Source organism: Rhodococcus sp. 5G237 (genome assembly GCF_053764735.1).
Genome location: NZ_JBSNCD010000008.1, coordinates 115344 through 172317, shown reverse-complemented (window position 1 = coordinate 172317; position 56974 = coordinate 115344). Strand labels below are relative to the sequence as shown.

At 68.8% G+C, this 56974-nt stretch carries 55 protein-coding genes, 1 pseudogene and 1 riboswitch (2 of these 57 only partly in view); of the genes and pseudogenes, 29 read left to right on the top strand and 27 right to left on the bottom strand.

Features of this window, described 5'->3' with window-relative positions:
* Together ACWPOC_RS19925 and ACWPOC_RS19920 are read left to right on the top strand one after the other, a co-directional pair.
* A protein-coding gene (locus ACWPOC_RS19925; protein WP_120279892.1) for an ATP-dependent helicase crosses the window boundary here: on the top strand, positions 1-257 show its final stretch. Its footprint begins 4306 nt before the window's first position; only the last 257 of its 4563 coding nucleotides appear in the window; its start codon lies beyond the left edge, outside the window; its stop codon occupies positions 255-257.
* A gap of 1 nt (position 258) precedes the next feature.
* On the top strand, positions 259-1059 hold the full coding sequence (locus ACWPOC_RS19920) for a DNA-formamidopyrimidine glycosylase family protein (protein WP_120279893.1): 801 nt from the start codon (positions 259-261) through the stop codon (positions 1057-1059).
* Here ACWPOC_RS19920 and ACWPOC_RS19915 read toward each other — a convergent pair.
* On the bottom strand, positions 1029-1697 hold the full coding sequence (locus ACWPOC_RS19915; RefSeq protein WP_455409218.1) for a TetR/AcrR family transcriptional regulator: 669 nt from the start codon (positions 1695-1697) through the stop codon (positions 1029-1031). The genes ACWPOC_RS19920 and ACWPOC_RS19915 overlap by 31 nt on opposite strands.
* Positions 1698-1722: 25 nt before the next feature.
* Between ACWPOC_RS19915 and ACWPOC_RS19910 the strand changes: the two genes are divergently transcribed.
* Both ACWPOC_RS19910 and ACWPOC_RS19905 read left to right on the top strand, forming a co-directional pair.
* Complete coding sequence (locus tag ACWPOC_RS19910) at positions 1723-2748, top strand: oxygenase MpaB family protein (RefSeq protein ID WP_183070539.1); 1026 nt, start codon at positions 1723-1725, stop codon at positions 2746-2748.
* A 53-nt stretch (positions 2749-2801) separates the two neighbouring features.
* Positions 2802-3323 (top strand): hypothetical protein, encoded by a 522-nt coding sequence (locus ACWPOC_RS19905; protein ID WP_120279895.1) that lies wholly within the window; start codon positions 2802-2804, stop codon positions 3321-3323.
* Between the two features lie 49 nt (positions 3324-3372).
* On the opposite strand, the gene glpD is transcribed toward ACWPOC_RS19905, so the two are convergent.
* Positions 3373-5103, bottom strand: a complete 1731-nt coding sequence (gene glpD, locus ACWPOC_RS19900) for a glycerol-3-phosphate dehydrogenase (protein WP_039584835.1) — start codon at positions 5101-5103, stop codon at positions 3373-3375.
* Between the two features lie 116 nt (positions 5104-5219).
* Here glpD and glpK point away from each other — a divergent pair, with 116 nt between their 5' ends.
* Complete coding sequence (glpK, locus tag ACWPOC_RS19895) at positions 5220-6734, top strand: glycerol kinase GlpK (RefSeq protein WP_455409217.1); 1515 nt, start codon at positions 5220-5222, stop codon at positions 6732-6734.
* 39 nt (positions 6735-6773) lie between these two features.
* On the opposite strand, the gene ACWPOC_RS19890 is transcribed toward glpK, so the two are convergent.
* Positions 6774-8171, bottom strand: coding sequence for an NAD(P)H-quinone dehydrogenase (locus ACWPOC_RS19890; protein WP_120279897.1), 1398 nt, complete (start codon positions 8169-8171; stop codon positions 6774-6776).
* A gap of 212 nt (positions 8172-8383) precedes the next feature.
* Between ACWPOC_RS19890 and ACWPOC_RS19885 the strand changes: the two genes are divergently transcribed.
* Positions 8384-8854: a gamma-glutamylcyclotransferase gene (locus tag ACWPOC_RS19885; protein WP_120279898.1), complete on the top strand. Its 471-nt coding sequence runs from the start codon at positions 8384-8386 to the stop codon at positions 8852-8854.
* 37 nt (positions 8855-8891) lie between these two features.
* Here ACWPOC_RS19885 and ACWPOC_RS19880 read toward each other — a convergent pair whose 3' ends face one another.
* The 3 genes from ACWPOC_RS19880 to ACWPOC_RS19870 form a co-directional block, all read right to left on the bottom strand.
* Positions 8892-10049, bottom strand: coding sequence for a M20 family metallopeptidase (locus ACWPOC_RS19880; protein ID WP_258258595.1), 1158 nt, complete (start codon positions 10047-10049; stop codon positions 8892-8894).
* Complete coding sequence (locus ACWPOC_RS19875; RefSeq protein WP_258258597.1) at positions 10046-11206, bottom strand: M20 family metallopeptidase; 1161 nt, start codon at positions 11204-11206, stop codon at positions 10046-10048. The genes ACWPOC_RS19880 and ACWPOC_RS19875 overlap by 4 nt, the downstream gene beginning before the upstream one ends.
* 78 nt (positions 11207-11284) lie before the next feature.
* On the bottom strand, positions 11285-11983 hold the full coding sequence (locus ACWPOC_RS19870; protein ID WP_160874332.1) for an enoyl-CoA hydratase/isomerase family protein: 699 nt from the start codon (positions 11981-11983) through the stop codon (positions 11285-11287).
* A gap of 66 nt (positions 11984-12049) precedes the next feature.
* On the opposite strand from ACWPOC_RS19870, the gene ACWPOC_RS19865 reads away from it, so the two are divergent.
* Complete coding sequence (locus tag ACWPOC_RS19865; RefSeq protein WP_455409216.1) at positions 12050-12862, top strand: purine-nucleoside phosphorylase; 813 nt, start codon at positions 12050-12052, stop codon at positions 12860-12862.
* Positions 12859-14358 carry a phospho-sugar mutase gene (locus ACWPOC_RS19860; RefSeq protein ID WP_455409215.1) on the top strand — a complete coding sequence of 500 codons (1500 nt, stop codon included), beginning with the start codon at positions 12859-12861 and terminating at the stop codon, positions 14356-14358. Before ACWPOC_RS19865 ends, ACWPOC_RS19860 begins: the two co-directional genes overlap by 4 nt.
* Before the next feature lie 36 nt (positions 14359-14394).
* On the opposite strand, the gene ACWPOC_RS19855 is transcribed toward ACWPOC_RS19860, so the two are convergent.
* Complete coding sequence (locus ACWPOC_RS19855; protein ID WP_060651282.1) at positions 14395-15093, bottom strand: MspA family porin; 699 nt, start codon at positions 15091-15093, stop codon at positions 14395-14397.
* 165 nt (positions 15094-15258) lie between these two features.
* Entirely contained in the window at positions 15259-15882 is a 624-nt protein-coding gene (upp, locus tag ACWPOC_RS19850; protein ID WP_024101551.1) for a uracil phosphoribosyltransferase, read from the bottom strand.
* Between the two features lie 112 nt (positions 15883-15994).
* Between upp and ACWPOC_RS19845 the strand changes: the two genes are divergently transcribed.
* Genes ACWPOC_RS19845 through ACWPOC_RS19825 form a run of 5 tightly spaced genes read left to right on the top strand, consistent with a single transcriptional unit; the run spans position 15995 to position 19372 of the window.
* Positions 15995-16354, top strand: a complete 360-nt coding sequence (locus ACWPOC_RS19845) for a type VII secretion target (RefSeq protein ID WP_455409214.1) — start codon at positions 15995-15997, stop codon at positions 16352-16354.
* On the top strand, positions 16351-17346 hold the full coding sequence (locus ACWPOC_RS19840; protein ID WP_455409213.1) for a C40 family peptidase: 996 nt from the start codon (positions 16351-16353) through the stop codon (positions 17344-17346). The genes ACWPOC_RS19845 and ACWPOC_RS19840 overlap by 4 nt, the downstream gene beginning before the upstream one ends.
* Positions 17347-17405: 59 nt before the next feature.
* A complete protein-coding gene (locus ACWPOC_RS19835; RefSeq protein ID WP_088897663.1) occupies positions 17406-17720 on the top strand; it encodes a hypothetical protein in 315 nt (104 codons plus the stop codon).
* The gene (locus ACWPOC_RS19830) at positions 17717-18064 is read left to right on the top strand and encodes a YbaB/EbfC family nucleoid-associated protein (protein ID WP_455409212.1); all 348 of its coding nucleotides are present in this window, start codon (positions 17717-17719) and stop codon (positions 18062-18064) included. Before ACWPOC_RS19835 ends, ACWPOC_RS19830 begins: the two co-directional genes overlap by 4 nt.
* 60 nt (positions 18065-18124) lie before the next feature.
* Positions 18125-19372: a primosomal protein gene (locus tag ACWPOC_RS19825; protein WP_455409211.1), complete on the top strand. Its 1248-nt coding sequence runs from the start codon at positions 18125-18127 to the stop codon at positions 19370-19372.
* Positions 19373-19495: 123 nt separating this feature from the next.
* Here ACWPOC_RS19825 and ACWPOC_RS19820 read toward each other — a convergent pair whose 3' ends face one another.
* From ACWPOC_RS19820 to ACWPOC_RS19810, 3 genes are read right to left on the bottom strand one after another with little or no spacing between them, the layout of a single operon-like run.
* On the bottom strand, positions 19496-20581 hold the full coding sequence (locus tag ACWPOC_RS19820) for an adenosine deaminase (protein ID WP_059382320.1): 1086 nt from the start codon (positions 20579-20581) through the stop codon (positions 19496-19498).
* Positions 20582-20637: 56 nt separating this feature from the next.
* On the bottom strand, positions 20638-21921 hold the full coding sequence (locus ACWPOC_RS19815) for a thymidine phosphorylase (RefSeq protein ID WP_455409210.1): 1284 nt from the start codon (positions 21919-21921) through the stop codon (positions 20638-20640).
* Positions 21914-22333 carry a cytidine deaminase gene (locus ACWPOC_RS19810; protein WP_159417854.1) on the bottom strand — a complete coding sequence of 140 codons (420 nt, stop codon included), beginning with the start codon at positions 22331-22333 and terminating at the stop codon, positions 21914-21916. Before ACWPOC_RS19810 ends, ACWPOC_RS19815 begins: the two co-directional genes overlap by 8 nt.
* A gap of 254 nt (positions 22334-22587) precedes the next feature.
* On the opposite strand from ACWPOC_RS19810, the gene sdhC reads away from it, so the two are divergent.
* The 4 genes from sdhC to ACWPOC_RS19790 are packed head-to-tail and all read left to right on the top strand — an operon-like array spanning position 22588 to position 25980.
* On the top strand, positions 22588-22995 hold the full coding sequence (gene sdhC, locus ACWPOC_RS19805) for a succinate dehydrogenase, cytochrome b556 subunit (protein WP_159417853.1): 408 nt from the start codon (positions 22588-22590) through the stop codon (positions 22993-22995).
* A gap of 1 nt (position 22996) precedes the next feature.
* Positions 22997-23437: a succinate dehydrogenase hydrophobic membrane anchor subunit gene (locus ACWPOC_RS19800; RefSeq protein WP_159417852.1), complete on the top strand. Its 441-nt coding sequence runs from the start codon at positions 22997-22999 to the stop codon at positions 23435-23437.
* Positions 23438-23452: 15 nt separating this feature from the next.
* Entirely contained in the window at positions 23453-25204 is a 1752-nt protein-coding gene (gene sdhA / locus ACWPOC_RS19795; protein WP_006550126.1) for a succinate dehydrogenase flavoprotein subunit, read from the top strand.
* Positions 25204-25980: a succinate dehydrogenase iron-sulfur subunit gene (locus ACWPOC_RS19790; protein WP_006550125.1), complete on the top strand. Its 777-nt coding sequence runs from the start codon at positions 25204-25206 to the stop codon at positions 25978-25980. Before sdhA ends, ACWPOC_RS19790 begins: the two co-directional genes overlap by 1 nt.
* A gap of 100 nt (positions 25981-26080) precedes the next feature.
* Here the strand turns inward: ACWPOC_RS19790 and ACWPOC_RS19785 are convergent, their stop codons facing one another.
* The 4 genes from ACWPOC_RS19785 to ACWPOC_RS19770 form a co-directional block, all read right to left on the bottom strand.
* On the bottom strand, positions 26081-26311 hold the full coding sequence (locus tag ACWPOC_RS19785; RefSeq protein WP_238588590.1) for a LapA family protein: 231 nt from the start codon (positions 26309-26311) through the stop codon (positions 26081-26083).
* A 68-nt stretch (positions 26312-26379) separates the two neighbouring features.
* Positions 26380-27408: an inner membrane protein YhjD gene (yhjD, locus tag ACWPOC_RS19780; protein ID WP_120279911.1), complete on the bottom strand. Its 1029-nt coding sequence runs from the start codon at positions 27406-27408 to the stop codon at positions 26380-26382.
* A 16-nt stretch (positions 27409-27424) separates the two neighbouring features.
* Complete coding sequence (gene trpS / locus ACWPOC_RS19775; protein WP_120283541.1) at positions 27425-28465, bottom strand: tryptophan--tRNA ligase; 1041 nt, start codon at positions 28463-28465, stop codon at positions 27425-27427.
* 75 nt (positions 28466-28540) lie between these two features.
* Complete coding sequence (locus ACWPOC_RS19770; protein WP_455409209.1) at positions 28541-29344, bottom strand: exodeoxyribonuclease III; 804 nt, start codon at positions 29342-29344, stop codon at positions 28541-28543.
* Positions 29345-29561: 217 nt separating this feature from the next.
* On the opposite strand from ACWPOC_RS19770, the gene ACWPOC_RS19765 reads away from it, so the two are divergent.
* Genes ACWPOC_RS19765 through acnA form a run of 3 tightly spaced genes read left to right on the top strand, consistent with a single transcriptional unit; the run spans position 29562 to position 34164 of the window.
* Positions 29562-30338, top strand: a complete 777-nt coding sequence (locus ACWPOC_RS19765) for an IclR family transcriptional regulator (RefSeq protein ID WP_455409208.1) — start codon at positions 29562-29564, stop codon at positions 30336-30338.
* Positions 30335-31537 (top strand): CaiB/BaiF CoA transferase family protein, encoded by a 1203-nt coding sequence (locus tag ACWPOC_RS19760; RefSeq protein ID WP_120279914.1) that lies wholly within the window; start codon positions 30335-30337, stop codon positions 31535-31537. Before ACWPOC_RS19765 ends, ACWPOC_RS19760 begins: the two co-directional genes overlap by 4 nt.
* Positions 31534-34164 carry an aconitate hydratase gene (gene acnA, locus ACWPOC_RS19755; protein WP_230788694.1) on the top strand — a complete coding sequence of 877 codons (2631 nt, stop codon included), beginning with the start codon at positions 31534-31536 and terminating at the stop codon, positions 34162-34164. Before ACWPOC_RS19760 ends, acnA begins: the two co-directional genes overlap by 4 nt.
* 46 nt (positions 34165-34210) lie before the next feature.
* Here the strand turns inward: acnA and ACWPOC_RS19750 are convergent, their stop codons facing one another.
* A complete protein-coding gene (locus ACWPOC_RS19750; protein WP_230788690.1) occupies positions 34211-35425 on the bottom strand; it encodes a hypothetical protein in 1215 nt (404 codons plus the stop codon).
* 145 nt (positions 35426-35570) lie between these two features.
* Positions 35571-36788, bottom strand: coding sequence for an NADP-dependent isocitrate dehydrogenase (locus ACWPOC_RS19745; protein WP_120279916.1), 1218 nt, complete (start codon positions 36786-36788; stop codon positions 35571-35573).
* 269 nt (positions 36789-37057) lie between these two features.
* Positions 37058-37169, top strand: a riboswitch (SAM riboswitch).
* Between the two features lie 134 nt (positions 37170-37303).
* Between ACWPOC_RS19745 and metX the strand changes: the two genes are divergently transcribed.
* A complete protein-coding gene (metX, locus tag ACWPOC_RS19740) occupies positions 37304-38431 on the top strand; it encodes a homoserine O-acetyltransferase MetX (protein ID WP_455409207.1) in 1128 nt (375 codons plus the stop codon).
* Here metX and ACWPOC_RS19735 read toward each other — a convergent pair.
* From ACWPOC_RS19735 to ACWPOC_RS19725, 3 genes are read right to left on the bottom strand one after another with little or no spacing between them, the layout of a single operon-like run.
* Positions 38428-38712 carry a DUF3017 domain-containing protein gene (locus tag ACWPOC_RS19735; RefSeq protein ID WP_120279918.1) on the bottom strand — a complete coding sequence of 95 codons (285 nt, stop codon included), beginning with the start codon at positions 38710-38712 and terminating at the stop codon, positions 38428-38430. The genes metX and ACWPOC_RS19735 overlap by 4 nt on opposite strands.
* A 26-nt stretch (positions 38713-38738) precedes the next feature.
* Positions 38739-39593, bottom strand: a complete 855-nt coding sequence (locus ACWPOC_RS19730) for a bifunctional methylenetetrahydrofolate dehydrogenase/methenyltetrahydrofolate cyclohydrolase (RefSeq protein ID WP_186455312.1) — start codon at positions 39591-39593, stop codon at positions 38739-38741.
* A gap of 5 nt (positions 39594-39598) precedes the next feature.
* Positions 39599-41074 (bottom strand): wax ester/triacylglycerol synthase domain-containing protein, encoded by a 1476-nt coding sequence (locus ACWPOC_RS19725; protein WP_455409206.1) that lies wholly within the window; start codon positions 41072-41074, stop codon positions 39599-39601.
* A gap of 119 nt (positions 41075-41193) precedes the next feature.
* Between ACWPOC_RS19725 and ACWPOC_RS19720 the strand changes: the two genes are divergently transcribed.
* Positions 41194-42408, top strand: coding sequence for a glycosyltransferase (locus ACWPOC_RS19720; protein WP_455409205.1), 1215 nt, complete (start codon positions 41194-41196; stop codon positions 42406-42408).
* Positions 42409-42418: 10 nt separating this feature from the next.
* Here ACWPOC_RS19720 and ACWPOC_RS19715 read toward each other — a convergent pair whose 3' ends face one another.
* A complete protein-coding gene (locus tag ACWPOC_RS19715; RefSeq protein WP_455409204.1) occupies positions 42419-43033 on the bottom strand; it encodes a maleylpyruvate isomerase N-terminal domain-containing protein in 615 nt (204 codons plus the stop codon).
* A 176-nt stretch (positions 43034-43209) separates the two neighbouring features.
* Positions 43210-43770 (bottom strand): annotated as a pseudogene (locus tag ACWPOC_RS19710) (aldo/keto reductase); the annotation flags it as partial.
* Between the two features lie 99 nt (positions 43771-43869).
* On the opposite strand from ACWPOC_RS19710, the gene ACWPOC_RS19705 reads away from it, so the two are divergent.
* Entirely contained in the window at positions 43870-44334 is a 465-nt protein-coding gene (locus ACWPOC_RS19705) for a tRNA (cytidine(34)-2'-O)-methyltransferase (protein ID WP_271047059.1), read from the top strand.
* Here the strand turns inward: ACWPOC_RS19705 and ACWPOC_RS19700 are convergent.
* Genes ACWPOC_RS19700 through ACWPOC_RS19690 form a run of 3 tightly spaced genes read right to left on the bottom strand, consistent with a single transcriptional unit; the run spans position 44331 to position 48752 of the window.
* The gene (locus ACWPOC_RS19700) at positions 44331-44639 is read right to left on the bottom strand and encodes a rhodanese-like domain-containing protein (protein ID WP_016692855.1); all 309 of its coding nucleotides are present in this window, start codon (positions 44637-44639) and stop codon (positions 44331-44333) included. The genes ACWPOC_RS19705 and ACWPOC_RS19700 overlap by 4 nt on opposite strands.
* Entirely contained in the window at positions 44632-45489 is an 858-nt protein-coding gene (locus ACWPOC_RS19695) for a DUF4349 domain-containing protein (RefSeq protein WP_455409203.1), read from the bottom strand. The genes ACWPOC_RS19700 and ACWPOC_RS19695 overlap by 8 nt, the downstream gene beginning before the upstream one ends.
* Before the next feature lie 11 nt (positions 45490-45500).
* Positions 45501-48752: an error-prone DNA polymerase gene (locus tag ACWPOC_RS19690; protein WP_455409202.1), complete on the bottom strand. Its 3252-nt coding sequence runs from the start codon at positions 48750-48752 to the stop codon at positions 45501-45503.
* Between the two features lie 187 nt (positions 48753-48939).
* On the opposite strand from ACWPOC_RS19690, the gene ACWPOC_RS19685 reads away from it, so the two are divergent.
* Positions 48940-49398: an SRPBCC family protein gene (locus tag ACWPOC_RS19685; RefSeq protein ID WP_120279924.1), complete on the top strand. Its 459-nt coding sequence runs from the start codon at positions 48940-48942 to the stop codon at positions 49396-49398.
* Positions 49385-49717: an ArsR/SmtB family transcription factor gene (locus ACWPOC_RS19680; protein ID WP_006550100.1), complete on the top strand. Its 333-nt coding sequence runs from the start codon at positions 49385-49387 to the stop codon at positions 49715-49717. The genes ACWPOC_RS19685 and ACWPOC_RS19680 overlap by 14 nt, the downstream gene beginning before the upstream one ends.
* On the opposite strand, the gene ACWPOC_RS19675 is transcribed toward ACWPOC_RS19680, so the two are convergent.
* Positions 49711-50616, bottom strand: coding sequence for a D-isomer specific 2-hydroxyacid dehydrogenase family protein (locus tag ACWPOC_RS19675; protein ID WP_064063847.1), 906 nt, complete (start codon positions 50614-50616; stop codon positions 49711-49713). The genes ACWPOC_RS19680 and ACWPOC_RS19675 overlap by 7 nt on opposite strands.
* 112 nt (positions 50617-50728) lie before the next feature.
* Between ACWPOC_RS19675 and ACWPOC_RS19670 the strand changes: the two genes are divergently transcribed.
* The 4 genes from ACWPOC_RS19670 to ACWPOC_RS19655 all read left to right on the top strand — a co-directional run bounded on the left by ACWPOC_RS19670 (position 50729) and on the right by ACWPOC_RS19655 (position 56291).
* Positions 50729-51136, top strand: a complete 408-nt coding sequence (locus ACWPOC_RS19670) for a YciI family protein (protein ID WP_064063887.1) — start codon at positions 50729-50731, stop codon at positions 51134-51136.
* A gap of 2 nt (positions 51137-51138) precedes the next feature.
* On the top strand, positions 51139-52278 hold the full coding sequence (locus ACWPOC_RS19665) for an RNA polymerase sigma factor (protein WP_120279925.1): 1140 nt from the start codon (positions 51139-51141) through the stop codon (positions 52276-52278).
* 74 nt (positions 52279-52352) lie between these two features.
* Positions 52353-53882: a multicopper oxidase family protein gene (locus tag ACWPOC_RS19660; protein WP_455409201.1), complete on the top strand. Its 1530-nt coding sequence runs from the start codon at positions 52353-52355 to the stop codon at positions 53880-53882.
* Positions 53883-54167: 285 nt separating this feature from the next.
* On the top strand, positions 54168-56291 hold the full coding sequence (locus ACWPOC_RS19655) for an MMPL family transporter (RefSeq protein WP_120283548.1): 2124 nt from the start codon (positions 54168-54170) through the stop codon (positions 56289-56291).
* 52 nt (positions 56292-56343) lie between these two features.
* On the opposite strand, the gene ACWPOC_RS19650 is transcribed toward ACWPOC_RS19655, so the two are convergent.
* Positions 56344-56974 carry the 3' portion of a sucrase ferredoxin gene (locus tag ACWPOC_RS19650; RefSeq protein WP_120279927.1) on the bottom strand. The gene runs 248 nt beyond the window's last position, so the window shows 631 of its 879 coding nt (coding positions 249-879); the start codon falls outside the window, past its right edge — the gene reads right to left on this strand; the stop codon is at positions 56344-56346.

Sequence of the window (56974 nt, the reverse complement as noted above, 5' to 3'; positions counted from 1 at the left end):
GACTCGTGGTGCTCGTCGACGGGGCGCTCGTGCTGTTCGTCGAACGCGGCGGACGCACGCTGCTCACCTTCGACGACGATCCGGGCCGGTTGCGCAGTGCATGTGCGTCGCTCGCCGCGACCGTCAAACGGGGAGGTGTCGACAAGATCGTCGTCGAGAAGGTCGACGGTGAGACGATCCACGGGCACGAGTTCGCCGGATATCTTGCCGAAGCGGGATTCTCGGCGACGCCGCGCGGCTACCGGTTGAGGTTCTGACGTGCCCGAGGGAGACACCGTGTTCCGCGCCGCGCACCGCCTCCGAACGGCACTGGAAGGAAAGATGCTCACCGAGACGGACTTCCGCGTGCCGCGTTTCGCCACCGCCGATTTCACCGGGTGCACGGTCGACGAAGTGGTCTCGCGGGGCAAGCACCTGCTCGTCCGCGTGGCCGACGTCTCGATCCATTCGCACCTGAAGATGGAAGGCGAATGGCACGTCTACCCGCGCGGAACACGGTGGCGCAAGCCCGGATACAAGGCGCGTATCGTGCTCGGCACCGAGGACGTGCAGGCGGTGGGTTTCGAACTCGGCATCGTCGAGGTGCTCGCCCGCGATCGGGAGGACGACGCCGTGGGGCATCTCGGGCCGGATCTGCTCGGTCCCGATTGGGATCCCGAGCGTGCGGCGGCGAATCTCGTGCGCGACCCGGACCGCCCGATCGGGGTGGCCCTGCTCGATCAGCGCATCATGGCCGGCGTCGGGAACGTGTACCGCTCCGAACTGTGCTTCCTGAGGGGCGTCGATCCGTGGACGCCGGTCGCGCAGGCCGGGGATCCCGCGGCGTGGGTCGACCTCGCGCATCGGTTGCTGGTCGCGAACCGTGACAGGACGACCCGTATCACCACCGGCGACCGCCGTCCGGGCCGCAATCTGTGGGTGTACGGGCGTCGCGGGAAGCCGTGCAGACGCTGCCGGACTCGGATCCGGTTCGGCGAGATCGGCACCGCGACCGATCCCGAACGGGTGGTCTACCGGTGCCCGCGATGTCAGCCGCGCCCGGAAGGACCCCCGGCCTGATCGCCCTGCAGGCACGCCGCCCTGCCGGCGTCCTCGACGAGCGCGACGCAGTGCCGGACGAGGGTCTCTCGCGAGACCGCGAGGTCGCCTTCGAGATACCCCATGAACAGGCTGGTGAGGGCGCCGACGACACCCACGGCCACCATGTGGCGCTCCCCCTCGTCGCCGCGCGGCGGCAGTTGGTCGCGGACCAGCGCGACGAAGGCCGGCGCGAGTTCGATACCGCGCCGACTGATTGCGGGTTCGCGCAACGGAGCGAGGAGGAGCACGCGTCCCTTCGCAGGATCGTCGACCATGAGCTCGACGAACGCCCGCACCGCGGCCTCGGCCCGGCCGAGGGTGGGCGCGGACAGGACCGCCTTGGTCAGCGCGTCGCGGGCGCGGTCGGCGACGTGGGCGTAGACCTCGCGGACGAAGGTGTCGCGGTCGGTGAAGCTCTCGTAGAAGTACCGTTCGGTGAGTTCGGCGGCCCGGCACACGGCCCGGACGTTCGCCGCCGCGCCGTCGGGGGCTCCGAGCAGGTCGACGCCCACCGTGAGGAGGCGTTCCCTGCGCAGCCGACGGCGTTCGTCGATGCCGACGCCCGCCCAGCTGCGGCGCGTGGTGTCCACCCTGTCGCTTCCCGTCGTTGACTGCATGCCCGCCGAATCCTACTCTGACAACATGCGTAGTCAGGGTTCCGTCGGGCCGGACACCGCCGAGTCGTCGCACTTCGCGGCACCGCGCCCTGCACGGCCGGAACCACCGGAACCCCTGGGTCCCGATTCGCTGACCTGGCGGTATTTCGGCGGGTGGCGCGGCATGCTCTTCGGGCCGTGGGCCGGATCGATGCAGAACATGCATCCCGGCCTCGGCGCCGGGGTCGAGGAACACTCGCAGTTCTTCGACGAACGCTGGGAACGGCTCTACCGATCGCTGTACCCGATCTACGGCGTCGTCTTCGACGGACCCCGCGCCCCGGAGACCGCAGCGAAGGTGCGCGGCTACCACAACACCATCAAAGGCCTCGACAAGAAGGGCCGCAGGTACCACGCGCTCGATCCCGACACCTTCTACTGGGCGCACGCGACCTTCTTCTACAGCCTCGTCGTCTCCATCGAGTGGTTCGACGGCCCGCTCACCCTCGAACAGAAGCACCGCCTGTTCGACGAGCACGTGCAGTGGTACCGGCTGTACGGCATGCCGATGCACTCGGTCCCCGCATCCTGGGAGGACTTCCTCGAGTACTGGGACCACATGTGCCGCACCGTGCTCGAGGACAACAAGGCCACTCGCGACGTGCTCGACCTGTCGAATCTCGACCGCCCGCCCTTCCTGCGGTGGTTCCCCGAAGGGGTCTGGAAACTGATCCGCCCACCGGTGACGGCCGGTTTCCTGTGGCTCACCGTCGGGCTGTACGACCCACCGGTACGCGAGCTGCTCGGCTACCGGTGGAGCCGACCGGAGGCGGCACTGCACGCTCTCGTCGGTCGCGCGATCGGACTCGGCACGAAACTCGTGCCGTGGCGGTACCGCTACCACCCGCGGGCGCGGGCCGGCTGGGACCGCGCGTTCGGGCGGATCCCGGCCGATACCGGCCTGCTCGAGACACCGGCGCGCAATCTGCCGCCCCTCGACCGCCGCGATTCACCGATGCACTACAGCCCGAAGGTGACGGCTCGCCACCGCCCCACCACCGATTCATCCTGACGCGTCCTGCCGGTCGGCGCCTCGCCGAGGGTGTTCTGTGTCACGCTATCGAGGTGTCCACGCCCTCGTACCTGTTGTCTCGACGGCGCCGTCCCCTGCCGCCGAGTTCGGCGGCCTCCCGTATCAGCGCGTACGTCTACGGCAACATCCTGGTGCTGGCCGCGCTCGTCCCCATCACGACGTCCCCCGAGTACATCGGGATCGCGATCGTGGTCGGCACTGCGCTCTCGACGTTCATCGCCCATGTCTTTGCGGAGTCCGTCGCCCAATCCGTTCGTTCGGGTGAACAACTCTCGCGTAGCGAACGCATCGAGGAACTCCGCGACTCCGTTCCCATCCTGTCGTCGGCGGTGTTGCCCTGTCTCGTGCTCGCCACGGCCTGGATCGGCTGGCTCGAACCCCGTACGGCCCACATCCTCGCCGAGGTCGCCGTGCTGATCCGTATCGGCTCGACCGTGTTCGTCGTGCGCCGGTTGCAGAACCGCAGACCGAATCACCGGACCGTGATAGCCGCGGTGGGAGTGGCTCTGATCGCGACGATCGTGGTCGTCGTGAAGGTCGTGCTCACGCACTGACCGTGGAAGCGGTGCCCACGCACCGAGCCCCGTCAGGCGCCGCCCGCGGCTAGGTGATGGGCACCGGCTCGAGGATCTCCGGCCGGGCCTCGGGCGCCGCTGCCCTCAGTGCGTCCGCGGATTCGTCGTCGGGTCGGTTCTGCGACTCGATCTCGGCCTCGACCCGCGCCCGGTAGGTCGCGACCTCCCGGTCGATCATCGCGTCGTCCCAGCCGAGGACCGGAGCGACCAGCCGGGCCGTCTGCTCCGCGCAGTGCAGACCGCGGTGTGGGTATTCGATCGAGATGCGGGTCCGGCGCGCCAGCAGGTCCTCGAGATGCAGAGCGCCCTCGGCGGCCGCACCGTAGACCACCTCGACCTGCAGGTACTGCGGGGCATCGGTCAGCGGTTCGAGCAGTTCGGGCCGGCCCTTCGCGAGGCTCAGCACGTCCTCGACAAGGGAGCCGTAGCGGTCGAGCAGATGCTTGACGCGGTAGGGATGCAGGCCGTACTGCTCGGCGAGGTGCATGGTCTGGTTGACCAGCGCGAAGTACCCGTCGGCCCCGACGAGGGGCACCTTCTCGGTGATCGACGACGCGATCCGGGCCGGGATGTCCTCGGCCGCGAGATCGACGGCGTCCTCGGCCATGACGCGGTAGGTCGTGTACTTGCCCCCGGCGATCGCCACGAGCCCCGGCGCCACCCGCGCGACGGCGTGCTCGCGCGAGAGCTTCGACGTCTCGTCGCTCTCCCCCGCCAGCAACGGTCGCAGACCGGCGTAGACACCGTCGATGTCGTCGTGGGTGAGCGGGACGACGAGCACGCGGTTGACGTGGTCGAGGATGTAGTCGATGTCGGCCTTCGTCGCCGCCGGGTGCGCCAGGTCGAGATTCCAGTCGGTGTCGGTGGTGCCGATGATCCAGTGGTTGCCCCACGGGATGACGAACAGCACCGACTTCTCGGTGCGCAGGATGATCGCCGAGTCGCTGACGATCCGGTCGCGGGGCACGACGATGTGCACGCCCTTCGACGCGCGGACCCGGAATCGGCCGCGCTGCCGCGACAACGACTGGATCTCGTCGGTCCACACGCCGGTCGCGTTGATCACCGCGTGCGCTCGCACCTCGGTGACCGAACCGTCCTCGCTGTCGCGCACCCGTACACCCGACACGCGGTCGGCCTCGCGCAGGAAACCGACGACCTGCGTGGACGTACGCACGACCGCACCGTAGTGCGCGGCCGTCCGCGCGACGGTCATGGTGTGCCGGGCGTCGTCGACGACCGTGTCGTAGTAGCGGATTCCGCCGACGAGCGAATTGCGCTTGAGACCGGGAACCATCCGCAGGGCACCCGACCGGGTCAGGTGCTTCTGCGCCGGAACGGACTTCGCGCCGCCGAGACGGTCGTAGAGGAAGATCCCCGCCGCGACGTAGGGCCGCTCCCACACCCGATGGGTGAGCGGGAAGAGGAACTTCAGCGGCCTGACCAGGTGCGGAGCCAGGGTCGTCAACGCGAGTTCGCGCTCGCGCAAGGCTTCCCGCACCAGACCGAATTCGAGCTGTTCGAGATAGCGCAGCCCACCGTGGAACATCTTCGACGACCGGCTCGACGTGCCGGACGCGAAGTCGCGGGCCTCGACGAGCGCGACCCGCAGGCCCCGGGTCGCGGCGTCGAGCGCTGCTCCCGCCCCGACGACACCACCACCGATGACGACGACGTCGAACTGTTCGGTGGCGAGACGACGCCAGGCGTCGGCGCGCTGTTGCGGTCCGAGGAGTTGCACACCCGATTGGTTGGTCACCGCACCCGCTCCCGTGAGTCGCCGACGTATCCCGATCAAGGCTAGTAGCTTCGGACCCGCAGCGCGCAGCGGAAGCGTTGCCGAACCGAGCCGTCCCCTTCACCCGAGGACCACCTGTGAACCAGTTCATCGCGGCGATCGACCAGGGCACCACGTCCAGCCGGTGCATCATCTTCGACCACGACGGGCGCATCGTCTCGCTCGCGCAGAAGGAACACCGCCAGTTCTTCCCGCGGTCGGGATGGGTCGAACACGACCCGGAAGAGCTGTGGCTCAACACCCGTGAGGTGGGCGCCGCGGCACTCGCCAAGGCGGATCTGCGACGCAACGACATCGCGGCGATCGGCCTGACGAACCAGCGCGAGACCACGGTGGTGTGGGACCGCACCACCGGAAAACCGGTGTACAACGCGATCGTCTGGCAGGACACCCGCACCGACAGGCTCGTCGAGGAGCTCGCCGGCGACGCCGGGCCCGACCGCTACCGCGAGATCACCGGACTACCGCTGTCGACCTATTTCGCCGGACCGAAGGTGCGGTGGATCCTCGACAACGTCGACGGTGCCCGAGAGCGCGCCGAGGCCGGCGACCTCGCGTTCGGCACCATCGACAGCTGGATCCTGTGGAATCTCACCGGTGGTGTCGGCGAGGAGGGCCAGCCGCCCGGCCTGCACATCACCGATGTGACCAACGCCTCCCGGACGCTGCTGATGAATCTCGGGACGCAGCAGTGGGATCCGGCGATCTGCGCCGAATTCGGCATCCCGGAGTCGATGCTGCCGGAGATCCGCAGTTCGTCGGAGGTGTACGGGCACGCCCGCGAACGTGGACCGCTCGCCGGGGTCCCGATCGCCGGCATCCTCGGCGACCAGCAGGCCGCGACCTTCGGCCAGGGCTGCCTGTCCCCCGGCGAGGCGAAGAACACCTACGGCACCGGCAACTTCCTGCTGCTCAACACCGGCACGACCCCGGTGCACAGCGAGCACGGCCTGATCACCACCGTCTGTTATCGCATCGGTGACGCCCCCGCGGTCTACGCCCTCGAAGGTTCGGTGGCGGTGACCGGTTCGCTCGTGCAGTGGCTGCGCGACAATCTCGGGCTGATCCGGTCCGCCGACGAGATCGAAGCGCTCGCCGCGAGCGTCCCCGACAACGGCGGGGCCTATTTCGTGCCGGCCTTCTCGGGATTGTTCGCGCCTCGCTGGCGACCCGACGCCCGCGGCGTCATCGCCGGCCTGACGCGCTTCGTCGAGAAGGGCCACCTCGCGCGGGCGGCGCTCGAGGCGACGGCCTACCAGACGCGGGAGGTCATCGAGGCGATGAACGCCGACTCCGGGGTCGACCTGCGCACCCTCAAGGTCGACGGCGGCATGGTCGCCAACGATCTGCTCATGCAGTTCCAGTCCGACATCCTCGGTGTGCCGGTCGTGCGGCCCACCGTCTCCGAGACCACCGCGCTCGGTGCCGCCTACGCCGCCGGTCTCGCCGTCGGCTTCTGGGAGGACGAGGAGGACATCCGCCGCAACTGGACCGCGGACCGCACGTGGGAACCGGCGATGCCGGTCGACGAACGCGAGCGCCTGTTCGGCGAATGGAACAAGGCGGTCGAACGCACCTACGACTGGGCCTGAGCAGGGCGGGATCGCTGCCGATCCCGCCCCGTCCGGCGCCTAGTCCAGATCGTCGTGGCGCATCAGCTGGCGGGCGGCCTCGGTGACCGATCCGCTCAGCGACGGGTAGACCGAGAAGGTCTGCGCGAGGTCGTTGACCGACAGGTTGTTCTGCACCGCCAACGCGATGGGAAGGATGAGCTCGGAGGCGGTCGGGGCGACGACCACACCGCCGATGACCACACCGGTCGCGGGGCGGCAGAAGATCTTCACGAAACCGCGCCGTAGGCCGGACATCTTGGCGCGCGGGTTGGTGTTGAGCGGGAGCATGACGGTGCGGGCGGGCACCTCACCCTTGTCGATCGTCGCCTGACTGACACCGACGGCAGCGATCTCAGGACGCGTGAACACTGCGGCCGCAACGGTTTTCAGCTTGATAGGGCTCACGCCTTCGCCGAGCGCGTGATAGATCGCGATGCGGCCCTGCATGGCCGCGACCGACGCGAGCGGCAGCAGTCCGGTGCAGTCGCCCGCGGCGTAGATGCCGGGGACGGCAGTGCGGGAGACGCGGTCGACGGGAAGGTAACCGCCCCGGTCGAGTTCGAGCCCGACCTTGTCGAGACCGAGATCCCGGGTGTTGGGCACTGAGCCGACGGTCATCAGCACGTGGCTGCCCTCGACGATGCGGCCGTCGGCGAGGAGCACGCGGACGCCGTCCTTCGTGCGTTCGACCCGGTCGGCGCGGGCATGCTTGACGAGGGTCACACCGCGCTCGGTGAGGACGTCCTCGAGCACGAGAGCCGCGTCCTCGTCCTCGTGCGGCAGGATCCGGTCGCGGCTCGACACGACGGTGACCTGCACGCCGACCTCGGTGTAGGCGGAGACGAACTCGGCGCCGGTGACACCCGAACCCACGACGACGAGGTGCTCGGGCAGCTTCTCGAGGTCGTAGAGCTGACGCCAGGTGAGGATCCGCTCACCGTCCGGCTCCGCGCCCGGCAGGATGCGCGGACTCGCGCCGGTCGCGATCAGCACGACGTCGGCGTCGAGCACCTTCTCCTCACCGGTCAGCAGCTTGGCGCGCACCTGGTGGGCGGCCATACCGGGCTGCGTGTCGACGAGTTCGCCGTAACCGGAGTACAGCTTCACCCCGGCGGCCTCGAGCTTGGTGCGGATGTCGGCGGACTGTGCGCGGGCCAGGCTCTTCACACGGCTGTGGACCTGCGGCAGCGACACCTCGGCGCGTTCGAGCTCGATGCCCAGGTCGGCGGCGCGGCGCATGTCGGTGCGCACGCCGGTCGAGGCGATGAAGGTCTTGGAGGGGACGCAGTCGAAGAGCACGCAGGCGCCACCGATCCCGTCCGAATCGATCAGTGACACCGTCGCGCCGTACTGGGATGCCACCAGCGCCGCCTCGTATCCTGCGGGGCCGCCGCCGATGATGACGATCCGGGTCATTGTTCTCCTCTGTATCGATTCCGAAGGGTGCCGGGTCGGGCTGCACGTGAGCGCCTGGTGGGCACACACGTCGGTCTCAACGCTATGCCAATGCCCCCACCTCGCGCACAGGGACCGGTGGACCCGGCACGCAACAGCCCTCCGACACTCCTCGTCCGTCCCTGTGCCGCCCCTCCGACGACTCCGGTGGACGACGGGTTAGCCTTATCCTCGTGCCGATCTACGCCGCCTACGGGTCCAACATGCATCCGGAGCAGATGCTGACGCGCTGCCCGCATTCGCCGATGGCGGGAACCGGGTGGTTGCACGGTTGGCGACTGACCTTCGCCGGCGCCGACATCGGCTGGGAGGGTGCCCTCGCGACGGTCGTCGAGGATCCGGACGCGAAGGTGTTCGTGGTGCTCTACGACGTGCCGGAGGACGACGAGCGCAGCCTCGACCGCTGGGAGGGAGCCGAACTCGGTTTCCACCGCAAGATCCGCGTGCGTGTCGACACGGCCGACGGTCCGGTCCTGGCGTGGCTGTACGTCGTCGACGGATACGAGGGCGGCCTGCCGTCGGCACGCTATCTGGGTGTGATGGCCGACGCGGCCGAGATCGCCGGAGCACCCGCCGACTACGTGCGGGATCTGCGGACCCGCAACAGCCGCAACGTCGGACCGGGACGACCCGACAGTTTCTAGTCGGGCGCTCTCATCGAGCGCCGAGCGTGAAGCGCTCTCATCGAGCGCCGAGCGCCAGATTCGTCATCACCCGTACGCCCACGGCGAGCGCCCGCTCGTCGAGATCGAAGGTGGGCTGGTGGATGTCGAGTTCGGGCCCGACCCCCGGCCACACCCCGAGCCGCCCCATGGCGCCGGGGACGTGTTCGAGGTACCACGAGAAGTCTTCTCCCCCACCGGATTGCGGGGTGTCCGCGAGGGCGTCGGGGCCGGTCGCGCGGATCGCGTCCTCGAACATGCGCGCCGACACCTCGTCGTTGACCACCGGCGGCACGCCGCGGCGGTAGTTCAGTTCGTAGCTGACACCGGTGGGCGCGAGCAGACCGTGCACGATCTCGCGGACCATCGGTTCGAGCAGCTCCCAGGTGTCGTGGTCGCCGGTGCGGACCGTGCCCGCGAGCATGCCGGTGCGCGGGATCGCGTTCGGTGCCTTGCCGGCGCTGACCGCACCCCACACCATCACGGTGCCGGTGCGCGGATCGATGCGACGGCTGAGCATGCCGGGAAGACCCGTGATGACGGCACCGAGACCGTAGACGAGATCGCCGGTCAGGTGCGGCCGGGAGGTGTGCCCACCGGGTGAGTCGAGGACGAGTTCGACGGTGTCGGCCGCCGAGGTGATCGCCCCGACCCGCATACCGACCTTGCCCGCCTCGAGACGCGGGTCGCAGTGCAAGGCGAAGATCCGCGCGACCCCGTCGAGTCCGCCCGCCGCGACGACGTCGAGCGCCCCGCCCGGCATGACCTCCTCCGCGGGCTGGAAGACCAACCGGACACCGATCGGCAGTTCGGGCATCGAGGCCAGCGCCAGACCTGCACCGAGCACGACGGTGGTGTGGGCGTCGTGCCCACACGCATGCGAGACACCGGGGACGGTGGATTCGAACGGCAGGCCGGTGGCCTCCTGCATCGGCAGGGCGTCCATGTCGGCGCGCAGGGCGATGCGCGGTCCGCCGGTCGGACCGAGATCGCAGATCAGGCCGGTGCCGCGAGGCAGGACCTTCGGCTCCAGTCCGGCCGCGCGCAGGTGCTTCGCGACGAACTCGGTGGTGGCGTACTCCTGCCGGGCGAGCTCGGGATTCGCATGGATGTGACGGCGCCAGAGCGAGAGGTCCTCGGTGTGGCGGTCCAGCCACTTCTCGACGTAGGGGTTCATCGGCGGCCGGCCTGTTCGAGGAGGCGTGCCCGGTGGACGGGATCGGTCGCCGCGCGTACGGCGGTCGCTGCGAGCGCGCGCGCTCCGTCGAGTACTGCCCGATCGGCGGACTCGGTGACGCACGCGGCCGCGAATGCGGCCTGATGTGTCACCGCGCCACCGGAGTCGAGTCCGATGACCGGATGGATTCCCGGCACCACGTTCGTCACGTTTCCCATGTCGGTACTGCCCAGGGGGCGCGCTCCTTCCTCCTCGACGGGCAGCGGTCGGCGCCCGAGATCGATGATCTCCTCACGATATGCCTGCACCAGCCACGGGTCGGGAGTGAGTTCGGTATAGGTCGGCGAGACCGTCCGGATCCGGTGGTTGCATCCGGTGGCCAGCGCCCCGGCGGCGAAGCAGTTGCGTGCGCGTTCGACGAGGTCGTCGAGGAGTTCGCTCGTCCCGGCCCGCAGGTAGTACAGCAGTTCGGTGTGGCTGGGCACGATGTTCGGTGCCGTCCCGCCCTGCGCGACGATGCCGTGGATCTGTTGCCCGGGATGCAGGTGCTGCCGCAGCAGTCCGACCGCGACCTGGGCGACGGTCGCCGCGTCGGCGGCGTTGAGCCCGTACTCGGGGGCCGCCGAGGCGTGCGCCTCGCGGCCGTCGTACTCGACGGCGATGTCGGCGAGGGCGAGCGAGGTCGCCCCGGTGATGTCGAACGGGCCGGGGTGCACCATCATCGCCGCACCGACGCCGTCGAAGACGCCGCGTTCGAGCATGAGGACCTTACCGCCGCCGGTCTCCTCCGCGGGGGTTCCGATGACGCGGACGGTCACGCCGAGTTCGTCGGCGAGCGCGGCGAGGCCGATCCCGGCACCCACGGCCGACGCCCCGATGATGTTGTGGCCGCACGCGTGCCCGATGCCGGGCAGCGCGTCGTACTCGGCGCAGAACGCGAGGACGAGTTCGCCGCTGCCGAACCGCGCGTCGAAGGCGGTGGGCAGGTCGGCGATGCCGGTGGTGACCTCGAAATCGTGGGCGCGCAGCACCTCGACGATCTTCGCGGCGCTCCGGTGTTCCTCGAATGCGAGTTCCGGTTCGGCGTGGATGGAATGCGACAGGCCGACGAGGGTGTCGGAAGCAGCCTCGATCGCCGTGGCGTAGTCGGTCGTCACGGGGTCCAGTCTGTCATGCTCACCGCGTCCCGATCGATCGGCGCGTGCGACCGGTTCGTCGACGTCGCGGCGGGGCGATCAGCCCAGCCGGAAGTTCGACGCGTCGGTCCGGATCTCCAGCGCGGAGATCAACGGTGCGTGCAGACCGCGCTTGATGCCCGACAGATTCGGTCCGCGGGTGGCGGTGAGCGCCGCGGCCCGCTCGACCGCGGCGGCGAGCACGTCGTCCCCGGTGACGGCCTGCTCGGCGATGCCCGCGGCCACGGCGTCCTCACCGCCGTAGCGACGACCGGTGGTGATGGCCTCGACCGCCGTCTGGATCGGCAGGCGGGAACGGATCAGCGCGGACATCCCGACGGTGAACGGCATGTTCAACTGCACCTCGGGCAGGCACCAGTAGCCGCGATCGGCGCGCATCACCCGGAAGTCGTGCACGAGCGCGAGCATCGCGCCGGCACCGAAGGCGTGCCCCTGCACGGCGGCGACCGTCGCCGCGGGGAAGGTGAGCAGCCGCACGTAGAGGTCGTGGACGGAGTCCAGATAGCCGGGCAGATCCGGCAGGTTCGCGCCGACCCAGTCGATGTCGAGTCCGTTGCTCCAGAACTTGCCGGTCGCTGCGGTCACGAGGGCAGCGGGTCCGTCGTGTGCCTCCACCTCGTCGAGGAGGGAGTGGATCGCGACCAGACGGTCCGGGTGGAAACGGTTCTCGGAGACCTCCGCGTCACGGTCACCGAGATGCAGGACGAAGACGTCGCCGTCACGTTCGAGGTAAGGCATGCGCGTCAGCATACCGCGCCTACTTACCCGCGAGTAACATGTCGGGAGCGATTAGGGTCCGATGCCATGGGAGAACCCGATCACGTCTTCGACCCCGCCGCGGCCGCCGACGCCGCAGCCGCCGCTCTCGCCGAACGGACGGGGGTCGCCGAACACTCCGTCGCCGTCGTCCTCGGGTCCGGCTGGCGGGCCGCGGTCGAGAGTTTCGGCATCCCCGTCGCCACGATCCCGATGAGCGAGCTGCCCGGCTTCGCACCACCGACGGCGGCAGGGCACGCCGGGAACATCCACTCGGTGCGGGCCGGCGACAACGCCGTCCTCGTCCTCGCCGGCCGCGTCCACGCCTACGAGGGGCACGACCTCGCCCGCGTCGTCCACCCCGTGCGCACGGCGGTCGCGGCGGGTGCCCGCACCGTCGTCCTCACCAATGCGGCGGGCGGCATCGATCCCGAGTTCTCCGTGGGGCAGCCGGTTCTCCTCTCGGACCACCTCAATCTCACCGGTCGCTCGCCGCTGGTGGGTGCCCAGTTCGTCGACCTCGTCGACGCCTACTCGCCGGATCTTCGTGCACTCGCCCGCGAGATCGATCCGTCGCTGCGCGAAGGGGTCTACGCCGGTCTGCCCGGGCCGCACTACGAGACCCCGGCAGAGATCCGGATGCTGCGCACCCTCGGCGCCGATCTCGTCGGCATGTCCACGGTCCACGAGACCATCGCGGCGCGCGCGGCCGGAGCGCGGGTGCTCGCGGTCTCGCTGGTGACCAACGCCGCGGCCGGCATCACCGGTGCTCCCCTCGACCACACCGAGGTGCTCGCCGCGGGTCGCGCGGCCGCGACCCGGATGGGCGATCTCCTGCGCGATCTGGCGGCCCGGCTGTGACGCTGCGATTCGGCACCGCGGGTCTGCGCGGCCCGGTCGGCGACGGGCCGGACTGCATGAACGTGCCCGTCGTCGTCCGCACCACCGCCGGGCTCGCGGCGTGGCTCGAGGCGAACGGGCAGGGCGGTGGCACCGTCGTCGTCGGCCGCGACGCCCGCACGGGCTCGGCGGAATTCCACACTGCCGCCGCGGAAGTCCTCGCCGCGGCCGGTTTCGACGTCGTCGCCCTCGCAGAACCGCTCCCCACGCCGGTGACCGCCTTCGCGGTACGGGCGCTGGACGCCGTTGCGGGCGTGCAGATCACGGCGTCGCACAATCCCGCCGCCGACAACGGGTACAAGGTCTACCTCGCGGACGGGGCTCAGCTGGCGGCACCCGCCGATCGGGAGATCGAAACGGCGATCGACGCCGTCGGTGATGCCGCGGACGTGCCCCGGGTACCGGTCGCGCCGTCGGGTGACGACCTCGTCGATCGTTATCTCGCCCGGGTCGCGTCGCTCCCCCGTTCCCCGCACCGCAGCGTGCGCATCGCCCTGACGGTACTGCACGGCGTCGGCGGCGAGACGGCGGTTGCGGCCCTGCGTGCCGCGGGATTCCACGACATCCACGTCGTGGCGTCCCAGTTCGCACCCGACCCGGCGTTTCCCACCGTCGCCTTCCCCAATCCCGAGGAACCGGGCGCGACCGATGCCCTGCTCGCGCTGGCGGCCGAGGTCGATGCCGACATCGCGCTGGCGCTCGATCCCGATGCCGACCGTTGCGCGGTGGGTGTCCCGGGCCCGCAGGGGTGGACGATGTTGCGCGGCGACGAGACCGGGGTCCTGCTCGGCGACCGGATCCTCGCGTCGTCGCCGCTCGGCTCGCTGGTCGCGACCACCATCGTCTCGTCGACCATGCTGGGACGGCTCGCGGCCGCACGTGGTGCGCGATATGCGCAGACACTCACGGGTTTCAAATGGCTCGCCCGCGCCGGCGACGGCCTCGTCTACGCGTACGAGGAGGCGATCGGACACTGTGTGGATCCGGACGCTGTGCGCGACAAGGACGGCATCGCGACCGCCGTGGTCGTCGCCGACTACGCGGCCGATCTGAAGCAGTCCGGCCGGACCCTGCTCGACGCACTCGACGACCTGCATCGCGAACTCGGTGTCCACATCGGCGATCAGGTGTCGATCCGCGTCGACGACCTGCAGCGCATCGGCGCCGTGATGACGCGGCTGCGTGCGGAGCCGCCGACGGCCCTCGCGGGTCTGGATGTGACCGCGACCGATCTCGCCGAGAGCCCGGGACCGATGAGCACCGATGCTCTCGTCTTCGAGAGTCGCGCGGACGCCCCGGACGGAACGACGGTGCGCGTGGTGGTGAGACCGTCGGGCACCGAGCCGAAGCTCAAGGTCTATCTGGAGGTGGTCACGGAGCGAGACCGCCCGACCGCGGAGGCGACACTCGACGCCCTGCGCGGATGGGCGGCCTCACTCGGTGACGAGAACCCCTGACCCGGTCGGACTCGACCGGGTCAGGCCTCTGTCCGATCAGACCTGCTGCGGCACACCGTAGGTGACGACGGTGTTCCGGTCGGCGGTGACGGCCTTCAGGTACGGCCGGATCATCACCGGTCCGATGGCTCCCGAGACCGAGCCGTGCACGCCGGCGATCCGGATGGTCGTCGAGCTGCCGTCGAACTCGAAGTCCTCGACGATCGGGACGGACGTGATGCCGCCCGGCTCGAGCGGGATCTCGATCTCCTGGGACGGGATGATGTCGCCGCTGAGCGAACCACCCGAGTCGAAGCCGAGATCGAGCGTGGTCCCGTCGGGACTGATCGAGACGCCGACCCCCACATTGTTGTCCACACCCCACGACAGGCTCGGGGTGATGACGGTGACCGTCGCACCCGGCAGCGCGACCGGGTAGCCGACCTGGAAACCGACCTCCACCGCCGTCCCGGCGAAGTTCGCCGCGTTCGGACCGGTGATCCGAACGGTCGCAACCTCATCGTGGAAGAACTCGACACTCAGCGGTGAGCTGTCGAGCGGCGGCACCGACTGTGTCGAGGTGTCGGCCTGGATCACTTCGATCGCGTGCCCTCCGTCCAACGGGAGGATCCGCGAGTTGTCGACAGCGGCCGCAGCCGTGCCGTGACTCGTCACTGCGGCGAGTACGGCGACCGCGCCCACCGAAGCCGCTCTGACGCTTCCACGAATCAGTTTGCGGGAGAAGATTTTTGCCATTCCGCCGACCCCATCTCTGGCTGTACCTACGCAGTGGACTTCACACGGAGCACACCGAGCGTAAGAAGAGATCGAGACCTGCGGGTTGTTTTTCGATAACGAGATGACTGCGGTCGGGTGTCACATCCGTACCGCCAGTCACACGAGTAACACACGACGCGCGATTTATCGCGGTCCGAACTGCCTGTCCCCCGCATCCCCGAGACCCGGCACGATGTACTTGTTCTCGTTGAGACCTTCGTCGACCGACGCTGTGACCAACCGGACCGGATGACCCGAGGCAGCAAGGGCCTCGACGCCCTGCGGCGCCGCGACCACACAGATCGCGGTGATATCCGTGGCACCTCGCTGGGCGAGGATGTCGAGGGTATGCACCATCGACCCACCGGTCGCGAGCATCGGGTCGAGCACGAAGACAGGAAGACCCGACAGGTCCTCCGGCAGCGACTCCAGATAGGGCACCGGCTCGAATGTCTTCTCGTCACGAGCGAGACCGACGAAACCGACCTGCGCCTGAGGAATCAGGGCGTGGGCCTGTTCGACCATGCCGAGGCCGGCGCGAAGAACCGGGACGAGCAGCGGAGGCTGCTGCAAGCGCACTCCCGTCGTCACCGCGACCGGCGTCTTCACGTCGAACGTCTCGGTGGGCGCATCGCGCACCGCCTCGTAGACGAGCATCTGGGTGAGCCGCCTCAACGCGTGCCGGAAGGCAGCGTTGTCGCTGCGTTCGTCACGAAGGATGGTCAGGAGCGAAGCAGCGAGCGGGTGGTCGACGACGAGCGAATCCATGTCCGAAGGATAGAACGACGGAACCGATCGACAGTCGGGTGCGTCGAACCCGACAGGGACGGAACACTCCGAAGGTGCCGAATCCCACACGAACGACGCGAGAGGCGACGAGGTGACCGAGTACTCCGGCAGGGACGCGATACGGATCGACACGAGCGCCGTCGGGAGGTTCGGCGACGACGCCGCCGAACTTGCCGCCCGCCTGCACGAGGCCGCCGAACGGACCCGGCACGGCGCGCCCTCGGCGCTGAGCGCCACACTGGGTCCGATCGGAGCACCCCTGCTCGCCGCGCTCACCGCGACCCACACCGCGCACGTGCGCGATCTCGCCCGGCTCGGCGACCTGCTCGGCGGGATGGGAGACGCCGCCAAGGCCTCTGCGACCGTCTACGAGCGGACCACCGACGACACCGCCAGACGACTCGGCTCCACCTCGGTCACACGACTCGGCTCCGCCTCGGAGGAACTGTGATCGCAGGGGATCTGCTCGTCGCGCCACTGGCCGGCCTGCTCGACGCGTTCGGCACCGCGCTGCCACCCGGCGTGGATCCGGGTGAGATGGTGCGCATCGGTGCGCAATGGGCCGAGGAGGTGCACGCGGCCGGGCGCGACGCCGTCGCCGAGCTCGCCTGGGCCTGGGGTGGCCCGGCCGCCTCGCAGGCGATCGCGAGTGCCGAGCAGGTGCTCGCCGACGTGCTCACGGCGGCCGATCGTGGGGTGGCGCTGGCCAGCATCGCGCTCGAGGCGACCGTCACGGTGGTCACCGGTGCGGCCGAGATCGCTCGTCTCGTCGATTCGTTCGTCACCTTCGCCGAGCAGGCCGCACCCGCGACGTCGCTTCCGCAGGGGCAGCTCGCACTCCTCGCAGTGGCGATCGACCACCTCGTCGCCGGGCTGGACGTGCTGACACGGGTGACCGGAACCCTCGCGGAGCTGACCGATCGGGCGTCCGCGCTCCTTCCACCCGAGCCCTCGGCTCCCCCGATCGGCTCCGGCGACCACCGCGGCCCCGACCCGGCCGGTGACGACCCACGCACGCTGCACACCTTCGGTGGAGGATTCTCCGCGGGCGTGGAGGTGCGACTTCCGGACGGCAGCGTCAGCCGGGCGCCGAACGAGACCGCGGCGGCAGCGGTGCGTCACGCCCTCGCCCAGCAGGGCACCCCGTACGTGTGGGGCGGCACGAGTCCCGGCTCCGGCCTCGACTGCAGCGGGCTGACGCAGTACGCCTACGCGCAGGCCGGCGTCGAACTGCCGCGGTTGGCCCAGGAACAGGACGTCGGCACGCGGGTGGATCCTGCGGCCGCCCTGCCCGGAGACCTCGTGGTGTGGGACGGGCACGTGGCGATGGTGGTGGGCAACGGCCTCATGGTCGAGGCAGGCGATCCCGTCTCCGTGTCGCCGATGCGCACCACCAACGGCGCAATGGCCTTCCACGGCGTCTACCGACCGACCGCCGGTTGATTCCGGAGAATTCCGCACCGGAGGGGAACCGGCCGGGCTCGCGCCGCGTCCAACCCGATATGGACAGCACGACGACGGAACCGATCACGGCCACCGCCCACAACCGGGCCGGGACGATCTCGGTGCGGACGACAGACGGTGGACTGCCGGTGGACCTTCGCATCGACCCCCGCGAGTTGCGTTACGGAGCACGGCAACTGGCCGATCAGATCCTCGCCCTGAACCGGCAGGCCGCCCTCGAGGCCGCCGTGGTCCGCGGCGAACGCCTCGCCGCCGAAGGTGTCCCCCGCGAGATCCTCGACCGGATGCGGCTGCCGTCCCGCGCCGACCTGGCGGACGGACCGACGGATCGTCGTGGAGGTCTCGTTCGATGAGCGAACGGATGGTGGAGGCGATCGTCGACCGGGCCCAGATCCGGCTCGATGCGCTCGAACGCACGGTGGAGAGGCTCGGCGTGGTCCGGGGCACCGCGAGCAGTCCCGACGGACGCGTGACCGCGCGTGTGGACGGTTCGGGAGCGCTCGAAGGACTCGAGCTGGCCGAGCCGATCGGCGGCACCGACCCCCGCGAACTTGCCGCGGTGATCCTCGCGACCGTGCACGAGGCCGCACGGCAGGCCGCTGCCGCGCGCGTCTCCGCGATGGACGAGCTCCGCGCGGCCCTCGCCGCGAGCGACGACGGTCCGGTCACCGTCGGCGACCGTCCGGTGACGCGATGAAACCGATAGCGAGCCGCCCCCGGCTATATTCTCGGCGCCGACATGGCTAGGCTTCGCGCCATGGCTGGAGACATCGTCCCGATCGAGCTCGGTCTCACCGACGGCAACCTCGTGACGCTCTGGGCGCCGCGCTGGCGCGAAGGCGACGACGAGTGGGAGGCATTCCTCGGCCACGGCGACGATCTGTACGCCTTCCCGTCGGTCCCCGAGCTCGTCGCGTTCGTGCGTTCGGGTGCCGACAACGACCTCGTCGAGCACGAGGCGTGGCCGATCGTGTCCAAGCTCGCGGCCTCGGAGTTCGAACCCGACGAGCCGCACACCTACGATCTCGTCGGCGTACCCGAGCTCGTGGCCGACGACCCGGATCCCGTCTCGGTGTCCGAGCTGCAGGACACCTTCGACATCGTGAGCATCCTCGGCGACGTCTGCGATCTCGAGGTCGTGTCGAAGTTCTTCGAACGCGAGGAGATCGACCTCCTGCTGCAGCACGGTGTCTCGGCCTTCCGCACGCGTGAGGGCCTCGATTTGTGGAATCGCGTCGGCACCGCGGTCGCGCAGGACTGGGACGGCGTGATCGACGCGCTCGACGCCGTGATCTCCACTCCCGACGTCGACGCCGCAGTGGTCGCCGAGATCGAATCCGAGCTCGTCGCGGTCGACGAGAACGAGGTCGAGGCCGACGACACGGTCGAGGACGTCGACGCCGACGACGAGTACGAGTTCATCGACGGCGACGACGAGGACGAAGAGGACGACGGCTACGAGTTCTGGGCCCGGGTCGGCATCGATCCCATCCGGATCATCACGACCGACGGCACCTGGTACTCGCTGCGGTGCTACGTGAACGACGACGCCGTCTTCCTCGGCCACGACGGCACGATCGACGTCTTCCCCTCCGAGCGCGCGCTGGCCCGCCACCTCGCCGACAACCACGACCACGACCTCGCGACGCTCGAGCCGTACACGGAGATCCAGCTCGCCGCCGTCGACGGATCGCTCGACGTGACGGTCACCGACGACAACGTCTACGTGCTCACCGGGATCGCCGACGACATCGCCGGAGGTGTCGCGGCCGTCGACCCCGACCAGCTCGAACTCGCGGTCGAGTTGTTCGTCGACGCAGCGAACTTCGCGGACGACGACTCGACGGAGGCCGCGCTCGCCGCGTCCACGGAACTCGGCTGGTTCGTCAACCACGTGATCGAACCCGATTCGAAGCGCACGGCACCCAAGCCGCCGTTCGACACCGAGTCCCTCGCCTGGCGCGAACTCGAGCGCGAGTTCGAGGCGCGACTGCGCAAGCATTGACGCGACCCGCGTCGGGTCGGCTCCACTCCGGCGCGCGAAGTGGTCACAAGAGCGCGTTGTAGCGCGCTCCGATGACCATTTCCCGCTCCGCGCACCCATAGAGGTATCTGCGGGTCGCGGTCTCTACCCGACGAGGACGGCGTATCCAGGCTTGATGACGTCGTCGATCAGTTCCAGCCGCTGGTCGAACGGGAGGAAGGCCGACTTCATCGCGTTGATCGTGAACCGCTCGAGGTCGACCCAGCCGTAGTCGAAGGTCTCGACGAGCCGCACCATCTCCTGCGTCATCGTGGTGTCGCTCATCAACCGGTTGTCGGTGTTGACGGTGACACGGAAGCGCAGGCGGGCCAGCAGGTCGAAGGGATGCTCGGCGAGGGTGCGCACCGCGCCGGTCTGCACGTTCGACGACGGGCACAGTTCGAGCGGGATGCGCTTGTCGCGGATGTAGTTCGCGAGCCGGCCCAGAGTGGCGGTTCCGTCGTCGTGCACTTCGATGTCGTCGACGATGCGCACACCGTGGCCGAGCCTGTCGGTGCCGCAGAAGGCGACCGCCTCGTGGATGGACGGGAGACCGAACGCCTCCCCGGCGTGGATCGTGAAGTGCGCGTTGGCCGCGCGGGTGTACTCGAAGGCGTCGAGATGACGGCTGGGCGGGTTGCCCGCTTCGGCGCCGGCGATGTCGAATCCCGCCACGCCGCGGTCCCGGAAGCGCACGGCGAGTTCGGCGATCTCCAACGAGCGTGCAGCGTGCCGCATCGCGGTGAGCAGGCAGCGCACCCGGATACGTCGCCCTCCCGCCGCCACCTCCGATTCCCCGGCGCGGAAACCTTCGAGGACGTGTTCGACGACCTCGTCCAGCGACAGTCCCTTCTCGAGGTGCTGCTCGGGCGCGAACCGCACCTCGGCGTACACCACGCCGTCGTCGGCGAGGTCGAGGACGCATTCGCGTGCGACGCGTTCGAGCCCTTCTGCCGTCTGCATCACGGCGACGGTGTGCTCGAACGTCTCGAGATAGCGCTCGAGCGACCCGCTGTCGGCGGATTCGCGGAACCAGCGGGCGAGATCCGCTTCGGTGTCCGCGGGCAACGACCACCCGCACGCGTCCGCGAGTTCGAGGACCGTCCGGGGACGGAGGCCGCCGTCCAGGTGGTCGTGGAGGACCACTTTGGGTGCGGTGCGAACGAGTTCGGGAGTCAGACGGCCGTTCATGATCGGGACGGTAGTCGGCGGCGGCCGGTTCCGCTCGGTCTCCGGCCGCCGAGCCCCTACGCCCGGATCCGTTCGATCACGAGCGGCTGCCGATCGGGTGCCGTGTCGGAGATGCGGACCCCGGCGCGGAGAGCGGCGAGCGCGTCGGGGATGCGTCCCGGAGTGTCGGTGTGCAGCGTGGCGATCGGTTGCCCCGCGCGAACGCGATCACCGAGGACCGCGTGCAGTTCGATACCGGCCCCGGGCTGGACGTCCTGACCCTGTCGTTCGCGGCCGGCTCCGAGTCGCCACGCGGCGATGCCGACCTCGTACGCGTCGAGTTCGGAGAGCACTCCGTCCGCGTGGGCGTGGAAGGTCTCGGTGTGGGTCGCGACCGGCAACGGCGCTGCGGGGTCGCCACCCTGGGCGGCGATCATCGCGTTCCACCGGTCCATCGCGGTGCCGTCCCGCAGCCGGTCGGCGGGATCGACGTCATCGACACCGGCGGCGGCGAGCATCTCGCGGGCCAGGGCCAGGGTCAGCTCGACGACGTCGTCGGGTCCGCCGCCGGCGAGCACCTCGACGGCCTCCCGGACCTCGAGCGCGTTGCCCGCCGTGCGCCCGAGCGGGCTGTCCATGCGGGTGAGCAGGGCCGTCGTGGGCAGCCCTTCGTCGGTGCCGAGTTCGACCATGGTGCGCGCCAGCTCGCGGGCCTCGCCGAGTTCTTTCATGAAGGCGCCGCTGCCGACCTTCACGTCGAGGACGAGGGCTCCGGTGCCCTCGGCGATCTTCTTGCTCATGATCGAGCTGGCGATGAGCGGGATCGATTCGACGGTTCCGGTGACGTCGCGCAGCGCGTAGAGCTTGCGGTCGGCGGGGGCGAGATCGGCGCTCGCCGCGCACACGACCGCACCGACGGCCGGGTCGCTGAGGATCTCGGCGATCTCCGCGGTGGTCAGATCGGCCTTCCAGCCGGGGATCGCCTCGAGCTTGTCCAGGGTGCCGCCGGTGTGACCGAGACCGCGGCCCGACAGTTGCGGGACCGCGACGCCGCAGGCCGCGACGAGCGGTGCGAGCGGCAGGGTGATCTTGTCCCCGACACCGCCTGTCGAGTGTTTGTCGACGGTACGCAGGCCGAGAGCGGAGAAATCGAGGCGACGACCGGAGTCGATCATTGCGGTGGTCCAGCGTGCCGTCTCGGCCCGGCTCATGCCGCGGAACCAGACCGCCATCGCCAGGGCCGCCATCTGGGCGTCGGAGACGATGCCGTGGGTGAACGCTTCGATGACCCAGTCGATCTCGGCGCCGGAGAGTTCGTGGCCGTCGCGCTTGCGGCGGATGACGGTGACGATGTCAGGCACGGCGGTCCTCGTTCTCCCGCACGGCCGCGAGATCGTCGGGGCCGAACGCGTCGGGGAGGAGATCGGAGAGGCGACGCGGGCCGCCCTGGGCGTCGACCTCGAGATCGGGGCCGCCGTGTTCGAGAAGCACCTGCCGGCATCGGCCGCACGGGGTCAGGACGTGGCCTCGGGAGTCGCAGACGGCAACGGCCCGGAGACGGCCTCCACCCTGGGCGAACAAGTTACCGACGAGTACACATTCGGCACACAGACCCAGTCCGTGTGAGACATTTTCCACATTGCACCCGAGGACCGTCCGACCGTCGACGGTGAGGCCGGCAGCCCCCACCGGGAACCCGGAGTAGGGAGCGTAGGCTCGACTCATCACCTCATGTGCTTTGGCGCGCAACATTTTCCAGTCGATGTCCGGCATGGTTCACCATCCTGTCACGGTGGCATGGACGACGGTAGGCGACCCCCACCGCGCCAGATCACAGTTGGAAAGGCAAACCTAACTTCGCATTTGGAGCCCTGTACGAACGGGGCAGGAGATTAGTTCCCGAGTTTGGGATGGGTCTAGAGTCGATCCAAGTCGGTTCAGGTTCACGTCGGGCCCGTACTGCGGAATCCCCCACAGGTAGGAGCAGCTCGACGCGTCCACCATTGACGTTGGAGGCACAGCACTCGATGAGCAGCACGACTGAAGCCGCCCCCGCAAAGGCGGGGCGCACACGGTCGCTTTACCGGGGAGACCCCGGCATGTGGTCCTGGGTATTGCACCGGATCACCGGCGTGGCGACATTCTTCTTCCTTTTCGTCCACGTCCTCGACACCGCACTCGTCCGGGTCAACCCCGAGACCTACGACGCGGTGATCGAAACGTACAAGAATCCGATCGTCGGCCTCATGGAGCTCGGCCTGGTCGCGATGGTCCTGTACCACGCACTCAACGGCCTGCGGGTCATGCTCGTGGACTTCTGGTCGAAGGGCCCGAAGTACCAGCGCGTGATGCTCTGGACGATCCTCGCGATCTGGTTCGTGGTGATGATCCCCGCGTCCGTTCGCATCCTCTACAACACGTTTGCGGGGCACTGACATGACCGAAGCGAAGACCCTCGGTAAGGAATACGACCGGCCCGCCGGTCTGGACAACCCGCGCTCGCCGCGTCGCGCCGCGAAGAACAACTTCGAGCTCTACGCCTGGTTGTTCATGCGCCTGTCCGGCCTGGCCCTGATCATCCTGGTCCTCGGTCACCTCTTCATCATGCTGATGCTCGATGACGGCGTGCACCGCATCAACTTCGCGTTCGTCGCAGGCCGCTGGTCCAGCCCGTTCTGGCAGATCTGGGACCTGTCGATGCTGTGGCTCGCGCAGCTCCACGGCGGTAACGGTCTGCGCACCGTCATCGCGGACTACGCACGTAAGGACTCCACCCGGTTCTGGCTCAACACGATCCTCGTCGTGTCGATGATCCTGATCATGGGCCTGGGCACCTACGTGATCTTCACCTTCGACCCGAACATCACGGCGAGCTAGGGGAGCCGAACCTTCATGCAGGAACATCGTTACGACGTAGTCATCGTCGGCGCCGGCGGCGCCGGCATGCGCGCGGCCATCGAAGCCGGCCCGCGTGCGCGCACCGCAGTGCTCACGAAGCTCTACCCCACCCGCAGCCACACCGGCGCCGCTCAGGGCGGCATGTGTGCCGCCCTCGCGAACGTCGAAGAGGACAACTGGGAGTGGCACACCTTCGACACCGTCAAGGGTGGCGACTACCTGGTCGACCAGGACGCTGCGGAGATCATGGCCAAGGAGGCCATCGACGCCGTTCTCGACCTCGAGAAGATGGGTCTTCCGTTCAACCGGACGCCCGAGGGCAAGATCGACCAGCGTCGCTTCGGTGGCCACACCCGCGACCACGGTAAGGCCCCGGTCCGTCGCGCGTGCTACGCCGCCGACCGCACCGGCCACATGATTCTGCAGACGCTGTACCAGAACTGCGTCAAGCACGACGTCGAGTTCTTCAACGAGTTCTACGCGCTCGACATCACCCTCACCGAGACCGAGAACGGTCCCGTCGCGACGGGTGTCATCGCGTACGAGCTCGCGACCGGCGAGATCCACGTCTTCCACGCCAAGGCCATCGTCTTCGCGACGGGCGGCTCGGGCCGTATGTACAAGACGACGTCGAACGCCCACACCCTCACCGGTGACGGCCTCGGCATCATCTTCCGCAAGGGCCTGCCGCTCGAGGACATGGAGTTCCACCAGTTCCATCCGACGGGCCTGGCCGGTCTCGGCATCCTCATCTCGGAGGCCGTGCGTGGTGAGGGCGGCATCCTCCGCAACGCCGACGGCGAGCGGTTCATGGAGCGTTACGCCCCCACCATCAAGGACCTCGCGCCCCGCGACATCGTCGCCCGCTCGATGGTGCTCGAGGTGCTCGAGGGTCGCGGCGCCGGACCGAACAAGGACTACGTCTACATCGACGTGACCCACCTCGGCGAGGACGTCCTCGAGGAGAAGCTCCCGGACATCACCGAGTTCTCCCGCACCTACCTCGGTGTCGACCCCGTCACCGAGCTCGTGCCGGTGTTCCCGACCTGCCACTACGTCATGGGCGGTATCCCGACCAACGTCGACGGCGAGGTTCTCCGCGACAACGAGAACGTCGTGCCCGGCCTGTACGCGGCCGGCGAGTGCGCGTGCGTGTCCGTCCACGGCGCCAACCGTCTCGGCACCAACTCGCTGCTCGACATCAACGTCTTCGGTCGTCGCGCCGGCATCGCCGCCGCGGAGTACGCCAACAGCACGAAGCACGTCGAGATGCCCGAGCAGCCGACGAAGTACGTCGACGACTGGCTCGATCTGATCCTGCACCAGGGTGGCAAGGAGCGGGTGGCCGACATCCGTACCGAGCTGCAGCAGACGATGGACAACAACGCGTCGGTGTTCCGCACCGAGGAGACGTTGACGCAGGCGCTCAACGACATCCACGAGCTGAAGAAGCGCTACAAGGAGATCACCGTCCACGACAAGGGCAAGCGCTACAACAGCGACCTGCTCGAGGCGCTGGAGCTCGGCTTCCTCCTCGAGATGGCCGAGGTCACCGTCGTCGGCGCGCTGAACCGCAAGGAATCGCGTGGCGGACACGCCCGCGAGGACTACCCGAAGCGCGACGACGAGAACTTCCTCAAGCACACCATGGCGTACAAGGTGGGCGAGGAACTGATCTCCGACATTCGCCTGGACTACAAGCCGGTGGTCCAGACCCGGTACGAGCCCATGGAGCGTAAGTACTGATGACAACCATCGAGAAGACCGACACGGGCGCGTCGACACTGCCACCCGTGCCCGAGGGCGCGACGATGGTCACCCTCAAGATCGCCCGGTTCAACCCGGAGGACGACAAGGGTCAGCACTGGGATTCGTTCCAGGTGCCGGCACTGCCGTCCGACCGTCTGCTCAACCTGTTGGGCTACGTCAAGGGTTACCTCGACGGCACGCTCACCTTCCGTCGCAGCTGCGCCCACGGCGTGTGCGGCTCGGACGCGATGCGTGTCAACGGCGTCAACCGTCTCGCCTGCAAGATCCTCATGAAGGACATGCTGGACAAGAACGGCAAGGACGTCACGATCACGATCGAGCCGATCCGTGGCCTTCCGGTCGAGAAGGACCTCGTCGTCGACATGGAGCCCTTCTTCGACGCCTACCGCGCCGTGAAGCCGTTCCTCATCGCCTCCGGCAACGAGCCGACCCGCGAGCGCATCCAGTCGCAGGCCGACCGTGCCCGGTTCGACGACACCACCAAGTGCATCCTGTGCGCGTGCTGCACCACCTCGTGCCCGGTGTACTGGAGCGACGGCAGCTACTTCGGCCCCGCCGCGATCGTCAACGCGCACCGGTTCATCTTCGATTCGCGTGACGAGGGTGCCTCCGAGCGTCTGGACATCCTCAACGACAAGGAAGGCGTGTGGCGCTGCCGCACCACCTTCAACTGCACCGACGCGTGCCCCCGTGGCATCCAGGTGACGAAGGCGATCCAGGAGGTCAAGCGCGCGCTCATGTTCGCTCGCTGATCACCTCGCACGACAGCAGGTCCGTCCCTTCGGGGACGGACCTGCTGTCGTCTGTGCCCACTCCCCTGTGCTCTGTTTCCGGTGGCCGAGCTGATGGGGATCAGCGGCCGCGGGCGAACAGGAAACCCGCGACCCACCCGACCGCGAAGATGACGACGAGGACCAACCACAGCGGCGCCTGCAGCGAGATCCAGAAGAGGTCGATGCTCGTACTGTTGCGGTTCTGGAGGACGAACAGCGCGGCGAGCAGGACCAGGACGGCCGCGAGCACTCTGCGGGGAGTCACCCGGAACGAGCGTCGGGGCGCGGCGGATCGCGTCTGTTTTGCCACGCCTCCATCGTCGTCCGTCCGCGGCACGATCGGCACCCCCGAACCGGGTTTTCACCCCGGGAGTTCGCTCATTTCCTCCGGAATCGCAGCCCGGCGAGGAGTCCACCGGCCACGCCCGCACCGAGGAGCGCAGCACTGCGGCGCGCGTCGAGGCCCTCGTGCACCTCGAGGCGGGGCGTGATGACCGCCCCCGTAGGCGCGGGATGGTGGGCGAGTGCGAGGCTGGCCCGGGACGTCGCTGCGAATGCGGTGCAGAAGAGCACCAGCCGGGCCGTGAGGTTACCGAACACGAGGATGCCGAGGATCGGGCCGAAGGCGACGCCCGCCGGTCCGTTGAGGACACGTTCGAGGTAGATCGAGCCGGTCTGCTTGAGCAGCTCGAAACCGATCCCGGCGATCAGACCCGCAACGAGCGCACTACGGAACGGAACAGGTTCGCGGGGCAGGCGGGCGATCACCCAGGTGAATACCAGAGCGGTGGCGGCGGTGGCCGTCACCAGTGCCAGAATGCGCAGACCCACGCCGATGCCGACGAGATTCTCCATGTTGAGCAGCTCGACGATCCTGCGCGCGATCGGCCCACTGCTCAGCGCCGAGAGCCCCAGCGACACGGTCATCGCGAGGCCGAGACTGAGGAGTGCGCCGCCGTCGCGCAGCTTGACCACGAAGAAGTTGCCCTTGTCGCGCGGGTGCTCCCACATGGCGGTGAGGGCTTCGCGAAGATTCGTGATCCAACCCAGACCGGCATACGAGGCGGTGAGCAGACCGATGAGACCGACGGCGCCGCGGGATTCGATCGCCGAGTCGATCAGGCTCTGCACGGTGCCGCCGAGCTGACCGGGAATGTTCTCGGAGATGATCTGCCGGATCTGGTCGAGCAGTTCGGGTCGCCCGGCGAGCACGAACCCGGCCAGAGAGAACACGACCATGATGATCGGGACGATCGCCAGCACCGTGAAGTAGGTCAGGCCGGCCGCGTAGTAGTCGCCCTTGTTCTCCTGGTACCGCACCCCGGCCCGAAGGACGCGGTCGAGCACCGGATGGGCCGCGCGTTGACGTTCGAGAAATCCCGGCTTCTCGTCGGGTTCGCCGGCCATCCAGATGCTCCTTCGTCTAGGTCCGCGGCAGGAAACCCACCTTGTCATAGACCTGCGCCAAGGTGCGGGATGCGACCTCGCGAGCGCGGTCCGCGCCGCCCGCGAGAATGCGGTTCAGTTCGGCCGGGTCGGCCAGGTACTCGTCGACCTTGGTGCGGATCGGCGTGACGAACTCGGTGAGGACCTCTGCGGTGTCGGCCTTCAGATCGCCGTAACCCTTGCCCTCGTAGCCGGCGACGAGTTCGTCGATGCTGCGACCCGACAGCGCCGACTGGATCGTGAGCAGGTTCGACACACCGGGCTTGTTCTCGCGGTCGAAACGGATCTCACGCTCGTTGTCGGTCACCGCGGAGCGTATCTTCTTCGCCGAGACCTTCGGATCGTCGAGCAGGTTGATCAGGCCCGCGTCGGTCGCCGCGGACTTGCTCATCTTCGACGTCGGATCCTGCAGGTCGTAGATCTTCGCGGTCTCCTTGACGATCGTCGGCTCGGGGACGACGAAGGTCTTGCCGAAGCGGGAGTTGAAGCGCTGCGCGAGATCTCGCGTGAGTTCGAGGTGCTGACGCTGATCCTCCCCCACCGGCACGTGGCTCGCGCGGTAGAGCAGGATGTCGGCGGCCATGAGGATCGGATAGGTGAACAGGCCGACTCCGGCGTGCTCGGTGCCCTGCTTGGCCGACTTGTCCTTGAACTGCGTCATCCGGCTGGCCTCACCGAAACCGGTGATGCAGCTCAGGATCCAGGCGAGCTCGGCGTGCTCGGGCACCTGGCTCTGCACGAACAGCACGGACTTCTCCGGATCGATACCGATCGCGAGCAGCTGCGCCACGGAGACGAGCACGCGCTTGCGCAGCAACTTCGGCTCATGCGGAACGGTGATCGCGTGCAGGTCGGGGATGAAGTAGAAGGCGTCGTTCTCGTCCTGCGCCGGAACCCACTGTGCCAGCGCCCCGAGGAAGTTCCCGAGGTGGAACGAATCCGAGGTGGGCTGGATGCCGGACAGCACACGGGGGCGGGCCTTCGGCTTCGTGGCGTTCTGTTCTGCAGTGCTCGACATGCCGTCGATGATTCCACGCAGGCCACGCCGCGCTGCCACCGAGGTGGGCACTTCTACGGCGATCCGCTGAAGCGGTCAGCGATCGAAGGTCACCGTCACCGGCGCATGGTCGGACCAACGCTGGTCGTAGCTCGCTGCGCGTTCGACGCGAGCCTCGGTCGCGCGGGCCGCCAGGCCCGGGGTCACGAGGTGGTAGTCGATGCGCCAGCCTGCATCGGTGTCGAATGCCTTGCCGCGGTACGACCACCACGAATAGGGGCCTGCGACGTCGCCGTGGAGGTCGCGCACCACGTCGCGCCAACCGGCCTCGAGGAGGTCGCCGACCCACGCGCGCTCCTCGGGCAGGAAGCCGGACTTCTTGACGTTGCCCTTCCAGTTCTTGATGTCCCGCTCGGTGGGAGCGATGTTCCAGTCGCCGCACACCACCATGTCGCGACCTGCGGCCGTCACCGCGGCGTACCGCTCGGCGAGGTAGGTCGCGAAGCTCTTCATGAAGTGTTCCTTCTCGTCCTGCTTCGGCGTCTGCGCTTCACCGGTCGGCAGATAGAGGCTTCCCACCGTCACATCGCCGAAGTCGGCCTCGATGTAGCGGCCGGCCGACGCGAACTCGTCGACGTCGAATCCGACGCGGACCGCGTCCGCCGGTACGCGCGAGAGGATCGCCACCCCGGCACGGCCCTTGGTCGAGGACTCCGCGCCGACGCAGTGCCATCCGGCCTCGAGTGCCGGGGCGATCGCGGCGTGGAACTGTTTCTCGGTGGCACGCACCTCCTGCAGGCACACGATGTCGGCGGCCGACGAGGCGAGCCAGTCGACGAGACCCTTGGCTGCGGCTGCGCGCACGCCGTTGACGTTCACGGTGGTGATCACGAGAGGCACCGGGTCACCGTAGCCGACGCCGGCGACGCGACTGCTCCACCGTGGGAGGAGCCTTCCGTGAGGGTGGTTCACCCCACGGCCGGACGTTCCACAAGACGGAACGAACACACCACTTTCTCTCATCCAGCGGAACGTCCAGGGAGCCTTCCAGGGGAAATGCTCGTTTGATCCATTCTATGGATTGTCGGAACCGTTATACGGACCTAGAGTGACTCGCATGACACAGGCATCGACGGTCACCGGAGCCGACGGCGGCGTGCGGAGCGTCGCCCGCGCGTTCGATCTGCTCAACGCATTCGACGCCGAGCACCCGATCCGGACGCTGCGCGAACTCGTCGGGATCACCGGGCTCCCGAAGTCGACGGTGGTGCGTCTGTTGGGCACCCTCACGACGCAGGGGATCGTCGCCACCCGTGGCGACTCGACGACCTACAGCGTCGGCCCCGCCTTCCTCCGCTGGATCGGTCTGGCCGACGCGATGTGGGAGATCGGTGCCGAGGCACGGCGATCGATGACGGAACTGCGCGATCGATGCGGAGAGACCGTCAACATCTACATCCGCCAGGACCTGCACCGCCTCTCCGTCGCTCAGGTCGAGGGCACGACGACGGTCCGCAGCGTCGTCCAGGTGGGCGCGCAGTACCCGCTCGTCGTCGGCGCCGCCGGCCGGATCCTGCTCGGTGGCTGCCCGGACGACGTCCTTCAGGCTCTCGCCGAGCAGGAGGGCACGACGAGCACGGCGGACCTGAGGTCCGAGGCCGCCGGAGCGCGGGAGGCGGGTTACGCCATCACCCACGGCGATCGGGAGCTCGGCGCTTCCGCGGTCGCCGCGCCGATCCTGTCCGCCGACGGCCGTGTCATCGCAGCCCTGTCGATCAGTGGCCCCACGTCGCGCTTCACCGCCGACCGGGTCGCCGCCTATGTCGATGCCGTAACCGACACCGCCCGGCAGATCAGTGCTGCCGGGCTCGGAACCGTGGAGGCCTTCCTGTGACCACAAACCTTCTCGAGGGCGTGCGCGTCCTCGACATGACCAACGTTCTGGCCGGCCCCTTCGCGGGTTACCAACTGGCCCTGCTCGGCGCGGATGTCGTCAAGGTGGAGACCGCCGGCAGCGGCGACCTGGCCCGCCAGCTCGGCGCCGATCCCGACCTCAGCGCCGAATACATGGGGGTGTCCTTCCTCGCCCAGAACGCCGGCAAGCGCTCGGTCACGGTCAACCTCAAGACCGAGGGTGGCAAGAAGGTCTTCGAGCAGCTACTCGCGGACGCCGACGTGCTGCTCGAGAACTTCCGCCCGGGCGTGCTCGCCCGCCTCGGCTTCGACTGGGAACGCCTGCACGAACTCAATCCGCGCCTGATCTACTGCGCTGTCTCGGGATTCGGCGCCACCGGCCCGATGAGCAGCCGACCCGCCTACGACCAGGTGGTCCAGGGACTGTCCGGCATCATGAGCGTCACCGGCGACACCGAATCCGCGCCGCTGCGCGTCGGATATCCCGTCTGCGACAGCTTCGGCGGTATGGCCGCGGCCATGACGGTGTGCGCCGCCATCGTCCGCCAGCGACAGACCGGGCAGGGCGCGTATCTGGACACGTCGATGCTCGACGCGGCCATCACCTCGATGGGCTGGGTGGTCTCCAACCATCTGGTGACCGGCAAGGAGCCGGTACCGATGGGCAACGAGAACATGACCTCGGCGCCGTCGGGTGCGTTCCGGACTGCCGACGGTGTCCTCAACATCGCGGCGAACAAGCAGGAACAGTACGAGATCCTGTGCACGGTGCTCGGCCGCGAGGAGCTCGTCACCGACCCCCGTTTCGTCACCCGCGAGGACCGCAAGCGCAACCGCGAGATCCTGCGCGACGAACTGGAGATCTCGCTCAAGGAGAAGACGGCGGCCGAGTGGGACGAGATTCTGCTCGACACCGGCGTTCCTGCTGCGCCCGTCGCTCCGGTGTCGGAAGCGCTGCGCTCGGATCAGATCCGCCACCGCGGGTTGATCTCCGAACTGGATGTGGCGGCCGGATCCGGCACCGTCCAGGTCCTCGGTCTGCCCACGCACGTCGACGGTGAGTCGGTCCGTCCCGATACTGCACCGCCGACGCTCGGAGAGCACACCGACGAGATCCTCCGCGAGATCGGTTTCAGCGACGAGCAGATCACCCGCTTCCGGGAAGAAGGCGCGGTATGACGACCGATCCCTTCCGCTCTCTGACCGCTCTGCCGGTCGCGGACGAGGCCGGCACTCCCCTGCACTACTACAGCCTGGCCGAGGCCGAAGCGCACGGCGCCGGACCGATCTCCGACCTGCCGTGGTCGCTGAGGACGCTCGTCGAGGGCATCCTGCGTCACCAGGGTCATCCGCAGGCGCTGCCCGAGCACGTCCACGCCGTCACCCGCCGCGACGAGACGGCCGCGATCCCGTTCTTCCCGGGTCGCGTGCTGTTCCAGGACGCCTCGGGCATCCCGGTGCTGGCCGACATGATCACCCTGCTCGAACGTGCCCGGGCCGAGGGTCTGGACACGTCCGCACTGGAACCGGCGCTGCCCCTCGACCTGGTCGTGGATCACGCACTCGAGGTGGACGAATACGCGAATCCCGAAGCGGCACTTCACAACATCGATCTGGAGTACGAGCGTCACCGCGATCGGTACCGCTTCCTGCGCTGGGCGCAGGACCGGCTTCCCGGTCTCCGTGTCGTGCCGCCGGGGCTCGGCATCTGTCACCAGCTGAACCTCGAGGTCCTCGCACCGGTCGTGACCACGACCGAATCCGAGGGCCGTCACGTCGCAGCGTTGGACAGCCTGGTCGGCACCGACTCGCACACCACGATGATCAACGCTCTCGGCGTCACCGGCTGGGGCGTCGGCGGCATCGAGGCCACCGCCGCGGCCCTCGGGCAGGCCGTCATGATCCGCGTGCCCCGCGTCGTCGGCGTCGAGCTCACCGGACGTCTCGCCCCCGGGGTGTTCGCCTCCGATCTCGCCCTCACCCTCGCCGAGAAGCTGCGCGCACTGAACGTCGTCGGCGCCGTCGTCGAGTTCCACGGTCCGGGCCTGGAGGCATTGTCGGTGCCCGACCGCGCAACCGTCGCCAACATGGCACCCGAATACGGGGCGACGATGGCGTGGTTCCCCGCCGATCGCCGGACGATCGAGTACCTGGCCGCAACGGGCCGCTCCCCCGAGCGTGTCCGGCTCGCCGAGCAGTACCTGAGAGCCCAGGGTCTGTTCCGCACCCCGAGCAGCCCGGCACCCCGGTTCGAGACCGGTCTGTCAATCGACCTCGGGAGCATCACCACCACCCTCGCCGGACCGTCCCGGCCGCACGACGCCTTGTCGCCCGCCGAGGTTCCGGCCTCCCGCGGCGAGAGCGGACCGCTCGATGGCGACATTGCGATCGCCGCGATCACCAGCTGCACCAACACGTCCAATCCCCGATCGCTGGTCGCAGCGGGTCTGCTGGCGCGCAACGCCGTCGCGGCCGGTCTGCGTCCGCCGGCCTGGACGAAGACGTCGTTCACGCCCGGCTCGCGGGCGGCCGCCGATCTGTTGGCCTCGGCGGGTCTGCAGGACCACCTCGACCGGCTCGGCTTCCAGGTCGCGGGATTCGGATGCGGCACCTGCATGGGCAATTCCGGGCCGCTCAGCCCGGCCCTGTCCGGAGCCGACCGGGCGAAGGACACCGCGCTCGCGGCGGTGCTGTCGGGCAACCGCAACTTCACCGGACGCATCCACCCGGCCGTCGCACACGCCTACCTCGCCTCCCCCGCGATGGTCGTGGCCTACGCCCTCGCGGGCAACGTCCGCATCGACGTGACGAGCGAACCGATCGGGCGGGCCGAGAACGGCACCGACGTCACCCTCGCCGACCTGTGGCCCTCCGACGAGGAGATCGACGCGCTGCTGGCCGAGCACGAGGCCACCGCACTCGGGCGCGACGCGCACCGGGAGTTGACCACCACGCGCTGGCAGGAACTCGAGTACCCGCGCGGCGAGCACTACCGCTGGGACGGGGAGGCCGGCAGCATCCGTCGCCCGCCCTTCACCGACCCGGAGCTGACGTCTCCCACCCTCACGGGGGATCTGACCGCGCGGCCTCTGCTGGTCCTCGGCGATGCGGTCACCACCGACCACATCTCGCCGGTCGCACGGGTCCTGCCGGACTCCGCAGCAGGGCGTTGGCTCCGCGAGCGCGGTGTGGGCGACCGGGCGCTGGGCACTTTCAGCTCCCGGCGGCTCAATCACGACGTCATGATCCGGGGTGGCTTCGCCAACACCCGCCTCGCAAATCTGCTCGTGCCCGAGAAGCAGGGTGGCTGGACGCGCACGGCACCCGGTGAGGAGCCGGTGCCCGTCCACGAGGCCGCCGAGTACCACCGCCGGCAGGGCACGCCGGTCGTGGTGGTCGCCGGTGAACTGTACGGCGCCGGATCGGCGCGGGACTGGGCCGCGAAGGTCACTCGGCTGCTCGGCATCCGCGCGGTCCTCGCCCGTAGCTTCGAACGCATCCATCGCACCAATCTGGTCGCGATGGGCGTCCTGCCGATCCAGTGGCAGGGACCCACCCCGGAGACCTTCGACGGCAGTGAGGATATCGACCTGATCGGACTGGCCGATCTCGGATCGACCACCGAGATCACCGTCCGGGTCCGCCGTGCGGGCGAGATCGCGTGGGAGGGCACGGCGCTCTGTCGGATCGACACTCCCCTCGAGTGGGAATGGCTGCGCGCCGGGGGTCTGTTCGGCCACCTGCTGACCGAGCAGACGGAGCGGCAGCGGGCAACGGAGCCCGAACCGGTGGGCGCACACCGGTAGACGAGTGGATCGACGGGGACGTCCTCCGAGGAGGACGTCCCCGTCGTCATGTCCGGTCCGCCGGAGCGACACGGGCGACGGTGCGCGCCCGCACGATCAGATGACGGAGCGGCGGGACGGACCCCTCCGCTCGACCGTTCCTCCGGCCACCGTCGAGCTCGGCGCGCCGCACCCGGTACCGCTCGCGCAACACCGCGGCGCGCAGGGCGGCGATGACACCCGGGAACCGACCCCGACGGCCGACCCCGACGGTGCCGAGGAGCAGGACGGCGGCCGGCAGCACTATCCAGGCGTACAGGACGGCGGCGGAGGCGATCGCCTCGGCGACGGCGTCCTCGTCGAGTGCCGCCCACACGATTCCCGCACCGACCACGACGTAGAGGGTGCCACCCAGGGCCGCGGCCAGGACCGCGCCGACGTATCGGCGGAGCAACCAGCAGCGGACCGTCCACAGCACGAGGACGACAGCCGTGAACATCGTGATCGCGGACGTGACCACCACGAAAGCGACGTCCGAGGAGTCCAGGAGGGGCCCGGAACCCGACTCGTCGTCGAACACCACGATCATGAGGAGCCCCGTCACCACCGTGACGACGGCCAGGACCGCGAGTTCGATGGCGAGCGCCGCGAAGGGGTGGCCGGCGACCCGCGGGTCGTCCGGTCGCAGCCTCGCCGCCGTGGCGAGCAGTTCGCGTCGGCGCAGCAGTGACGCCTCCCGGCGCAGACGACGGCGGGCACCGACGCCGCGCTGGGTCGCGAGGAACAGATCCTGGCTGAGCACCACGATCACGAAGACCGCCGGGAACAGCAGCAGCGCCGCCAGATCCACGGAGTGCGGGAGGCCGTCGAGCAGCGCAGCGACGAAGGTCATCGTCGCCCCGACGCCGAACACCGACCCGCACAATTCGAGGTGTTCGAGGCGCAGCGCCTCGGTCGATCGGGACGAACCCTCGGCGGTGATGGCGGGGCCGAGCGACCACGCGATGAGATTGAGCGCAATGACGAGGGCGGCGAGCACCCCGAGGACGGCGGCGGCCTCACCCATCGTGAGGGTGGTGAGCACGCCGCTGCGCACCGGCGTGGACCGGTCGTAGGCCAGTTCGTCGGTGCGGCGGGCGATCGCATGGATCAGGTTGGGGGCGAGGGCGACCGGCAGGTAGGCCAGCGCCGAGCCGAACATCAGCATCCACACCCGCGTCCAGAACCGTCGGCGGGCGTGCGCTCCGCCGCGGCCTTCGGAGTCGGTGGCAGTGGTGGTCACGGCCGTCCTCCTCCCGGGCCCTACGGTGATGCGACTGACAGTGGTACACGAAACGGTAGCCGGTGCCGGGAGTGCTCGGGAAACACGACACGGGACGCCCGATTCGGGCGTCCCGTGTACATGCTGTCGAGAACGGAGCGGAAGATCAGGCGCGAGCCTTCTGCAGGTTCTCGTCGAGTGCGGCGAGGAACTCCTCGGTGGTCAGCCAGCCCTGCTCGGGGCCGACGAGCAGTGCGAGGTCCTTGGTCATCTGACCGGCTTCGACGGTCTTGATGACGACGTCCTCGAGCTGCTGCGCGAACTCGATGACCTCGGGGGTGTTGTCCAGCTTGCCGCGGTGCTCGAGTCCGCGGGTCCAGGCGAAGATCGACGCGATCGGGTTGGTCGACGTCGGCTTGCCCTGCTGGTGCTGACGGTAGTGCCGGGTGACGGTGCCGTGTGCGGCCTCCGCTTCGACGGTCTTGCCGTCCGGGGTCATCAGGACGGAGGTCATCAGACCCAGCGAGCCGTAGCCCTGCGCGACGGTGTCGGACTGGACGTCGCCGTCGTAGTTCTTGCAGGCCCAGACGTAGCCGCCCTCCCACTTGAGGGACGATGCGACCATGTCGTCGATGAGGCGGTGCTCGTAGGTGAGACCGGCGGCCTCGAACTCGGTCTTGAACTCCTCGTCGAAGATCCGCTGGAACTCGTCCTTGAACATGCCGTCGTAGGCCTTCAGGATCGTGTTCTTGGTCGACAGGTAGACCGGGTAGTTGCGCTGCAGGCCGTAGGAGAAGGATGCACGCGCGAAGTCCTGGATGGACTTCTTGTAGTTGTACATACCCATCACGACGCCGCCGTCCTCGGGGATCCGGCAGACCTCGTGCTGGATCGGCTCGCTGCCGTCCTCGGGCGTGAAGGTGATGGTGACGGTGCCCGGGCGGTCGACCTTGAAGTCGGTGGCGCGGTACTGATCGCCGAACGCGTGACGGCCGACGACGACGGGCTTGGTCCAGCCCGGCACCAGACGCGGTACGTTCGAGATGATGATGGGCGCGCGGAAGATGGTGCCGCCGAGGATGTTACGGATGGTGCCGTTGGGCGACCGCCACATCTTCTTCAGACCGAATTCCTCGACACGCGCTTCGTCGGGGGTGATGGTGGCGCACTTGACGCCGACGTTGTGCTTCTTGATGGCGTTCGCCGCGTCGACCGTCACCTGGTCGTCGGTGGCGTCGCGGTGTTCCACGCCGAGGTCGTAGTACTCGAGATCCACGTCCAGGTACGGGTGGATCAGCTTGTCCTTGATGAACTGCCAGATGATGCGGGTCATCTCGTCGCCGTCGAGTTCGACGACCTTACCTTCAACCTTGATCTTGGACATATGCGCTTCGTGTCCTCCTAGGACGTTTCTGTAGGTCCCCAATCGACCGCACTTTGTGGGTGCGATCGCCGTCGGCTCGCGAGCAGCGAGCATGGCCGTGTCCACGTCCTGGACCGCGGCCAAACATGACAAGCGTACTGCTATTGCCGATGACCGCAAAGCGCCTCGTCCCACCCCCACGCCCTACCGACCGGTAACTTTCCTGCTGGTCAGGGATGTTCAGAGGGTGCATAGGACCCTGCGACGGAGAGTCGCTAGACTGCCGGGAAAGTCATGAGTGCCAGCGTCAAGCCCCGGCTTGCTGGCCGGCAACCCTCCGACCGGGGTGGGGTGCTCCGGGTGATGACACGGTCGGTGGAACCCCACCGACAAGCCTGTTGTCGGGAGGACTGAGATGATGATGTGCTGTCGCACGCAAGCCACGATCACACCTCCCATCACCGCCGGAAGGACACGATGACCGACATCCGCAGCCGGCGCTGCCAGCCCACCGCGAGCCTCGAGGCGGTCATCTCTTGACGGCGGGCACCGAGCGGCGTCGCGTCGAACTGCCCCCGTCGGACGGACGCCTCGACACCATCGACATCGGCGATCTCGCGCTCGAGAGCGGCGAGACGCTGCCGAACGTCACGATCGCCGTGCAGAGGTGGGGCGAACTGTCCCCCGCCCGCGACAACGTGGTGCTCGTCGAACACGCCCTCACCGGCGACTCGCACGTCACCGGCCCCGCCGGACCGGACCATCCGTCCCCCGGTTGGTGGTCGGGCATGGTCGGCCCGGGCGCTCCGATCGACACCGATCGCTGGTGCGTGGTCTCGACGAACATCCTCGGCGGGTGCCGCGGCTCCACCGGCCCCGGCAGCACCGCACCCGACGGCAAGGCCTGGGGATCCCGCTTCCCGCTGATCACCGTGCGCGACCAGGTGGCGGCCGAGGTGGCGCTGCTCGACAAGCTCGGTATCGACGTCCTCGCCGCCGTGACCGGCGGATCGATGGGCGGCATGCGCACCCTCGAGTGGATCATCGCGTACCCGGAGCGGGTGCGGGCGTCGCTCGTCCTCGCCACCGGTGCCCGCGCGACCGCCGACCAGATCGGCACCCAGAGCGCGCAGATGGCGGCCATCACGGCCGACCCCGACTGGCAGGGCGGCGACTACTACGGCACGGGGCGGCGTCCCGAAGCCGGGCTCGCCATCGCCCGGACCATCGCGCACCTCACCTACCGGACCGAACTCGAACTCGACACGCGCTTCGGGAATCTCCCCCAGGACGACGAGGACCCGTGGCGCGGCGGCCGGTACGCCGTGCAGAGCTATCTCGAGCACCAGGCGCGCAAGCTCGTCGCGCGCTTCGATCCCGGTACCTATGTGGTGTTGTCCGACGTGATGAACCGGCACGACGTCGGGCGCGGACGCGGCGGCGTCGAGGCCGCACTCGCGTCCACCCCGGTCCCGACGATCGTCGCCGGCGTCGACTCCGACCGGCTGTATCCGCTGCGCCTGCAGCAGGAGATCGCGGATCTGCTCCCGGGATCGGGCGACCTGCGTGTGCTCGTCTCCCGCGACGGGCACGACGGATTCCTCACCGAGGCCGACGAGGTCGCGAAGCTCCTCGTCGAACTGATGAAGCTCGCCGAGGGCTAGTCGGTTCCCAGCGGGTCGATCGACGCGGCGAGCGCCACGACGATTCCGCCGACGACCATCATCGAGACGACATCGAACGTCTTGCCGCGTACCGCGAGGACACCGACCTTGTCCTCGTCGAGAGCCCAGCGGAACAGGCCGGCGAGGATGGTGGCGCCGCCGAAGACGAACGCTCCGCGTCGCCACCGGTCGGCGATCACCAGGATCACCGCTGCCGCGATCACCAGGGTGACCGCGAGCAGCGGCAGGTTCAGACGCGTGAATCGCAGAGCCTGAGCCATCTCGTCTCCCGGGGTCGTCGACCCGCTTATCGGGACGCGAGCTGCTCGGCCCGCTCCACGACGTTGGTCAGAAGGAAGGCGCGGGTCAGCGGTCCGACGCCACCGGGGTTCGGGGACACGAAGCCCGCGACCTCGCGCACGTCGGCGGCGACGTCGCCGCGCAGTCCGTCCTCAGTGCGGGAGACACCCACGTCCAGCACCGCGGCGCCGGGCTTGACCATGTCCGCCGTCACCAGGCCGGGAACACCTGCGGCTGCGACGATGATGTCGGCGCGACGCACCTCTGCAGCGAGATCACGGGTGCCGGTGTGGCAGAGGGTGACCGTCGCGTTCTCCGAACGACGGGTCAGCAGCAGACCGATCGGGCGACCGACGGTGACGCCACGACCGACCACCACCACGTGCGCGCCGGCGATCTCCACGTCGTAGCGGCGCAGCAGGTGGATGATGCCGCGCGGCGTGCAGGGCAGCGGAGCCTCCTTGCCGAGCACGAGCCGGCCGAGGTTGACCGGGTGCAGTCCGTCGGCGTCCTTGCCCGGATCCATGCGCTCGAGCGCCGCGTTCTCGTCGAGATGCTTCGGCAGCGGGAGCTGCACGATGTAGCCGGTGCAGGCGGGATCGGCGTTGAGCTCGTCTATCGCCTCGAACAGCTGCTCCTGGGTGATGTCGGCGGGCAGATCCTTGCGGATCGACGTGATGCCGACCTTCGCGCAGTCGTTGTGCTTGCCGCGCACATAGGCCGCGGATCCCGGATCGTCGCCGACGAGGATCGTGCCGAGGCCGGGCGTGACGCCCTTGGCCTTCAGCGCATCCACGCGGACCTTCAGGTCCTCGAAGATTTCGTCGCGGGTTGCTTTGCCGTCCAGGATCGTCGCAGTCACGTCGTTCATTCTTCCAGGCGCCCGTCCGGCGTCGAATCGCGGCCGGTACCGGAAACCGTCCGGGCGCCCGGAGGCAGGCAGTCCCGGGACAGTTCCGCAAAGGCCTCGGCGAGATACCGCTCGTACTGCCCGGGGTCGGGCATGCAGGAGTCCGATACCAGAAAAGACAAGGTGAGAACCTCGCCGAGCGACGTCACGGAGTGGACGAGACCATAGTTCCGGTTGAGCATCGGAGTACCGATCGCCTCGACGGCGGGACTGTCACCGAAGCGGAGACTCTCGACCGGCCCGCGGGGCACGTTCGTCACGGTGGTGTTGGCCAGCGGCACCACGTCTCCCGTGGGCCCCACCCGCCTGCGGTGCGCTCGTCGGATCGTCATCGCCAGGTCGAACGCGGGCGATGCATCCACCGCTGCAACGGAGGCAGCCGACTCCGGACGCCGGATGCGCTGTTTCTCGAGAGCGGCCGACTCGTGGACTCGGCGGAGTCGCTCGCGCGGATCCGTCCGGTCGATGTGCAGGTCGACATACATGAGCGTGACCTTGTTCTCCGACTCCGTTCCCGCCCCGTCTCGGAGCGATCCCGGAACGATCGCCGCCGGCGAGTCGGCGGGAATCTCCTCGTAGGACGCGAGGTAGGCGCGCAGTCCGCCCGAGACGACCGTCAGAAGCAGGTCGTTCACCGAGGTGTCCGTGGCGCGCGCGACGGCACGCACCTCCGGCAGCGGCATACGGACGATGCCGAGCTGCCAGGGACCGCCGGCGTCGGTGTCGAAGCGGGTGCGGGGACGTTGCGGCCGGGGCGTGGTGATCTCCCCCGAGGCGGTGAGACCACCCAGCGCTCGTCGAGCGCGACGTGCTGCGACCAGGGCCGGGAGCATCCTCGCGTACCGGAAGGGCAAGGCTGCCGCCGCGCGGACCGTTCCGGGTACGGCGACAACTCGTCCTCCCGCCGAAGGGGTGGCAGACGGATCGTCGAGCAGCGCACGAGCGATCTCGACGGCTCCGAGCCCGTCGGTCACCGAGTGGTGCAGGAGCAGCGCGACGATCGTGGCGCCCTCGGGGAGGTCCTCGACGCCGCGAATATCGGTCAGGACGTGCACTTCCCACGGCGGTGCGGACAGATCGAGACGGCGTTCCTTCGTCGACGCGAGCATCCGATGCAATTCGCTGCGCGAGGTCGGTCCGATCGTCTCGTACCGGACGTGGTCGTCCGGGTCGACGTCCGTCTCCACCCAGTAGGGGAAGTCGAGGTCCGCCGGCACGCGGTGCAGACGTCGGCCGAGCGCCGGTGTGCGATGCAGACGCTCCCCGATCCAGGTGACGGCATCCTCACGGGTGTGGATGGGGGCCTCGCCTGCTCGTGCGTCGAACACGTAGAAGCTCACCATGGTCGGTGGCGGGGCTTCGGGGTCGGTGTCCCCCACGAAGACGTGGAGCGCATCCCGCGCGGCCAGTCGGATTCCGCGTCGGCGTGTCATCGCGATGGTTCTCTCCCGGGTCGCCCGCTGCTCGTGCCTCTCGATTGAACCAGCTACCGCTCGGAGCCACACCCGGTCGGCGATTCGCGTACACGAGCGCGGAGCGGTGTAATTCGACCATGGCGCACGGAGCCGGATCGACGACCGGTAGTACACGAGGCCGTGCCGCGCGTCGTGTCCTGTTCTCGTTCGCAGGCGGCCTCGGCCATCTCGCACCCATGCTCCCGATCGCCGACGTCCTGCGCGGGGCCGGCCACCGTCTCGGCGTGTGCGGGGAGGCGGACGTCCTCGCAGGCGCCGAAGGCTTCGACGCGCACTTCCCCGAGGGGGACACGACATCTCCTTCCGGTCGGTCCACGGGCACGCTCGCTCCTCCCGACCTCGACCACGAGTACTCGGTGATCGGCACCCACTTCGCCGGTGTGCTCGCGGCGCGACGATTCGACCTGGTCCGCGATGTCATCGACCGCTGGCATCCGGACCTGGTGATCTGCGACGAGATGGACTTCGGTGCGATGACGGCAGCCGAACACGCCGCCGTTCCCCGCGTGGTGGTCGACGTCATCGCGTCCGGAGCACTCACCCGGATCGACCGCATCCGTGAGCCACTGGGACGACTACGGGCAACCCACGGACTCCCCTTGGATCCCGAATTCTCCTTCCTGAAACGGAATCTCGTCATCTCACCGTTCCCACCGTCGTTCCGCGATCCCGACTTCCCGTTGCCTCCCACAGCCGTCTCGATAGGCTCGGGCCCGTCGCGCGCGTCCCACGGACACCCTGCGATCGACTGGCTTCGTAGCGGCGAGGAGCCCCACCGCGTGTACGTCACGCTGGGTACCGTCTTCAACACCGAGTCCGGTGATCTCTTCGTCCGCCTCGTCCGGGGGCTGCACCGACTGCCTGCGCGCGTGCTCGTCACCGTCGGCTGCGACGTCGACCCGGCCACCCTGCCGTCACCGGACGACAACGTCCGCATCGAACGGTTCGTGCCGCAGTCGACCGTGCTCCCGCACGTCGATCTCGTCGTCAATCACGGCGGATCGGGCAGCGTCATCGGTGCGCTCACCCACGGCGTTCCGGTCGTCGCGCTTCCGATGGGCGCGGACCAGGAACTCAACGCCCGACGGCTGGTCGCGCTGGGCGCAGGGACCACGATCGATCCCGTCACCGTAACCTCGGCGGAGCTCGGAGGGATCACCCTCGACGCGCTGTCCTCGGGCTCTCTCCGCCGCGGTGCCGAGCGATTGCGCGACGAGATCGCACGATTGCCTCCCCCGGCATCCGTGCTCGCGTTGCTGGAGGACCGAATGTTCCGGTCCCGGTTGCGCTGAACGTCGCCGCTCACACGACGGAGTAACCGTCCGGTAGCGACGTCCGTCCGGTCAGGGCCCGCAGCACGGTCGTACCGTCGCCGAGTGCCAGCGCGATCCTCGTGGCCAGCAGGGTCGCCTCTTCGAGGACGTCGGCCGGAGGCTCGTAAGGGATATGCGCGGCAGCTGCGATGTCGAGACCGTGGACGGCGAGTTCGAAGGTGCGCGTCGGCAGATAGGAGTGCAACCGGATCCCCTTGTCCCCGATCACCCGGATCAGACGGTCCTCGCCGGCACCGAGCCGTTCGATCACCGCAGTCGAGAGGGCATCGATCGTCGCCACCGGGTCGTCACCGAGGTCGGCACCGGCACGTCGTCCGCGTTCGACGATGTCCTCCGCGCCGAGAACCGAGGTCAGTTCCTTGACGTGCACGTAGTACTGCTCCGCGCTCGCGAGGTCCTCGGTGTCGGCGGGACTGTCCAGATAGGTCGTGACGGTCGTCAACGAGCGCGAGGTGTGGCCGATCAGCGCCCGGAGGTCCCACTCACCCAGGCCTGGACCGTCCCAGTGGTCCTCCGGCACGGCACGGACCAGCTCCGAGAAGCTGCGTACCGCCGAGACATACGTTGCTACCGGTGATTCCATGACATCTCCCGCGGCCGACCGAATCGAACCCGACACGAGAATGAAAACACGCGTCCCCCGGCTATGAATGAAAGCACGCGTCCCGCGGCTGTGCCGACGGTGTGCGCACGCGGGTCGGCACGGATCGCTTGCGCGACGTGAATCCCAGGTTCTCGTAGAGCCGCATGGCGGTCGTGTCAGAGACCGAGGCCGGTGCCGTGGACGCCGTACTCGTCGATGACGGCGAGCTCGTCGTCGGTGAGCGGCGGGAAGCTCAGCGCCTCGAGATTGTGGTCGAGCTGCCAGGTCGAACTCGCGCCGACCAGCGCCGAGGTCACGGCAGGCTGCCGGAGTACCCACTGCAGCGCCAGCTGGGCCAGCGACTGCCCACGCGACCGGGCCAGCTTGTCGAGTTCGGTGACGCGCTGCCGGTAGGTCTCGTCGATCACGTCCGGAGAGAGGAACGCGCTGTCCACCGCTCGCGCACCGTCCGGGATGGTCTCGAGATACTTGTCCGTCAGAAGTCCCTGTGCGAGCGGCGAATACACGACTAGGCCGAAACCGTCCTGCTCGGCTGCATCGAGCAGACCGTTCTGCTCGATGCTGCGGTCGAAGATCGAGTAGTGCGGCTGGTGGACGAGCAGTGGGACGCCGGCTTCCCGCAGAAGTGTCGCGGCCTCGTGCGCACGATCCGGTTGGTAGTTCGAGATACGCTTCCGGACTGTCACCGGTTCCGCTCGGGCTGCGCGCAATGCACCTTCGTTCGCAGGACGTCGCGTGACTCTTGCGAACTCCGGATGGCTGCTCGGAGGGGCGTGCGAGCCGGGCCACACAGTGCCGACTTGTTAACCTGCATCGTGTTCAGAGTGATGTTCCACGAGCCGCGCATTCCCCCCAACACCGGCAATGCCATACGCATGGTCGCCGCGACCGGCGCGGAACTGCACCTGGTGGAACCCCTCGGTTTCGACCTGTCCGAGCCGAAGCTGCGCCGCGCGGGCCTGGACTACCACGATCTCGCGTCGGTCACCGTGCACAGCAGTCTCGAGGCCGCGTGGGCGGCGCTGGCCCCCGAGCGGGTGTTCGCGTTCACCGCGCACGGCACGTCGAGCTATGCGGAGATCGAGTACCGAGCCGGCGACGTGCTGTTGTTCGGACCCGAACCGACCGGGCTGTCGCCCGAGGTGCTCGCCGACCCACACATCACCGAGCAGATCCGTATCCCCATGCTGCCCGGGCGTCGTTCACTGAATCTGTCGAACGCCGCAGCCGTCGCCTGCTACGAGGCGTGGCGACAGCACGGATTCCCCGGAGGAGTTTAGGCGCCGCTCTCCACCGGACGACCCGAGCGGGCCCATCCGTCGGTGCCGCCCGCGACGGACACGGCGTCGACACCGCGACCGGCGAGATACTGCGCGGCCTGCAGGCTGCGGCCACCCACGGCGCAGACGACGTAGACGGTGCCCTCGGTGGGGATCTCGTCGATCCGCGCGACGAACTCGCTGAGCGGGATGTTCGTGACGCCGGGTACGCGCACCTGGGCGTATTCGTCGCGTTCACGCACGTCGATGACGGTCGCCCCGTCGGTGAGCGCGGATTCGAGTGCGGCCAGGTCGACCTCACGCATCGCTGTCGGTCCTCTCGGTATCGGGCGGCCCGGTGGTTCCGGACGAACGTTCCCGTCGGGTGATGAGCCGGATGACCAGGTAGAGGACACCTGCACACACGAACAGGAACGCCACCCACGGTAGCGCGGCTCCGATACCGACCACCGCTGCCCCCAGCGCGGCCCACAGGCTGTTCCATCCTGCGACCAGCCCGTCCCAGAAACTGTCCTGCTCGGAGGGAAGGCGGTCGGTGGTGATGTCGACGGTGAGTGTGGACAGTTCGATCCGGTCGCTCAGCTGCCGTCGCTGCGCCTCGAGGCTGTCGAGTTCGGCTTGTCGTTCGGCCAGGGCGGTCTCGGCGGCGATCAGCGCTTCGACGTCGGCCGACGACTCGAGCAGCGCGCGCAGGCGGTCGACCGAGGCCCGCAGCGCACCCACTCGGGCTTCGAGGTCGGTGTACTGCATCGTCACGTCGTCGCGGGTGGTGCTCAGGCTGGTGACACGACCGAGCGTGCGGATCTCGTCGACGACCTCGTCGAGTCGGTCGGCGGGCACCCGCACCGTGAGCACGCTGCTCGCCTCGGGTTGCTCGGTGAGCGAGTCCACGCGCCCACCGGCCTCCTCGACGACCGTCACGACCCGGCGGCCCGTCGCCACGGGATCGCCGGCATCCATCTCGAGGTAGCCGGTGACGACCTCCTTGCGGTCGGACTCCTCGAGGGGTTGCGACTCGCGGAGACCGCCGTCGACGATCGCGGGTGCCGAGATCGCAGGCGCGGAGACCGAGGAGCCCTCGCCTCCCCCACCCTCGTCGCAGCCGGTGACGACCAGCGCGAACAGAGCCAACGACACCAGCGACAGGCGTTTCACACTCGGCGATGCTAGCGAAAGTCGCGTGATCTGCTCGGCATTCGCAGATCCATGGCTTCGAGATGGTCGGCGAGGAGCGTGACCACCCCCTCGGCGTTCTGGAGCCGGCCGCGGACGAGCAGGGCGGGAGCGGTGTGGGCCACGGTCCGGTAGCGCGCCCACAGGCCGACCGAGCACACCACGTTCACCATTCCGGTCTCGTCCTCGAGGTTGAGGAAGGTGACACCGGCGGCGGTCGCCGGTCGCTGCCGGTGGGTCACGGCCCCGCCGACGAGGATGCGCGTCCCGTCGGGGACGTGCAGCAGCTCCGCGGCCGGGATCACCCCGAGTTCGTCGAGCCTCTCGCGCAGGAACTGGGTCGGATAGCTGTCGGGCGAGATTCCCGTGGCCCAGACGTCGGCGGCGGCGAGTTCGAGAGCGCTCATGCCCGGCAGGGCCGGAGCCGGCACCGTCCCGATCCCGGGAAGCCGGCCGGGGCGTTGTGCCGCCGCCGGAGCCGCACCCCAGAGGGCTTCGCGGCGGGTGACACCGAACGAGGAGAACGCTCCCGCGGTGGCCAGTGCCTCGACCTGCGCGGTGGTGAGACCGACGCGGGCGGCGAGGTCGGCGGGCGAGGTGTACGGGCCGTGGGCACTGCGTTCGGTCACGATGCGTTCGGCGAGGTCGTCGCCGATGTGCCGCACCGTCGCCAGGCCGAGCCGGACCTCTCGCCCTTCGTTCTCGAGGGTGGCGTGCGCGAGGCTCGCCCCGATGTCGGGGCCGTGGACGACCACACCGTGACGGCGGGCATCGGCGACCAGCGATTGCGGCGAGTAGAAACCCATCGGCTGAGCACGCAGCAGACCCGCGCAGAACGCTGCGGGATGGTGCAGTTTGAACCACGCCGAATAGAACACCAGCGAGGCGAAGCTCTGCGAATGACTTTCGGGGAAACCGAAATTCGCGAAGGCGTAGAGCTTCTCGTAGATGCGGTCGGCGACGTCCCCCGTGATGCCGTGCAGGTCCCGCATGCCCTGATAGAGGCGTCCCCGCAGACGCTCCATCTTCTCCGTCGACCGTTTCGATCCCATGGCGCGACGCAACCGGTCGGCCTCCGCCGCGGTGAATCCCGCGGCGTCGACGGCCATCTGCATGAGCTGTTCCTGGAAGAGCGGAACGCCGAGGGTGCGTTCGAGGGCCTTCTCGAGGCACGGATGGTCGTAGGTGACGGGTTCGAGACCGTTGCGCCGCCGGATGTAGGGGTGCACCGAACCGCCCTGGATCGGGCCGGGCCGGATGATGGCCACCTCGATGACCAGATCGTAGAAGCAGCGCGGCTTCAACCGCGGCAGAGTGGCCATCTGCGCCCGCGACTCCACCTGGAAGACACCCACCGAGTCGGCGCGGCACAACATCTCGTAGACCCCCGGCTCGGAGAGGTCGAGGTGCGCGAGATCGACTCGGATGCCTTCGTGTTCGTCGACGAGGTCGATCATGTAGTGCAGCGCGGAGAGCATGCCGAGGCCGAGCAGATCGAACTTCACGAGACCCGCTGCAGCACAGTCGTCCTTGTCCCACTGCAGAACGGTGCGTCCTTCCATTCGCGCCCATTCGACGGGGCACACATCGGCGACGGGCCGGTCGCAGATCACCATGCCGCCCGAGTGGATGCCGAGATGCCGTGGGAGACCTTCGATCTGTTCGGCGAGATCGAGAACCGTCTCCGGGATCCGTTCGTCGGTCTCTACCCGCACCCCACCCCACCGGCCGATCAGCTTGCTCCACGCGTCCTGCTGTCCCTGCGAGTATCCGAGAGCACGGGCCATGTCGCGGACGGCGGAACGACCGCGGTAGGTGATGACGTTCGCGACCTGCGCCGCATTGATGCGGCCGTACTTGCGGTAGACGTACTGGATCGCCTCCTCGCGCCGGTCGGATTCGATGTCGAGGTCGATGTCGGGTGGGCCGTCGCGTTCGGGCGACAGGAAGCGTTCGAACAGCAGCTTGTTGCCGACGGGGTCGACGTTGGTGATGCCGATCGCGTAGCAGACCGCCGAGTTGGCGGCCGATCCTCGTCCCTGGCAGAGGATGTCGCTCCGCTTGCAGAAGTCGACGATGTCGTGGACGACGAGGAAGTATCCCGGGAATCCCAGCCGGCCGACGACGTCGAGTTCGTGTTCGATCTGCCGATAGGCGTCGGGGCGGCGCTCGACCGGACCGTAGCGGCGACGCGCCCCGTCGTAGGTGAGTTCGCGCAGCCAGGTGAACTCGGTGTGCCCGTCGGGAACATCGAAGGGCGGCAGTTTCGGGGCGACGAGACGCAGATCGAAGGCGCATTCACGACCGAGTTCGGCGGCATGGTGCACGACACCCGGAAAGGCCTCGAACAGCCGCGTCATCTCCTCCCCCGACCGCAGGTGCCCGCCTCCGGTCGGGGGGATCCGGCCGACGGCGTCGTCGAGGCTCTGCCGGTCGGAGATCGCCGCCACGGCCATCGCCAGACGTCGCCGATGGGGATGCGCGAAGTGCGCCGCCGTGCTCGCGATGCACGGAATGCCATGTCGCGCGGCAAGTTCGAAGAGGGCTGCGTTGCGTTCGTGGTCGTCGGGATATCCGTGACGGGTGAGTTCGACGGTCACGCGGTCGGCACCGAACCGGTCGACGAGATCGAGCAATGCTGCTTCGGCGGCGGGGATCCCGCCCGTGGTGAGCGCCTGTCGCAGGTGCCCCCGACGACAACCGGTGAGGATCTGCCAGTGCCCACCGGCGGCGTCGGTGAGCGCGTCGTAGTCGTACCTCGGGTTGTTCTTCTCCCCTCCTGCGAGGTGGGCGTCGGCGATCTGCCGCGACAGGCGTCGATAGCCCTCCTGACCGCGGGCGAGGACGAGCAGGTGCGCATCGTCGAGGCCCAGCTCGGCTCCGAAGACGGTGCGGATGCCGAGTTCGCGTGCGGCTTCGGCGAATCGCACCGCTCCGTACAGTCCGTCGTGGTCGGTCACCGCGAGGGCCTCGAGTCCGAGTCGTGCCGCCTCCTCGGCGAGTTCCTCCGGCGTGGAGGCACCGTCGAGGAAGCTGAACGCGGAGTGGGCGTGCAGTTCGGCGTAGGGCACGACCGGTCCTTCCGGACGTCGGACCCGCGCCTCGTACTCGGTGCGGGTGCGCGACCACGCCGGGCTGTCGCTCCCGTCGCCGGGATGTTCGGCATCGCGGCGGGAAGTGCCGGGTCGTCCCGAGAGCACACGTTCCATCTCCGACCAGGTCGGCGGACCGTTTCCCCATCCCACTCCGGCACCTCCTCGACCGATCCAGTATCGCACATGTGTTCGAACGAGACGTTCGAACACGCGCAGTTCTCGTCGCGACACGCCGGGAGTCGGCGACGAGAACTGCACGATCGACTGCAACCAGGGGGTTGCATCACGGGCCAGCAAGTGCAACCCTGGAGTTGCATTCCCATCGAAGGAGGCAATCATGACCGACGAACTCGACCGAATCGAACGCGACATCACCATCGACGCCCCTGTGGACCGGGTGTGGACACTCGTGGCCGAACCCGGTTGGTACATCAACGACAACGAGTGGACCGAGCACCGCCTCGAACACGACGGAGATCTCACCACCGTGCACGATCCGGTCCACGGCGCCTTCGTCTTCCGCACCGTGACCCTCGACGAACCGCACTACGCGGCCTTCCGCTGGCTCGCCGACCACACCGATCCCGACAGTCCGTCGACCCTCGTCGAGTTCCGGCTCACCGCGCTCGACACCGGCACGACCGAAGTGCGCGTCACGGAAACCGGATTCGACTCCCTGCCCGGCGACGCGAGCGAACGCCGCACCCGCTTCGAGGAGAACTCCCGCGGCTGGACCACCGAACTGGAGATCGCCAAGCACCATCTCGAGAAGGACGGAAGCGTTGCCCGACGCTGAGTTCTCCGCCGACCTGCATCCCGTCTTCGCGGCCCTGGCCGACGACACCCGGTGGCGCATCCTGCAGCGACTGGGCCGATCCCCGGCGTCGGCGTCCGGGCTCGCGGCCGAGTTCACGGTCTCCCGTCAGGCCATCGCCAAGCATCTGGCGGTGCTCGAACGGTGCGGTCTCGTGACCTCCGAGCGCGCCGGACGGGAGATCCGCTTCTCCGCCGTCGGATCGCGGCTGAGCGCGGTCGGGCGTGCGATCGACGCCGTGGGGGCAGGCTGGGACCGCCGCCTGTCCGCGATCAAGAAGGCGGCCGAACGGCCTCAGTAACCCGCGTTCGGATCGACCCGGGCGATCAACTCCTCACCCGCGGCGAACCGGCGTACGTTCTCCTCGAGGGTCGGCGCGAACGTCTGCGTCAGCCGGCTGCGCGTATTGGCGATGTGCGGTGTGATCACGGCGTTGTCGAGATCCCACAGCGGATGACCGTCGGGCAACGGTTCGGGATCGGTCACGTCGAGGACCGCCCCGGCGATCGCACCGTCCCCGAGCGCCTTCACCAGCGCGTCGGTGTCGACGAGGTTGCCCCGCGCGACGTTCACGAGCCACGCCGACCCGGGCATCGCCGCGAGCGCGGCGGCGTCGACGAGATGATCGGTCTCGGCGGTCGCGGGTGCGGCGACGACGAAGTGATCGGCCATCGACCACACCTCCGACGTGCGGTCGGCCGGCAGCGTGACCTTCGCGCCGTCGACGGGACGGCCCGAACGATTGACCGCGACGACGGACGCGCCGAGGGCATGCAGGCGCGGGATCATCGCCCGGCCGATACCGCCGCATCCGACGATGGCCACGGTCGAGCCGTGGAGGGTCCGCACCCGCGGGTCGAGAACGTCCTTGGTCCACCGCTTCGCGGCAACCGAGGCGTGGAACTGCCGCAACCCCACGAGCAGCGCTCCCACCGCGTACTCGGCCACGTTGTCGGCGTACACACCGGACGCATTCGCCCACAGCCGGCGGTCGTCGATCACGCCCGCCCGGAAGAACGGTTCGATACCCGCGTAGGTGAGCTGCACCCAGCGCACCCGGTCGGGCAGATCCGGGAATTCCTCGGCGCTGCCGTCCCACACCAGGGCGTCGGCCTCGTCCAGTTCGGAGAGGGTTCCACCGCCGGAGACGATCGCGGCGGCGAGGTGTTCGTCGTGGCCCGGTCCGAGATGAATACGCATGCCGCGACCCTAACCTCGAATCGTTCGCGGAGGGATGTCGAGAATCCGGAAGCGGCTCCGTCTCCTCCATGAACGCGGCCACAATGGGCCGTACCGCACGGAGGAGAACATCATGGCCAAGTACCTGCTGCTCAAGCATTACCGCGGCGCCCCGGCAGCGGTGAACGACGTACCCATGGATCAGTGGGAGCCGGACGAGGTGTCGGCCCACATCCGGTACATGCAGGATTTCGCCGCCCGTCTCGAGAGCACCGGCGAGTTCGTCGACGCGCAGGCGCTCTCCCCGGAGGGCACCTTCGTCCGCTACGACGGTGAGGGACGTCCCCCGGCCACCGACGGGCCGTTCCCGGAGACGAAGGATCTCATCGCCGGGTGGATGGTGATCGACGTCGACAGCTACGACCGGGCACTGGAACTGGCCGGCGAACTGTCGGCCGCGCCGGGAGCCGGCGGGAAGCCGATCCACGAATGGCTCGAGGTGCGACCGTTCATGTCCGAACCGCCGACCGTCACGGAGTAGACGTGGACGAGGCGTTGCTGCGCACGCTCGTCCCCACGGTGATCGGCATCCTCGTCCGCCGCGGAGCGGATTTCGCGTCGGCCGAGGATGCCGTCCAGGACGCGCTCGTCGAAGCCCTGCGGGTGTGGCCGGAGGATCCGCCGCGCGACCCGAAGGGCTGGCTGGTCGCGGTGGCGTGGCGCAGATTCCTCGACACCGTGCGCGCCGACGCGTCCCGTCGACGCCGCGAGATCCTCGTCGACGCCGAGCCCCGGCCGGGGCCGGGCACACCGGTGGACGACACGCTCGCGTTGTACTTCCTGTGTGCCCACCCGTCGCTCACGCCCGGCTCGGCGGTCGCGCTCACCCTGCGTGCCGTCGGCGGGTTGACGACCCGGCAGATCGCGCAGGCCTATCTCGTTCCGGAAGCGACGATGGCCCAACGCATCAGCCGGGCCAAGCGCACGATCGCGGACGTCCGGCTGGATCGGCCGGGCGATGTCGCGACGGTGTTGCGGGTGCTCTATCTCGTGTTCAACGAGGGCTATTCGGGTGACGTCGACCTGGCCACCGAGGCCGTCCGGCTCACGCGCGGGCTGGCAGCGGTGATCGACCACCCCGAGGTGTCGGGTCTGCTCGCGCTGATGCTGCTCCATCACGCCCGGCGAGCGGCGCGCATCCGGCCGGACGGCAGTCTCGTTCCCCTCACCGAACAGGATCGCAGCCTGTGGGACACGCGTCTGATCTCGGAGGGCGTGGAGATCCTGCAGGCCGCGCTCGCCCGCGACCGGCTCGGCGAGTTCCAGGCGCAGGCCGCCGTCGCCGCCCTGCATGCCGACGCGCGTACCGCGGAGGAGACCGACTGGGTGCAGATCGTCGAGTGGTACGACGAGCTCCTGCGGTTCACCGACAACCCGGTGGCCCGTCTCAACCGTGCCGTCGCGGTCGGTGAGGCCGACGGACCCCACGCCGGTCTCGCAGCAATGGCCGAGCTCGACCCCAGCCTGCCCCGGTACACGGCGGCCGCGGCGTATCTCCACGAACGCGCCGGCGACACCGCGACGGCGGCCCGGCTCTACGCCGAGGCCGCGCACCTGGCGACCAGCGTGCCCGAACGCGACCATCTCGTGCGGCAGGCGGCACGCCTGCACAGCGTTTCCTGAGGTTCCGTCAGGGTTCTCCCCCACCACGAAATCCGGTGCCACGCCGGATGTGCCGACGGTGCGGGAGAACGAGCATGGGTGTCGTGAAACTCCTGGTGCGCCTGCTCGCCATACCCTTCGTGCTCTTCATCGCGTTCGTGGCGGTCATCGGTGGCCTGGCCGTCCACGCGTGGACCACGCGCGCGCTCGACACCACCGGACGCGTCGACTTCGACACCGCCCTGCGCATCCCTCCCGTCGAGTCGGGCACCGTCGACGCCGACGGCACGCGCGTGTTCGACCTGACCATGCAGCGCGGCACGACCGACCTCGGGCACGGCCCCGACACCCGGACATGGGGCGTGAACGGCAGCTATCTCGGACCCACCCTCCGCGCCGTGCGCGGCGAGAACGTGCGCGTGAACGTCACGAACGAACTCGGCGAGACGAGCACGATGCACTGGCACGGCATGCACCTGCCCGCGGCGATGGACGGCGGACCGCACCAGCCGATCGAGCCCGGAACGACATGGTCGCCGTACTGGACCGTCGATCAACCGGCCGCGACCCTCTGGTACCACCCGCACCTGCACGGTTCCACCGCCGCGCACGTGTACCGGGGCGTCGCGGGCATGTTCCTGATCGACGAGCCCGGCACGTCGCCGCTCCCCCACGACTACGGGGTCGACGACATCCCCCTCGTCGTCCAGGACCGGAAGTTCGACGGCGACCAGCTCGACGACAGCAACGCGATCTTCGCCGACGTCGGCACGCTCGGCGACGAGATCCTCGTTAACGGCACACCGCGGCCGTTCCTGGACGTCGGCACCGAGACGGTCCGGCTCCGGGTGCTCAACGCGTCGAACGCGCGCGTCTACAACTTCTCGTTCGACACCGGGATGCCGTTCCTCGTCGTCGGCAGCGACGGTGGTCTGCTTGAGGAGCCGCGGGCCGTCCGCAGTCTCCGGCTGTCGCCGGGTGAGCGTGCCGAGATCATCGTCCGGCCGGAAGCAGGTTCGAGGCACGTGCTGCGCAGCACCCCGCCCGAGCTGAAGGCCGGCTTCTGGCAGGACCGCTTCTCCGGTGGCGACGACCGCATGGACGTCCTCGAGCTGCGGGCGGCACCCGTCCTCGGATCGTCGGCCGCGATCCCGGAGAGGCTGACCACCCTTCCGGAGCTCGGGGAACCGAGCAGCACCCGCCGCATCGACCTGACCTCGTCGACGACCATCAACGATCGCAAGATGGACATGGGCCGGATCGACGAGGTGGTCGTCGCCGGCACCACCGAACTGTGGGAGGTGCGCAACGTCAGCGGCACGATCCACAACTTCCACATCCACGACGTGCAGTTCGAGATCCTCGGCATGACCGGGGTGAGTCCCGACCATCCGTCCCTGGCCGGTCGCAAGGACACCGTCTTCGTCCCGCCGGCGGCGACCGTGCGTCTGCTCGTTCCGTTCGGTAGCCACACCGATCCGGCGATGCCGTACATGTACCACTGTCACCTGCTCAAACACGAGGACAGCGGCATGATGGGACAGTTCGTGGTGGTCGGCGCCGACGAGGTGCACGACGTGACGCAGGCGGCCGGCACGGCCCACCATGCCCACGACGGCGGGTGAACCCGGTCACGTCCGGCAGGGCCGGGAATGGATCCTTGCCCACCCCTGTTGAGGAGTGTGGATCGGCGCGTCGCGTACGCCCCGGAGCCAATGAGAAACCGCCTTCGTGGAATACCGTCCGGCTGGAGCCACGTTGCGCAACGTGCCGTGAGGCATCCGGCGCGTCGGTCCACCTTCTTCCTCCCCTGATCTCGCGGCCGTTCCGGCCGAGCAGGGTGAAGCCCTCCCACTCCACGCCAGTACAGTTGCCGATCGTCACAATCGTCAGCGGAACCGGGAGTGGGCATGAGTCGCTGGGCCGAGATCGTCGTCACCAGGAGCCGATGGGTACTGGCGATCGTGCTGCTCGTCGTGCTCTTCGCCGGCGCCTGGGGCGTCGGGATCTTCGGCAAGCTGACCGGCACGGGCTACTACGACCCGAACAGCGAGGCCGTCGAGGTCGAGCAGATCATCTACGAGAACTTCGGGTCGCAGGCCGCGGACATCATCGCGCTCTACACCGCACCCGAGGGACGCACGGTCGACGACATCCGTCCCGACATCGAAAGAACCCTCGCCGAGTTCCAGGACGCCGTCCCCGCCGAGTCGATCCAGACCTACTGGACCGCTCCGCCGCCGATGAACCAGCTGCTGCTGTCGACCGACCAACGCAGCGTGGCTGCCTCGATCACGCTCGGCGCGAACTCCGGGCTCACCGCCGCGAGCTTCCCCGAAGCCCTCGACCTGCTCGAGGTGCCCGGCGTGGAATCGCAGTTCGCCGGCAACACCGTGGTCGCGATCGAGTTCACCGACACCCTGGAGAGCGATCTCGTCCGGTCCGAGCTCATCGCGGTGCCCATCACGCTGGTGCTGCTGGTGTTCATCTTCGGCGGGGTGATCGCCGCCGCGGTCCCGGTCTTCGTGGGTGTGCTCGCGATCTTCTCGTCCCTCGCCACCCTGCGTCTGCTGTCGAATTTCACCGAGGTGTCGTCGTACGCGCTGAACATCACGTCGCTGATCGGTCTGGGCCTGGCGATCGACTACGGCCTGTTCATCGTCAGCCGCTACCGCGAGGAACTCGCGGCCGGTTCGGACGTCACCTCGGCGGTCAAGCGGACGATGTCCACCGCCGGTCACACCGTGATGTTCTCCGCTGCCCTGCTGATCTGCGCGTTCGCGGGCATGCTCGTCTTCCCGCAGACGGTGCTGCGGTCGCTCGGCCTCGGTGCCATGGCCGCCGTCCTCGGTGCCGCCGTCCTGTCGCTGACCGCGGTTCCCGCGCTGCTGACGATGCTCGGCCACCGCATCAACGCGTGGACCTGGGACCGTGAGACCTCCACCCGCGCCGAAGCGCGGGCGCGTCGTTTCTGGGGCGGGGTCGTCCGCAAGGTCGTGCGCCGTCCCGCCCTGATCGCGGTGGTGATCACCGGCGGTCTCCTCGTACTCGCGTCGCCTGTGTTCGAAGCACGGTTCGGGGAGATCGAATACACCGCGCTGCCCGAGGACAGCCAGGCCCGCGCGGCCACCCAGACCCTGCTCGACGAGTTCCCGAGCACCGGCAACGGCGCCACACTCGTCCTGCGCGGCGAGAACGGGCAGGCCCCGGACAGCACTGCCGTGCGCACGGTGTCCACCGAGGTCGCCAAGGTCGACGGCATCTCGCAGACCGTCATCGTCGGGCAGGAGTCCGACGTGGTGGTCCTGCAGGGCCTCTACGCGCAGGGCGTGGACGGCACCGCACGGGCGAGCGAGATCACCGGCGAACTGCGCGCCCTGGACGTGCCGGACGGCACCGATCTGCTCGTCGGCGGTGGCCGGGCCCTCGTCGACGACGCCAACCAGGCCGTCTCGGATTCGCTCCCCTGGATGATCACGATCATGGTGCTCTCGACCCTGGTGCTGCTGTTCCTGGCATTCGGGTCGGTGGCACTACCGATCAAGGCCGTGCTCATGGCGGCACTGAGCCTCGCCGCGACCTTCGGTGTGCTGACCTGGGTGTTCCAGCTGGGCCACGGTGCTTCGTGGCTGCACGTCGTTCCCGCGGCGATGGAGCCGACCTTCGTCGTCCTCATCCTCGCCGTGGTGTTCGGCCTGTCGACCGACTACGAGGTGTTCCTCATGTCGCGCATGATGGAGGCCCGCGCGGCCGGAGCGAGCACGGTCGAGGCCGTCGAATACGGCATCGCCCGCACCGGACGTGTCGTCACCGCCGCCGCACTGCTGCTGATCGTGGTCACCGGGGCCTTCACCATCTCCGGCCTGTCGATCATGCGGTTCCTCGGAGTCGGCATGATCGTCGCGCTCATCATCGACGCGACGATCGTGCGCATGCTGCTCGTGCCGTCGCTGGTCAAGCTCATGGGTGAGGCCAACTGGTGGGCACCGGCGTGGATGAAGCGCGTGCACGCGAAGGTCGGACTGGGGCATTAGACCGCAGAGCGGCCGGGTCATCAGACCGCAGGGCGGCCGGTGTTCGGGGTCGCTACAGCGGCGTGATCGTCGTCGCGACGACGGGACGCGCCGGCTTGGCGGCGGCACCGCAGCTCGCCGGCCGGGCCGGTAGTTCCGAGGTCTCCACCCGGACCCGCCATGCCCGGCCGTCGTGATGGCGCACGATCGGCTCGTCCCCGTCCTCGACCGTCACGGCGTCGATCGCGAACTCGTCGATCGCCTCGCGCACCGCGATCTCGGCGGCCTGCCCGGCCGCACCCCAGGTGCTGCGACCCCGCAGACCGGCCGCGTGGACCTGTCCCTTCCCGGCGTCGCGGACCGCGGCGAGACTGTCGTCCTCACCGAGCCGCCCGTAGGTGTAGCCGGTGGGCAGCATGATCATCGACGGCGCGAAACGGTGTCCGCCGGTGTGCGAGCACTCCCACACGTCCTGCCCGAACTCGGCGGTCAGAGCGGCCGCGATCGGGCGCCCCAGCACAGCGCAGCACCGGTCTCTCTTGCCGTGAGCGCACACCAGGGCGATCGGGTCCTGCACGGCGGCGCCGATGCCGGGGGCCGGACCTGCGACCACGCGGGGGACGATGTCGAGCAGCTCGGCCGGCTCGGTGATCTCGAGCCGCTCGCACCAGGTGTTCTCCGGTTCGGTGCGGGCCAGCAGGACG

Excerpts from the sequence above, each read along its gene's own strand:
- acnA (WP_230788694.1), top strand. The coding sequence starts at position 31,534 with ATGACGACCGATCCCTTCCGCTCTCTGACCGCTCTGCCGGTCGCGGAC.
- sdhC (WP_159417853.1), top strand. The coding sequence starts at position 22,588 with ATGAGCAGCACGACTGAAGCCGCCCCCGCAAAGGCGGGGCGCACACGG.
- yhjD (WP_120279911.1), bottom strand. The coding sequence starts at position 27,408 with ATGGCCGGCGAACCCGACGAGAAGCCGGGATTTCTCGAACGTCAACGC.
- sdhA (WP_006550126.1), top strand. The coding sequence starts at position 23,453 with ATGCAGGAACATCGTTACGACGTAGTCATCGTCGGCGCCGGCGGCGCC.
- ACWPOC_RS19735 (WP_120279918.1), bottom strand. The coding sequence starts at position 38,712 with ATGGCTCAGGCTCTGCGATTCACGCGTCTGAACCTGCCGCTGCTCGCG.
- ACWPOC_RS19855 (WP_060651282.1), bottom strand. The coding sequence starts at position 15,093 with ATGGCAAAAATCTTCTCCCGCAAACTGATTCGTGGAAGCGTCAGAGCG.
- ACWPOC_RS19790 (WP_006550125.1), top strand. The coding sequence starts at position 25,204 with ATGACAACCATCGAGAAGACCGACACGGGCGCGTCGACACTGCCACCC.
- upp (WP_024101551.1), bottom strand. The coding sequence starts at position 15,882 with ATGGATTCGCTCGTCGTCGACCACCCGCTCGCTGCTTCGCTCCTGACC.
- ACWPOC_RS19800 (WP_159417852.1), top strand. The coding sequence starts at position 22,997 with ATGACCGAAGCGAAGACCCTCGGTAAGGAATACGACCGGCCCGCCGGT.
- ACWPOC_RS19870 (WP_160874332.1), bottom strand. The coding sequence starts at position 11,983 with ATGCCTTACCTCGAACGTGACGGCGACGTCTTCGTCCTGCATCTCGGT.
- ACWPOC_RS19655 (WP_120283548.1), top strand. The coding sequence starts at position 54,168 with ATGAGTCGCTGGGCCGAGATCGTCGTCACCAGGAGCCGATGGGTACTG.
- ACWPOC_RS19915 (WP_455409218.1), bottom strand. The coding sequence starts at position 1,697 with ATGCAGTCAACGACGGGAAGCGACAGGGTGGACACCACGCGCCGCAGC.
- ACWPOC_RS19660 (WP_455409201.1), top strand. The coding sequence starts at position 52,353 with ATGGGTGTCGTGAAACTCCTGGTGCGCCTGCTCGCCATACCCTTCGTG.
- ACWPOC_RS19865 (WP_455409216.1), top strand. The coding sequence starts at position 12,050 with ATGGGAGAACCCGATCACGTCTTCGACCCCGCCGCGGCCGCCGACGCC.
- trpS (WP_120283541.1), bottom strand. The coding sequence starts at position 28,465 with ATGTCGAGCACTGCAGAACAGAACGCCACGAAGCCGAAGGCCCGCCCC.
- ACWPOC_RS19725 (WP_455409206.1), bottom strand. The coding sequence starts at position 41,074 with ATGACACGCCGACGCGGAATCCGACTGGCCGCGCGGGATGCGCTCCAC.
- ACWPOC_RS19825 (WP_455409211.1), top strand. The coding sequence starts at position 18,125 with ATGGCTGGAGACATCGTCCCGATCGAGCTCGGTCTCACCGACGGCAAC.
- ACWPOC_RS19700 (WP_016692855.1), bottom strand. The coding sequence starts at position 44,639 with ATGCGTGAGGTCGACCTGGCCGCACTCGAATCCGCGCTCACCGACGGG.
- ACWPOC_RS19745 (WP_120279916.1), bottom strand. The coding sequence starts at position 36,788 with ATGTCCAAGATCAAGGTTGAAGGTAAGGTCGTCGAACTCGACGGCGAC.
- ACWPOC_RS19765 (WP_455409208.1), top strand. The coding sequence starts at position 29,562 with ATGACACAGGCATCGACGGTCACCGGAGCCGACGGCGGCGTGCGGAGC.
- ACWPOC_RS19820 (WP_059382320.1), bottom strand. The coding sequence starts at position 20,581 with ATGAACGGCCGTCTGACTCCCGAACTCGTTCGCACCGCACCCAAAGTG.
- ACWPOC_RS19830 (WP_455409212.1), top strand. The coding sequence starts at position 17,717 with ATGAGCGAACGGATGGTGGAGGCGATCGTCGACCGGGCCCAGATCCGG.
- ACWPOC_RS19835 (WP_088897663.1), top strand. The coding sequence starts at position 17,406 with ATGGACAGCACGACGACGGAACCGATCACGGCCACCGCCCACAACCGG.
- ACWPOC_RS19715 (WP_455409204.1), bottom strand. The coding sequence starts at position 43,033 with ATGGAATCACCGGTAGCAACGTATGTCTCGGCGGTACGCAGCTTCTCG.
- ACWPOC_RS19910 (WP_183070539.1), top strand. The coding sequence starts at position 1,723 with ATGCGTAGTCAGGGTTCCGTCGGGCCGGACACCGCCGAGTCGTCGCAC.
- ACWPOC_RS19685 (WP_120279924.1), top strand. The coding sequence starts at position 48,940 with ATGACCGACGAACTCGACCGAATCGAACGCGACATCACCATCGACGCC.
- ACWPOC_RS19675 (WP_064063847.1), bottom strand. The coding sequence starts at position 50,616 with ATGCGTATTCATCTCGGACCGGGCCACGACGAACACCTCGCCGCCGCG.
- ACWPOC_RS19670 (WP_064063887.1), top strand. The coding sequence starts at position 50,729 with ATGGCCAAGTACCTGCTGCTCAAGCATTACCGCGGCGCCCCGGCAGCG.
- ACWPOC_RS19880 (WP_258258595.1), bottom strand. The coding sequence starts at position 10,049 with ATGAACCCCTACGTCGAGAAGTGGCTGGACCGCCACACCGAGGACCTC.
- ACWPOC_RS19810 (WP_159417854.1), bottom strand. The coding sequence starts at position 22,333 with ATGCCGGACATCGACTGGAAAATGTTGCGCGCCAAAGCACATGAGGTG.
- ACWPOC_RS19720 (WP_455409205.1), top strand. The coding sequence starts at position 41,194 with ATGGCGCACGGAGCCGGATCGACGACCGGTAGTACACGAGGCCGTGCC.
- ACWPOC_RS19890 (WP_120279897.1), bottom strand. The coding sequence starts at position 8,171 with ATGACCCGGATCGTCATCATCGGCGGCGGCCCCGCAGGATACGAGGCG.